General features: G+C 52.6%; 40 protein-coding genes and 11 pseudogenes (1 of these 51 running past the window's edge). 21 read left to right on the forward strand and 30 right to left on the reverse strand.

Annotated elements, in window-relative coordinates; all coding sequences use genetic code 11:
- Positions 1-289 precede the first annotated feature (289 nt).
- The 4 genes and pseudogenes from hemG to pepQ all read right to left on the reverse strand — a co-directional run bounded on the left by hemG (position 290) and on the right by pepQ (position 4,288).
- Complete coding sequence (hemG, locus tag CS369_RS18240) at positions 290-829, reverse strand: menaquinone-dependent protoporphyrinogen IX dehydrogenase (protein WP_196908183.1); 540 nt, start codon at positions 827-829, stop codon at positions 290-292.
- Between the two features lie 31 nt (positions 830-860).
- Entirely contained in the window at positions 861-2,312 is a 1,452-nt protein-coding gene (gene trkH, locus CS369_RS18245) for a Trk system potassium transporter TrkH (protein ID WP_196908184.1), read from the reverse strand.
- Positions 2,313-2,356: 44 nt separating this feature from the next.
- The gene (locus CS369_RS18250; RefSeq protein WP_196908185.1) at positions 2,357-2,965 is read right to left on the reverse strand and encodes an IMPACT family protein; all 609 of its coding nucleotides are present in this window, start codon (positions 2,963-2,965) and stop codon (positions 2,357-2,359) included.
- Positions 2,965-4,288: pseudogene (gene pepQ, locus CS369_RS18255) on the reverse strand (Xaa-Pro dipeptidase). Before pepQ ends, CS369_RS18250 begins: the two are co-directional and overlap by 1 nt.
- A gap of 183 nt (positions 4,289-4,471) precedes the next feature.
- Between pepQ and fadB the strand changes: the two are divergent.
- Positions 4,472-6,630 (forward strand): annotated as a pseudogene (fadB, locus tag CS369_RS18260) (fatty acid oxidation complex subunit alpha FadB).
- 20 nt (positions 6,631-6,650) lie between these two features.
- Positions 6,651-7,815 (forward strand): annotated as a pseudogene (fadA, locus tag CS369_RS18265) (acetyl-CoA C-acyltransferase FadA).
- 57 nt (positions 7,816-7,872) lie between these two features.
- On the opposite strand, the gene CS369_RS18270 reads toward fadA, so the two are convergent.
- A complete protein-coding gene (locus CS369_RS18270; RefSeq protein ID WP_196908186.1) occupies positions 7,873-8,895 on the reverse strand; it encodes a LacI family DNA-binding transcriptional regulator in 1,023 nt (340 codons plus the stop codon).
- Between the two features lie 294 nt (positions 8,896-9,189).
- Here CS369_RS18270 and CS369_RS18275 point away from each other — a divergent pair, with 294 nt between their 5' ends.
- Positions 9,190-10,365 carry an L-talarate/galactarate dehydratase gene (locus CS369_RS18275; RefSeq protein WP_196908187.1) on the forward strand — a complete coding sequence of 392 codons (1,176 nt, stop codon included), beginning with the start codon at positions 9,190-9,192 and terminating at the stop codon, positions 10,363-10,365.
- A 134-nt stretch (positions 10,366-10,499) separates the two neighbouring features.
- Here CS369_RS18275 and fre read toward each other — a convergent pair whose 3' ends face one another.
- Both fre and ubiD read right to left on the reverse strand, forming a co-directional pair.
- The gene (gene fre, locus CS369_RS18280; RefSeq protein ID WP_196908188.1) at positions 10,500-11,201 is read right to left on the reverse strand and encodes an NAD(P)H-flavin reductase; all 702 of its coding nucleotides are present in this window, start codon (positions 11,199-11,201) and stop codon (positions 10,500-10,502) included.
- Between the two features lie 54 nt (positions 11,202-11,255).
- The gene (ubiD, locus tag CS369_RS18285; RefSeq protein ID WP_196908246.1) at positions 11,256-12,743 is read right to left on the reverse strand and encodes a 4-hydroxy-3-polyprenylbenzoate decarboxylase; all 1,488 of its coding nucleotides are present in this window, start codon (positions 12,741-12,743) and stop codon (positions 11,256-11,258) included.
- 147 nt (positions 12,744-12,890) lie between these two features.
- Between ubiD and rfaH the strand changes: the two genes are divergently transcribed.
- Positions 12,891-13,379: a transcription/translation regulatory transformer protein RfaH gene (rfaH, locus tag CS369_RS18290; protein WP_196908189.1), complete on the forward strand. Its 489-nt coding sequence runs from the start codon at positions 12,891-12,893 to the stop codon at positions 13,377-13,379.
- 80 nt (positions 13,380-13,459) lie between these two features.
- Here the strand turns inward: rfaH and hemB are convergent, their stop codons facing one another.
- The 12 genes and pseudogenes from hemB to argC all read right to left on the reverse strand — a co-directional run bounded on the left by hemB (position 13,460) and on the right by argC (position 25,656).
- Entirely contained in the window at positions 13,460-14,482 is a 1,023-nt protein-coding gene (gene hemB, locus CS369_RS18295) for a porphobilinogen synthase (protein WP_196908190.1), read from the reverse strand.
- A 15-nt stretch (positions 14,483-14,497) separates the two neighbouring features.
- On the reverse strand, positions 14,498-15,274 hold the full coding sequence (tatD, locus tag CS369_RS18300; protein WP_196908191.1) for a 3'-5' ssDNA/RNA exonuclease TatD: 777 nt from the start codon (positions 15,272-15,274) through the stop codon (positions 14,498-14,500).
- A gap of 107 nt (positions 15,275-15,381) precedes the next feature.
- A complete protein-coding gene (tatC, locus tag CS369_RS18305; protein WP_196908192.1) occupies positions 15,382-16,164 on the reverse strand; it encodes a Sec-independent protein translocase subunit TatC in 783 nt (260 codons plus the stop codon).
- Between the two features lie 3 nt (positions 16,165-16,167).
- Positions 16,168-16,797: a Sec-independent protein translocase protein TatB gene (gene tatB, locus CS369_RS18310; RefSeq protein WP_196908193.1), complete on the reverse strand. Its 630-nt coding sequence runs from the start codon at positions 16,795-16,797 to the stop codon at positions 16,168-16,170.
- A gap of 3 nt (positions 16,798-16,800) precedes the next feature.
- On the reverse strand, positions 16,801-17,082 hold the full coding sequence (tatA, locus tag CS369_RS18315) for a Sec-independent protein translocase subunit TatA (protein WP_196908194.1): 282 nt from the start codon (positions 17,080-17,082) through the stop codon (positions 16,801-16,803).
- Between the two features lie 226 nt (positions 17,083-17,308).
- On the reverse strand, positions 17,309-18,955 hold the full coding sequence (ubiB, locus tag CS369_RS18320; protein WP_196908195.1) for a ubiquinone biosynthesis regulatory protein kinase UbiB: 1,647 nt from the start codon (positions 18,953-18,955) through the stop codon (positions 17,309-17,311).
- Entirely contained in the window at positions 18,952-19,560 is a 609-nt protein-coding gene (locus CS369_RS18325) for an SCP2 domain-containing protein (protein WP_196908196.1), read from the reverse strand. Before CS369_RS18325 ends, ubiB begins: the two co-directional genes overlap by 4 nt.
- A 24-nt stretch (positions 19,561-19,584) precedes the next feature.
- Positions 19,585-20,340 carry a bifunctional demethylmenaquinone methyltransferase/2-methoxy-6-polyprenyl-1,4-benzoquinol methylase UbiE gene (gene ubiE, locus CS369_RS18330; protein ID WP_196908197.1) on the reverse strand — a complete coding sequence of 252 codons (756 nt, stop codon included), beginning with the start codon at positions 20,338-20,340 and terminating at the stop codon, positions 19,585-19,587.
- A gap of 263 nt (positions 20,341-20,603) precedes the next feature.
- Positions 20,604-22,166, reverse strand: coding sequence for a DNA recombination protein RmuC (rmuC, locus tag CS369_RS18335; RefSeq protein ID WP_196908198.1), 1,563 nt, complete (start codon positions 22,164-22,166; stop codon positions 20,604-20,606).
- A 215-nt stretch (positions 22,167-22,381) separates the two neighbouring features.
- The gene (gene argH, locus CS369_RS18340; protein ID WP_196908199.1) at positions 22,382-23,752 is read right to left on the reverse strand and encodes an argininosuccinate lyase; all 1,371 of its coding nucleotides are present in this window, start codon (positions 23,750-23,752) and stop codon (positions 22,382-22,384) included.
- Positions 23,753-23,861: 109 nt separating this feature from the next.
- Positions 23,862-24,627, reverse strand: a pseudogene (gene argB, locus CS369_RS18345) (acetylglutamate kinase).
- A gap of 23 nt (positions 24,628-24,650) precedes the next feature.
- A pseudogene (argC, locus tag CS369_RS18350) lies at positions 24,651-25,656 on the reverse strand (N-acetyl-gamma-glutamyl-phosphate reductase).
- A 215-nt stretch (positions 25,657-25,871) separates the two neighbouring features.
- Here argC and argE point away from each other — a divergent pair.
- The gene (argE, locus tag CS369_RS18355) at positions 25,872-27,020 is read left to right on the forward strand and encodes an acetylornithine deacetylase (protein ID WP_196908200.1); all 1,149 of its coding nucleotides are present in this window, start codon (positions 25,872-25,874) and stop codon (positions 27,018-27,020) included.
- 235 nt (positions 27,021-27,255) lie between these two features.
- Positions 27,256-29,835: pseudogene (locus tag CS369_RS18360) on the forward strand (phosphoenolpyruvate carboxylase).
- Positions 29,836-29,895: 60 nt separating this feature from the next.
- On the opposite strand, the gene CS369_RS18365 reads toward CS369_RS18360, so the two are convergent.
- Entirely contained in the window at positions 29,896-30,681 is a 786-nt protein-coding gene (locus tag CS369_RS18365; RefSeq protein ID WP_196908201.1) for a tyrosine-protein phosphatase, read from the reverse strand.
- Between the two features lie 29 nt (positions 30,682-30,710).
- Positions 30,711-31,478, reverse strand: a complete 768-nt coding sequence (gene udp / locus CS369_RS18370; RefSeq protein WP_196908202.1) for a uridine phosphorylase — start codon at positions 31,476-31,478, stop codon at positions 30,711-30,713.
- 218 nt (positions 31,479-31,696) lie between these two features.
- On the opposite strand from udp, the pseudogene CS369_RS18375 reads away from it, so the two are divergent.
- A pseudogene (locus CS369_RS18375) lies at positions 31,697-32,479 on the forward strand (dienelactone hydrolase family protein).
- Positions 32,480-32,649: 170 nt separating this feature from the next.
- Here CS369_RS18375 and metE read toward each other — a convergent pair.
- A pseudogene (gene metE, locus CS369_RS18380) lies at positions 32,650-34,918 on the reverse strand (5-methyltetrahydropteroyltriglutamate--homocysteine S-methyltransferase).
- A gap of 103 nt (positions 34,919-35,021) precedes the next feature.
- Here metE and metR point away from each other — a divergent pair.
- Positions 35,022-35,949 (forward strand): annotated as a pseudogene (gene metR / locus CS369_RS18385) (HTH-type transcriptional regulator MetR).
- Here the strand turns inward: metR and CS369_RS18390 are convergent.
- The 6 genes and pseudogenes from CS369_RS18390 to CS369_RS18415 form a co-directional block, all read right to left on the reverse strand.
- Positions 35,888-36,751, reverse strand: a pseudogene (locus tag CS369_RS18390) (carboxylate/amino acid/amine transporter); the annotation flags it as partial. The pseudogenes metR and CS369_RS18390 overlap by 62 nt on opposite strands.
- Before the next feature lie 96 nt (positions 36,752-36,847).
- Positions 36,848-37,447, reverse strand: coding sequence for a lipid IV(A) palmitoyltransferase PagP (pagP, locus tag CS369_RS18395; protein ID WP_374191083.1), 600 nt, complete (start codon positions 37,445-37,447; stop codon positions 36,848-36,850).
- A 270-nt stretch (positions 37,448-37,717) separates the two neighbouring features.
- Positions 37,718-38,540, reverse strand: a pseudogene (gene cysE, locus CS369_RS18400) (serine O-acetyltransferase).
- 168 nt (positions 38,541-38,708) lie between these two features.
- On the reverse strand, positions 38,709-39,728 hold the full coding sequence (gpsA, locus tag CS369_RS18405; protein WP_196908205.1) for an NAD(P)H-dependent glycerol-3-phosphate dehydrogenase: 1,020 nt from the start codon (positions 39,726-39,728) through the stop codon (positions 38,709-38,711).
- Positions 39,728-40,213, reverse strand: a complete 486-nt coding sequence (secB, locus tag CS369_RS18410; protein WP_196908206.1) for a protein-export chaperone SecB — start codon at positions 40,211-40,213, stop codon at positions 39,728-39,730. Before secB ends, gpsA begins: the two co-directional genes overlap by 1 nt.
- A gap of 173 nt (positions 40,214-40,386) precedes the next feature.
- Positions 40,387-40,818, reverse strand: coding sequence for a rhodanese-like domain-containing protein (locus CS369_RS18415; RefSeq protein ID WP_196908207.1), 432 nt, complete (start codon positions 40,816-40,818; stop codon positions 40,387-40,389).
- A gap of 320 nt (positions 40,819-41,138) precedes the next feature.
- Between CS369_RS18415 and envC the strand changes: the two genes are divergently transcribed.
- The gene (gene envC, locus CS369_RS18420; RefSeq protein WP_196908208.1) at positions 41,139-42,455 is read left to right on the forward strand and encodes a murein hydrolase activator EnvC; all 1,317 of its coding nucleotides are present in this window, start codon (positions 41,139-41,141) and stop codon (positions 42,453-42,455) included.
- A 25-nt stretch (positions 42,456-42,480) separates the two neighbouring features.
- Positions 42,481-43,416: a divergent polysaccharide deacetylase family protein gene (locus CS369_RS18425; RefSeq protein ID WP_196908209.1), complete on the forward strand. Its 936-nt coding sequence runs from the start codon at positions 42,481-42,483 to the stop codon at positions 43,414-43,416.
- 41 nt (positions 43,417-43,457) lie between these two features.
- On the opposite strand, the gene tdh is transcribed toward CS369_RS18425, so the two are convergent.
- Together tdh and CS369_RS18435 are read right to left on the reverse strand one after the other, a co-directional pair.
- A complete protein-coding gene (gene tdh, locus CS369_RS18430) occupies positions 43,458-44,483 on the reverse strand; it encodes an L-threonine 3-dehydrogenase (protein WP_196908247.1) in 1,026 nt (341 codons plus the stop codon).
- A gap of 13 nt (positions 44,484-44,496) precedes the next feature.
- Entirely contained in the window at positions 44,497-45,693 is a 1,197-nt protein-coding gene (locus tag CS369_RS18435) for a glycine C-acetyltransferase (protein ID WP_196908210.1), read from the reverse strand.
- Between the two features lie 243 nt (positions 45,694-45,936).
- Between CS369_RS18435 and rfaD the strand changes: the two genes are divergently transcribed.
- The 11 genes from rfaD to CS369_RS18490 form a co-directional block, all read left to right on the forward strand.
- Positions 45,937-46,869 carry an ADP-glyceromanno-heptose 6-epimerase gene (gene rfaD / locus CS369_RS18440; protein WP_196908211.1) on the forward strand — a complete coding sequence of 311 codons (933 nt, stop codon included), beginning with the start codon at positions 45,937-45,939 and terminating at the stop codon, positions 46,867-46,869.
- 127 nt (positions 46,870-46,996) lie between these two features.
- Positions 46,997-48,046, forward strand: a complete 1,050-nt coding sequence (rfaF, locus tag CS369_RS18445; protein WP_196908212.1) for an ADP-heptose--LPS heptosyltransferase RfaF — start codon at positions 46,997-46,999, stop codon at positions 48,044-48,046.
- The gene (gene rfaC / locus CS369_RS18450; RefSeq protein WP_196908213.1) at positions 48,046-49,065 is read left to right on the forward strand and encodes a lipopolysaccharide heptosyltransferase RfaC; all 1,020 of its coding nucleotides are present in this window, start codon (positions 48,046-48,048) and stop codon (positions 49,063-49,065) included. Before rfaF ends, rfaC begins: the two co-directional genes overlap by 1 nt.
- A 182-nt stretch (positions 49,066-49,247) precedes the next feature.
- Complete coding sequence (locus tag CS369_RS18455; RefSeq protein WP_244665092.1) at positions 49,248-50,423, forward strand: O-antigen ligase; 1,176 nt, start codon at positions 49,248-49,250, stop codon at positions 50,421-50,423.
- A gap of 190 nt (positions 50,424-50,613) precedes the next feature.
- A complete protein-coding gene (gene rfaQ / locus CS369_RS18460; RefSeq protein ID WP_196908215.1) occupies positions 50,614-51,696 on the forward strand; it encodes a lipopolysaccharide core heptosyltransferase RfaQ in 1,083 nt (360 codons plus the stop codon).
- Positions 51,697-51,706: 10 nt separating this feature from the next.
- The gene (locus tag CS369_RS18465; protein WP_196908216.1) at positions 51,707-52,831 is read left to right on the forward strand and encodes a glycosyltransferase family 4 protein; all 1,125 of its coding nucleotides are present in this window, start codon (positions 51,707-51,709) and stop codon (positions 52,829-52,831) included.
- Positions 52,832-53,641, forward strand: a complete 810-nt coding sequence (gene rfaP / locus CS369_RS18470; RefSeq protein WP_196908217.1) for a lipopolysaccharide core heptose(I) kinase RfaP — start codon at positions 52,832-52,834, stop codon at positions 53,639-53,641.
- A gap of 20 nt (positions 53,642-53,661) precedes the next feature.
- Entirely contained in the window at positions 53,662-54,750 is a 1,089-nt protein-coding gene (gene waaB, locus CS369_RS18475) for a lipopolysaccharide 1,6-galactosyltransferase (protein ID WP_196908218.1), read from the forward strand.
- A 10-nt stretch (positions 54,751-54,760) separates the two neighbouring features.
- Positions 54,761-55,813 (forward strand): lipopolysaccharide 3-alpha-galactosyltransferase, encoded by a 1,053-nt coding sequence (gene waaO / locus CS369_RS18480; RefSeq protein WP_196908219.1) that lies wholly within the window; start codon positions 54,761-54,763, stop codon positions 55,811-55,813.
- Complete coding sequence (locus CS369_RS18485; RefSeq protein ID WP_196908220.1) at positions 55,792-56,781, forward strand: glycosyltransferase; 990 nt, start codon at positions 55,792-55,794, stop codon at positions 56,779-56,781. Before waaO ends, CS369_RS18485 begins: the two co-directional genes overlap by 22 nt.
- Positions 56,782-56,793: 12 nt before the next feature.
- Positions 56,794-57,671, forward strand: the 5' portion of a protein-coding gene (locus CS369_RS18490; RefSeq protein ID WP_196908221.1) for a hypothetical protein. The gene runs 142 nt beyond the window's last position; the window shows 878 of its 1,020 coding nt (coding positions 1-878); the start codon lies at positions 56,794-56,796; its stop codon lies beyond the right edge, outside the window.

Raw genomic sequence — 57,671 nt, forward strand, 5'->3', positions numbered from 1 at the left:
GCTTTACGATAAAGTCCTGTGAGTGCCCACACAGATTGTCTGATTAATTGTTAAAGAGCGTTGCCACATCTACCGTGGCGCGGGAGGGGTATACTACGCTGCACCGCTGAAAAGTCAACGTTAATTTTTCAATTTCACGTTTAACTTTCCGACTGTTACCGCAACCGCATGTCGCTGTTGCCGTGTCAGTGGAGGCGCACTATAGACACTTCTCGCGCCCTGACAAGGGCTAATTTCAATTTTATTTCCGAGTGCGTGTTTTTTCGGCAGGGCGTACTAAACATCAGCATTAAACGCGTTTTTTGGCACCAAGCAGAGCAAATTCATGTGCGAAATGCTCAACCTGTTGCCAATCGGTGTATTCAATCTCTTTACTGCTGTCCGTCTCACCACCGGTCATTCTCATAATAAGCTGAATCATCACCCGGTCGAGCCAACCATAGCGCGGATAGCGCAGTGCACCGGCAAACACACCGCACAGTGCTGGCTGCCACGGGGAGCGCAGCAAAAACTTCCGGGTGTAGGGATTGGTTTGTGCCGTGCGCTTCTCTGGCTTACGCGCGGTCAGATTCACAGAGAAGAAAGCATTTGGCAGACGCTGCAATTCCCCCACGTGTTGTTTGATAAAAGCATAAACCTCGGGCTGGAAATGACCATAGCGTACCGAAGCACCGATCAGAATGCGATCGTAATGCGCGGGTTCGATATTGTCAGCGGCCGTGATGTTCACCACATCGCACTCGACCTTACCCTTTAGCACCGTCGCGATATAAGAGGCGATAGCCTTGGCTTGACCATCCTTACTGGAAAAAAGTATCAACGCTTTCATAGTTCATTGCTCTTTGGCTTTTTGTTTTAGGTTATTCGCGCCAGAACGTAGGTGTAAACAACACCAGCAAGGTAAACACTTCAAGACGCCCGAACAGCATGGTTGAAATCAGAATCCATTTCGCTGCGTCATTCATGGTGGTGAAGTTATCGGCCACTACCCCTAATCCCGGCCCCAGATTGTTTAGCGTCGCCGTGACAGCGGCAAAAGCAGAAAAATCATCCACACCGGTAGCTATAACTGCCAGCATACTGACAATAAACACCAACGCATACGCGGAGAAAAAGCCCCATACCGCCTCGAGGATCCGCTCCGGCAAGGCACGACGTCCAAGCTTGATGGTATAGACCGCGTTTGGGTGCACCAATCGTTTGAGCTCTCGATGTCCTTGCAAGAACAACAGCAGGATACGAATCACTTTTAAGCCACCGCCCGTCGACCCCGCGCACCCGCCGATAAAAGCAGAGCATAACAGCAAAACGGGCAAGAATAGCGGCCAGGCGGCAAAACTGCTGGTGGTAAACCCTGCGGTGGTCGCCATGGACACCACCTGGAAAAACGCCTGATTCAGCGTCTGGATACCGCTGTCGTAAACATTATGGAACCACAGCACCAGTGTGCACACCGCCACCAGCGACATCTGAACAAAGATTAACATGCGAAATTCCGGATCGCGACCGTACACCTTGAGACTTCTGCCACTCAGCATAGCAAAGTGCAAACCGTAATTACAGCCGGAAATCAGCAGAAACACCGCGATGATGGTATTGATGGTAGGGCTGTTGAAATAGCCGATGCTGGCGTCATGGGTTGAAAAACCGCCGATGGCAATGGTGGAAAAGCTGTGTCCGATAGCATCAAACAGTGACATCCCCGCCAACAACAGCGCTACCGCACAGGCCACGGTAAGCAACACATAGATCATCCATAATGTTTTCGCGGTTTCCGCGATGCGAGGCCGCATTTTATTATCTTTCAACGACCCAGGCATCTCAGCACGGTAAAGCTGCATGCCCCCAACGCCGAGGATAGGCAGAATCGCCACCGCTAATACGATGATCCCCATCCCGCCGAACCACTGCAACATCTGCCGATAAAACAGAATGGCTTTTGGCAAAGAATCCAACCCGACCAGCGTGGTCGCGCCCGTGGTGGTTAAGCCGGAGAACGATTCAAAAAAGGCATCAGTGACGCTGAGGTTTGGATGTTCAGAGAAGATAAAGGGCAATGCTCCTACGCTACCCAGCACGGTCCAAAACAGCACCACGATCAAGAAGCCTTCTCGCGAGGTCAACTCATGCTTGTGTTTACGATTGGGAAACCAGAGTGCGCTGCCGATAGATAGGGCAACCAGAAAGGTTTGCGTAAATGCCCGTCCTGCGCCGTCACGATAAATCAGAGCAACCAGGTCAGGGATAAACATGGTCCCGGAAAACAGAATAACCAGTAACCCTACAATGCGGGTAATGGCGCGCAGGTGCATGGCGAAATATCCTTAACGAGTCATCAAACAGCGCTGAATTATTATCATATAATGGATATTTGCAACGCTCCCCTGTTTATATCGCGCAAACGGCGCACCGTTTCTTGGTAAGCACTGTCAGGGATCGCTACCTGCAACGTCACTTCTGCACCATAATCGCAGTGATTCACTTCACCGCCCATTTGCCGAATCAACACGCTAACGGGCGCATGTAAGGTATAGTCGCATTGTAGCAGATACGACGTGCGCAGCACTTTTTCCAGCGTTTCCACGTGCTTCAATGCTTGCTGGACACCGCCGCCATACGCTTTGACCAATCCCCCGGTACCTAGCGGAATGCCGCCATAGTAGCGCACTGAGACAGCAGTTATCTCACCGATTCCGCTCCCCATCAGCTGCGCCAGCATAGGTTTTCCCGCCGTTCCTGAGGGCTCACCATCATCCGAAAAGCCAAGCTGTTGCGAATCATCCGGTGCCCCGGCAACAAAGGCCCAGCAGTGGTGCCCGGCATCGGAATACCGCTCGCGCACCTGCTGCACATAGGCCTTGGCCGCCGCCACGCCGTCAGTCGGTGCCAACAGCGTGATAAAACGACTCTTTTTTATCTCTTCGCTGACGCTGACTTCACTCGCTGGAATCTTATAACGTTGCATCAGGCGAGATTCAGATCCCGCGTCATGTTTTCAACGCGTTTCTCATGGAATACGATATTGTCTTCGATGCGGATCCCACCAAACGGTTTCAACATATCGATCTTTTTCCAATCAATATGCTGGCTGTATTGACCACGGCGCCAGCAACGATTCGATAAAATAGATACCCGGCTCAATGGTCAGCACCATACGAGGTTGCATAACACGCGTGCAGCGCAGGTAGGGATGGGCTTCTGGCGCTGCCAGATGTGTGCTGCGCTCATCCTGCATGAAACCGCCTACATCGTGCACCTGTAAACCCAGCGGATGGCCCAGTCCGTGTGGCAAAAAGACCCCGGTCAATCCGCTATCCAGCATCGCCTCTTCGCTCATCCCTTGCACCAGGTGATGACGGTGCAGCAGTTTTGCCACGCGCTGATACATCTGAATATGGTAGTCGGTATAGCGCACGCCGACCCGCATTGACTCAATCAGCGCCTGCTGTTCCTGATTCAAATCCTTGATGACCTGTGCAAACAGATGATCGCTTTGCGCCGCGTAGGTACGGGTCAAATCGGCAGCATAGCCATAATATTCCGCACCGGCGTCAATCAGGAAACTACGAACCTCTGACGGCACCCGCTGTTCAAGCTGGGTATAGTGCAGCACCGCGGAGTGCTCATTGAGCGCGACGATATTGTCATACGGCACATCGGTATCCCGATGACCTGTAGCGGTCAGATAGGCCTGATTAATATCGAACTCGCTCATGCCGGACAGAAAAGCTTCATGCGTGGCACGGTGCCCGACCACTGCCGTTTTCTGAGCTTCACGCATACAGAACAGTTCGTAGTCGGTTTTATAGGCCCGATAGTAGTGCAGATAATCCAGTACGGGTTTCGGGTTGATATGTTGCGGGGCAATACCCAGAGACAGCGCACGTTCAGGCACATAGCCAAGATAAGCCACACGATCGCGTGCCGCTGGCAACAGCGCACCAATCTCGTCCGAATTACGCAACACATTCACGTCGATGTCTTTGGTCCAGAAACTCTCCGGCAATGGCGCAACGTTATGCCAGTAATCGACCGGAGAATAGAACCACAATCTGGGTTTGTTAACCCCATCCACCCACAGCCAACAATGGGGCACGTGGGTCACCGGAACCCAGGCTTTGAACTGGGGGCTAACCTTGAAGGGATATTCCTGATCGTCCAGAAAACGCGTCAGGGGCTCCTCGGAATGAATTAACACCGCATCAAGCTGATGCTGCGTCAGTACGTTTTGAGCGTGCTGTTGCATCGTCGCCAGATGCTGGTGGAACAAAGATGCCAGCTTTTTCATGAAGATACTCATTAACCACAGCAAGATACGCTCAGTGTATCACAGTGATCGCAGGAGGGTAGCGGCGAGCGCTTTGTGATCGAAATGGCAAATAATTAATCTTTTATTTGCATTTATTTAACATTCAGCCACAATTCACTCATCTGGTCGTACCAGATCATTATACTGTTTCTGGAGATCGCTATGCTTTATCAAAGTGAAACGCTCTACGTGCGCTGGCTGGAGGAAGGGATCGCTGAACTGGTCTTTGCTTCTCCCGGCTCGGTGAATACCCTGGATACCAAAACCGTTGCCAGCCTGGGCAATGCGTTGACCGTGCTTGAGCAGTTGGAAGGCTTACAAGGCCTGCTGCTGCGCTCCGACAAACCGGCATTTATCGTCGGTGCTGATATTACCGAATTCTTGTCGCTGTTCGCAGCACCGCGCGAGCATCTTCAGACCTGGTTAGAACAGGCCAACCGTATCTTCAATCGTCTTGAAGATCTGCCGGTGCCGACGGTTGCCGCCATCAACGGCTATGCCCTTGGCGGCGGCTGTGAATGTGCCCTGGCGGTAGATATCCGTATCGTCACACCGTCCACGCGCATCGGTCTGCCAGAAGTCAAACTCGGTATCATGCCCGGTTTTGGCGGCTCTGTTCGCCTGCCGCGCCTGTTGGGAGCCGACAGCGCGCTGGAAATCATTGCCGCAGGAAAAGACATCGATGCGTCAGAGGCGTTGAAAATCGGCCTGGCTCATGCGGTGGTGCCCGATGAAAAATTGGCGGCGGCGGGAGCAGACGTTCTCCGTCAGGCCATTTTCGGCCAGATTGATTGGTTGTCCTACCGCAAGCCAAAGCGGGAACCGCTCAAGTTCAATGCGATAGAAGCAGCAATGAGCTTTACCATGGCCAAAGCGATGGTGGCACAAACCGCCGGTAAACATTATCCCGCCCCCCTGACCGCGGTCAAAACCGTTGAAGCCGCGGCGGGGATGACGCGCGATGATGCATTGCGCATCGAAACACAGAATTTTGTGACGCTTACTGCAACGTCAGCAGCGCGTGCTCTGGTCGGTATTTTTCTCAACGATCAGTATGTTAAGGGCAAGGCTAAGAAACTGTCAGGTGCGGTATCCGTACCGCAGCAGGCCGCCGTGCTGGGCGCGGGTATTATGGGTGGCGGCATTGCTTACCAATCTGCCTACAAGGGCGTGCCGATTGTGATGAAAGACATCAACGACAAAGCGCTGGCACTGGGTATGACAGAGGCTGCGAAATTGCTCAACGGCCAGTTGACGCGTGGCAAGCTGGACGGTTTGAAAATGGCGAATATCCTGAGCCACATTCAGCCAACGCTTGATTATGGCCGCTTTGCGGATATCGATATCGTGGTGGAAGCGGTGGTGGAAAACCCCAAAGTGAAAGGGAAAGTACTGGCGAAAACGTTATTCTGGCCTCCAATACGTCGACGATCCCCATCACGTTGCTGGCAAACTCCCTGCAACATCCTGAGCGTTTCTGCGGCATGCACTTCTTTAATCCGGTGCACCGTATGTCACTTGTGGAAATCATCCGTGGCCCGCAAACCAGCGACGAAACCATCGCACGCGTGGTGGCCTACGCCAGCAAGATGGGCAAAACCCCTGTCGTGGTGAACGATTGCCCCGGCTTTTTCGTCAACCGCGTGCTGTTCCCCTACTTTGCCGCTTTCAGCTTGTTGCTGCGTGATGGTGCTGACTTCCGCCAGATAGACAGAGTGATGGAGAAGCAGTTCGGATGGCCCATGGGACCGGCCTACTTGCTGGACGTGGTCGGTATCGATACCGCTCATTATGCCCAGGCGGTTATGGCGCAGGGTTTCCCACAGCGTATGCAGAAAACCACACGCGACGCGATTGATGTGCTGTTCGAACATCAGCGCTATGGTCAGAAAAACGGACAAGGGTTCTACCGTTATACGTCCGATAAGAAGGGCAAGCCGGTAAAAGAGCAAGATCAAAGCGTCGATGCGCTGCTGTCGGAGGTCGCCAACGACAGTCGCACCTTTACTGCACAAGAGATTATCGCCCGCATGATGATCCCGATGGTCAACGAAGTCGCCCGCTGTCTGGAAGAAGGCATTGTCGCCAGCCCCGCAGAAGCCGATATGGCGTTGGTGTATGGCCTGGGGTTCCCACCGTTCCACGGCGGTGCCTGTCGCTATCTCGATACGCTGGGCAGCCGCGACTATGCGCTACAGGCTAACGCCCTGGAATCCCTCGGGGCGATATATCAGATCCCCGATGGCCTGCGTCAGCTGGCAGAGCGTAACGACAGCTATTATCCCCCAGCGGCACCGCACGCGGGTATCTCTCTCGGTTAATCGGCATGAGGTCACAGAATATGGAAAACGTTGTTATTGTCGACACCATCCGCACCCCGATGGGACGCTCGAAAGGGGGGTGCATTCCGTCAGGTGCGCGCCGAAGATCTTTCCACCCACATGATGCGCAGCTTGCTGAGCCGTAACCCGGCGCTGGTCGCCCAAGAGATAGACAATATCTATTGGGGCTGCGTACAACAAACGCTGGAGCAAGGTTTTAATATCGGCCGCAATGCGGCGCTGCTGTCGGAGATTCCGCCGACCGTGCCCGCAGTCACGGTCAACCGCCTCTGTGGCTCCTCCATGCAGGCACTGCACGATGCCGCCCGCGCCATTATGGTCGGGGATGCCAACACTTGCCTGATCGGCGGTGTGGAGCATATGGGACATGTGCCGATGAACCACGGCGTCGATTTTCATCCTGGCCTGAGCCGCACCGTGGCAAAAGCGGCTGCGATGATGGGGCTGACGGCAGAGATGCTGGCACGCATTCATCACATCAGCCGTGACATGCAGGATCAGTTCGCCGCTCGCTCTCATCAACGCGCCTGGCAGGCAACCCAACGCGGTGCCTTCCGCCATGAAATCGTCCCCACGGTCGGCCACGATGCGGATGGCATACTGCATGTGTTTCACGATGATGAGGTGATTCGTGCCGACACCACGGTAGAAAGCCTGAGCAGCCTGAAACCCGCCTTCGATCCGGCGCATGGCACGGTGACCGCAGGCAATGCCTCCGCCCTCTCTGACGGCGCAGCCGCCATGCTCGTCATGAGCGAATCACAAGCACGGGAGCGGGGGCTGACCGCACGCGCGCGCATTAAGGCGATGGCCGTGGTCGGCTGCGAAGCGTCCATTATGGGCTACGGCCCAGTGCCTGCCGTACAGTTGGCGTTAAAGCGCGCAGGATTGGCGCTGACAGATATCGGGGTGTTTGAACTCAACGAAGCCTTTGCCGCGCAAACGCTGCCTTGTCTGAAAGATTTAGGACTGCTGGAAATCATCGATGACAAGGTGAACCTGAACGGTGGGGCTATCGCGCTCGATCATCCGCTCGGCTGCTCCGGTGCGCGCATTTCCGGCACGCTGATCAACCTGATGGAACAGCGCGACGTACAGTTTGGCGTAGCGACCATGTGCATCGGTCTCAGCCAGGGTATTGCTACGGTGTTTGAACGGGGATAATTTGCCAAAGCACACGTCGGAGCGGTTATCTCTCCGGCGTGGCGCGGAGCGCATTCACTAGGCAGAGTCCCGCTCAATCAGGGTAAATCCGATATCAATAATCGGACTTTCCGTGCTTTTTCCTTCAATCTTGTCAGCAAGCATCGTGGCAGCCTCTTTGCCCATCTTCCAACTGTCGACGCCCAGGGTTGAAATCGATGGCACGTTGTGCGCCGCAAACGCCAAATCACCAAATCCCATAACGGCCAGTTGCTGCGGCACGGCTACACCTTGTGCCGTCGCTTCCATAATGGCGCCCTGCGCCAGAGTATCAGAACTACAGACTATCGCATCCAACGGCTCACCTTGCGCGAATAGCTGGCGTAGCCCAGTGCGCCCCGCCGCCATCGAGGCGGGTAACGGCACGATGACTTCACTCAGCGCGCAGTCGGTTTGGCGCGCTAAGGAGTCGTATAAACCGTTTTTTCGCTGCGCCGCACGCCTATCCGCGGCCCAAATCAAACCAAAACGCCGATGGCCTTTACCCAGCAGATAGTCTCCTGCTGCAAAGCCAATCTTCTCATGGGAAAAACCAATCAGCATATCCAGCGGGGTTGGTGTCAAATCCCAAATTTCGACCACTGGAATCTGCGCATTGAGGATGATTTTGCGCAATTCCGGCGTGTGATGAATACCCGTCAACACCACCCCGTCAGGGCGACGTGACAATAACGTGGCCACAATTTCTGCTTCTGTTTCATCGGAATACCCCGCCACACAGAGCAGCATATGATAGCCGCCCGCGTCCAGCTCATCGCTGATGGCCTGAATGGTATCGACAAACATGGCGTTGTTGATCTGCGGCACCACCACGGCAATAAGCTTGCTACGGCGAGAGGCCAGCCCACCAGCCAGCAGGTTGGGGATATAGCCGGTAATGCGCACCGCTTCCATCACCTTGTCGATGGTCGCCGCCTTTACCAGCTTGGGCGTGTTCAACGCCCGGCTTACCGTCATTGGCGACAGCCCAGATGCTCTGGCGACATCCTCAAGTGTGGGCGTACGCGGTTGGCTACCCTTGGCACGCTTATCGCTTTTCAATGACGTGTTTCCTTATCAACGGTCAGACTTCCGACGTTGGCATTATCCTAAATAGTGGCACGGTTTTCCACCCGCCAGACCGACTGGCGCGATCTTTACCACAAAATGATTGCGATAACATATTACTAATATCATTGATGCCAATACCCACGATCACCTCATACGCCACAGGAGATTACAAATCAATGCTGCTCAATTTGTGATCTATTATACAAAAACAACGCGTGATAATAGCGCTGACAATAGGTTCGATCTAAGAATGTTATCGCAATCATTTTATTTCAGGATGCCATCATGACCCTACACGCCAATTCAGATGCCGTAACTGCACACTCCCCGACAGCAGCAGAGACTGGGGATCGTATTGAACAGGTGAAGATCTCCTTAGCCTTTTTACCACTGGCAACGCCAGTGAGTGACGCCAAGGTGTTAACGGTACGCCAAAAGCCATTGACAGAAGTCGCGATCATATTCGCTGAAATCCGCACGCGGGATGGCTTTGAGGGCATAGGGTTCAGCTACTCCAAACGCGCGGGGGGTCAGGGTATTTACGCGCACGCCAAAGAGATTGCCGATAATCTGCTCGGCGAAGACCCTAACGATATCGACAAGATTTATACCAAACTGCTGTGGGCCGGTGCTTCCGTCGGGCGCAGCGGTATGGCAGTACAAACCATTTCCCCGATTGATATTGCGCTGTGGGATATGAAGGCCAAACGCGCCAGATTACCGCTGGCCAAGCTACTGGGCGCCCACCGCGATTCGGTGCAATGCTATAACACCTCTGGCGGTTTCCTGCATAAGCCGCTCGAGCAAGTGCTGAAAAACGTGGTGATTTCCCGCGAAAATGGCATTGGCGGCATTAAAATCAAAGTCGGCCAACCGAATACCGCAGAGGATATTCGCCGCCTAACCGCCGTGCGTCAGGCGCTGGGCGATGACTTCCCGTTAATGGTCGATGCCAACCAGCAATGGGATCGTGAAACTGCCATCCGTATGGGCAGAAAAATGGAGGCGTTCAATTTGGTGTGGATTGAAGAACCGCTGGATGCCTATGATGTCGAGGGTCATGCGGCGTTGGCAACTGCACTGGACACCCCGATTGCTACCGGCGAAATGCTGACCAGTTTCCAGGAACACGAGCAACTGATCCTCGGCAACGCCTGCGATTTCATTCAGCCAGACGCTCCGCGCGTTGGCGGCGTGACACCGTTTTTGAAAATCATGGATCTGGCGGCCAAACACGGTAATAAACTGGCACCGCACTTCGCAATGGAAGTGCACCTGCACCTCTCCGCAGCCTACCCCATCGAACCCTGGCTGGAACACTTTGAATGGTTGAACCCGCTGTTTAACGAACAGTTGGAGCTGCGTGATGGCCGGATGTGGGTCTCTGACCGCCCGGGATTGGGCTTCACCATCAGCGAGCAGGCGCGGCGCTGGACGGTGCAAACCTATGAATTTAAGTAATCGGTAGCGCATCCCGTTGCGACTCGTGCGGGTCTGCATGGTCACAACGTAAGATGCTTTGGTGCACCTTTAGCACACGTGCTGTTTCCATTCGTTGATGAACTCCGCCGGGAACAGCACGTTTTTTAAGGCACTCAAATGAAGGAGAAGGCGTCGCTGTAGAGGTGGTCAATCAATGCACCACGCTCGTTACAGAAGCGCTCGCGGGCAATTTTTGCCATTTCAAAGCGGCCTGCAATGTAGATATCGTGGCCTGACAGTGTGCCATAATCCTGCAATACCGCGCTGAGCACCGTACCCGTTCTGCCGTTCCACTCTTGTTCCGGTTGCTCAACCACAGGGATAACCTGCAAATTCGCGTGTTGGCTCGCCAGAACCTGTAGCTCGGTCAAATCATACAGGTGCTTGATCTCCCGCCCACCCCAGTAGATCGCGATCTCGCGCTCAGGTTGATGCGCCAGCACCGTCAGCAAGATAGAGCGCGCATAAGAGAACCCCGTGCCGCCAGCAATCAGGATCAGCGGACGATCGCTCTCTTCGCGCAGCCAGGCATCACCGTGGGGGATATCCACCGTCAGAGCGCGCTCTTTCAGAATACGATCCATCACCGCCATCGCATACAAGTTCAGCTCTGAGGCCCCTACGTGCAGTTCGATAAACTGCTGTTCCATCGGCGTTGATGCCATCGAGAACGGGCGCTTATCACGCTCATCCATTACCACCATCAAATACTGACCGGCACGGAAAGAGAAAGGGGCTTCCGGCAACAAACGTACCCGATAAACCGTATCCGTTATCGCCTCTACGGATGTCACTTTACAGCTCAATGTTGTCATGCATTCCCTCTAAGGGTGATAAAAGCAAAACGAGTAACAGCGGCACACCATACATCAAGCACGCGGCGGGCTGTCGTTAAAAATGGCAAGCACATCCCATATGGCATCGATACGGGCACACACCTCGGGATCCTTCTTGATGGGATGCCCCCACTCGCGCTGAGTTTCACCGGGCCACTTATTGGTGGCATCCAGCCCCATTTTGGAACCCAGCCCCGACACCGGCGACGCGAAATCCAGATAGTCTATTGGCGTATTTTCCATCAATACCGTATCTCGTGCCGGGTCCATACGGGTGGTAATCGCCCAGATAACGTCTTTCCAGTCACGCGCATTGATGTCGTCATCGCAGACAATGACAAACTTGGTATACATAAACTGGCGCAGGAAAGACCATACGCCCATCATCACCCGTTTGGCATGACCGGCGTACTGTTTTTTCATGGTGACGACTGCCAGACGATAGGAACACCCTTCCGGCGGCAGGTAAAAATCGACAATTTCCGGGAATTGTTTTTGCAAAATCGGCACGAACACTTCATTCAGCGCCACCCCTAATACGGCAGGTTCATCGGGTGGGCGTCCGGTATAGGTGGAGTGGTAAATGGCGTCCTTACGCTGCGTCACATGCGTAACGGTAAACACCTGGAAGTTATCCACCTCATTGTAATAGCCTGTGTGATCGCCATACGGCCCTTCCGCCGCCATTTCTCCCGGTTCAATGTACCCTTCCAGCACAATTTCCGCGCTGGCGGGCACTTCCAAATCATTGGAGAGACATTTCACCACTTCGGTTTTATAACCGCGCAGTAGCCCGGCAAAGGCGTATTCGGAAAGTGTATCTGGCACCGGGGTTACTGCACCAAGGATAGTCGCTGGGTCGGCACCGAGCGCGACAGAAACCGGGAAGCGTTGACCGGGATTTTCCTGACACCACTCCTGGAAATCCAACGCGCCGCCGCGATGAGATAACCACCGCATGATCAGCTTGTTTTTACCCAGCACCTGCTGGCGATAAATACCGATATTCTGACGCGCCTTGTTCGGCCCACGTGTAACCGTTAAGCCCCAGGTGATCAAGGGAGCTGCATCTTCCGGCCAGCACTGCATCACAGGAATACGGGTCAGATCGACGTCTTCCCCAGACCAGACCTGCTCCTGACAAGGAGCCGATGACAGCCGTTTGGTGGGCATATTGAGCACCTGACGGAATTTGGGCATGTTTTCCATCAAGTCTCGAAATCCTTTAGGCGGCTCAGGCTCTTTCAAAAAGGCCAGCAGCTTGCCGACATCACGCAGCGCCGTCACGCTATCCTGTCCCATGCCCATAGCCACCCGCTCCGGGGTGCCGAACAGGTTGCACAGCACGGGCATGGTATAACCGGTGGGATTTTCAAACAGCAACGCCGGACCGCCCGCACGCAGCGTTCTGTCGGCAATCTCCGTCATTTCCAAATGGGGGCTGACAGGGTGGCGAATGCGTTTCAGTTCTCCCTTCTGTTCAAGAAACGCGAGAAATTCACGTAAATCACGATATTTCATGCTGATTGTCAATGCAGTCTGTGAAAACGACATTATAAGGTTTCTTGCCAATTCTGTCGCTTCTTCATGCCGCTATTTATCCGCACAGGGTTTTGTTATGCTTCCCGGCAATGCTCATCGACTGACAGATCATCGACACAACACATTATGGAAGCCTGGTATTTATTGTATTGTAAACGTGGGCAGCTGCTGCGCGCCAAGGAACATCTTGAACGCCAAGCCGTTAAGTGCCTGAGCCCGATGATCAAAATGGAAAAGATCGTGCGGGGAAAACGCGCGGAAGTCAGCGAGCCACTGTTTCCCAACTACCTGTTTATTGAATTCGATCCCGAACGCATCCATACCACCACGATTGCCGCTACACGGGGCGTTAGCCACTTTATCCGTTTCGGCGCTCTGCCTGCCGTCATCCCCGTGACCGTCATTACCGAACTGACGCAACACCCAGTACAGATGATTCACGATCCACAAACACCGTATCCCGGGGATACCGTGCTGATCACCGAAGGGGTGTTTACCGGGCTACAGGCGATTTACAGTGAACCTGACGGTGAAGCCCGCTCCATGCTGCTGCTCAATTTTCTCAACAAGCAGGTGCCGCAGAGCCTCGATAATCGCCAGTTCAAAAAGCTGTAGTCAGGCTACCCGACAAAAGAAACGCCGCCGGTGAGAACACTCACGGGCGGCGAACTGATAGGTCTGAGCGGATAGGACGATTAGCGGGAAAGCTGTTCGTCACGCAGCCATTGTGCGACCTGCTTGGCAAAATAGGTCAGCACGCCGTCGGCCCCTGCGCGCTTGAAGCACAGCAGTGACTCCATCACCAGCGGCTGCTCCTGAAGCCAGCCGTTGCGAATGGCCGCCATGTGCATGGCATACTCACCGGAGACCTGATAGGCAAAGGTCGGCACGCCAAACGTTTCTTTAACACGATACAGCACATCCAGATAGGGCATACCGGGTTTCACCATCACCATGTCCGCGCCTTCCTGCAAATCCTGAGCGACTTCTTGTAAGGCTTCATCCCCGTTGGCCGGGTCCATCTGATAGGTTTTTTTGTTACCGCCTTTCAGATTGCTTGCCGAACCTACCGCATCGCGGAAAGGCCCATAGTAGCAAGAGGCATATTTTGCCGAGTAAGCCATGATCTGGGTGTTCACCAGATGCTGCGCTTCCAGCTCGTCACGAATGGCACCAATGCGCCCATCCATCATGTCGCTTGGTGCAATGATTTCCGCACCCGCTTGTGCATGACACAGCGCCTGACGCACCAGAACGGATTTGGTGATGTCATTTATCACATAGCCATCTTCATCAATAATGCCATCTTGCCCATGCGTGGTATAAGGATCCAGGGCAACGTCTGTCAGCAACCCCAACTCCGGCACTGCATCTTTGAGCGTGCGGATCACTCGAGGCAGCAGCCCTTCGCGGTTGTAGGCTTCTTCGGCGTTCAGCGACTTCTTATCGGTATCGATCACCGGAAACAGTGAGAGCACCGGGATACCCAACTTGGCGAGTTCTTCCGCCTCTTTCACCAGTAGATCCCGCGTCATGCGGTATACACCCGGCATCGAAGGCACTTCCTGACGCTGATTTTTGCCTTCCATCACAAAGACAGGATAAATCAGGTCGTTGACCGTCAACTGATTTTCAGCAACAAGGCGACGGCTGAAATCATGACGGCGTAAACGGCGCAGGCGACGGCCGGGAAAAGCGCCAGGAAAAACATTGCTCATAATTATTCTCCAGAATCATGGCAGCCGGAAAATCCGGCGTGCGTTTTCATCTACTTTTTGCCCCAACATCCTGGCGTCTTCATCGCGCCAGGCAGCAACCTGCTGAACGATATGCGGCAAAAAGCAGGGTTCATTACGCCGGGATGCAGGTTTTGGTGATAAATCCCGGGGTAACAAATAGGGTGCGTCTGTTTCCAATAACAGGCGGTCGATGGGAATCTGTTTTAGCAGATGGCGAAGTGCAATTCCGCGTCGCTCATCGCACACCCAACCGGTGATGCCAATCGAAAGCCCAAGACGCAAGCACTCATCCAACTCCTGTTCAGTCCCCGTGAAACAGTGCAGCACCGCACCCGGCAGCTTATCCAGCCAGGGAGAGAGTAGCGCGATAAAACGCTCATGGGCGTCACGGCAATGCAAGAATACGGGTAACCCCCGCTCTGCGGCCAACGCTAACTGCGCGGAAAAGGCGTGTTCCTGCTCATCAGGCGTTGAGAAATTGCGATTAAAGTCCAGCCCACACTCGCCCAGCGCCACAACAGCAGGCTGTTGCGCCAACTGCGAAATCCGCTCCGCCACCGCCGTCGACCAACTGCTGGCATCATGGGGATGCACGCCGGCCGTCGACCAGCAATAGTCTGGGTATTCCTGTGCCAGTGCCTGCTCACTTTCATGCAGGTTGGTTCCGGTTATGATCATTCCGCTCACCGCAAACGCCTGAGCACGCTCAATGACCAGAGCACGATCGTGAGCAAATTGGCTATTGGTCAGATTGACGCCGATATCAAACATGGACATTCCTGAAGGGTAATAACATTCCCGCTCCGGCGAGCGTGTCCCGAAGGGAAGCAGATGCAGATTGGAGGAAATCCCCGCCTAAGCGGGGATAACAAAAGGATTCAGGACGATGAACCTTCGTTGCTTTCTTCTGCCTCTCGCTCTTCCGCCTCATACTGACGGCGTCCTTTCCCCACGTAAAAACGCGAGCAGAACAGGCCGACTTCAAACAACAGGTACATCGGAATAGCTAACAACGTCTGCGAGAACACGTCCGGCGGCGTCAGTAGCATACCGACAACGAAAGCGCCAACCAGCACATAAGGCCGCTTCTTCTTCAAATCTTCCGTGTTGGTAACACCGCTCCAACACAGCAGCACAATAGCAATAGGTACCTGGAAAGATACGCCAAACGCCATAAACAGCGCCATCACGAAATCGAGGTAGTTATTGATATCGGTGGCGATTTGCACCCCCTGCGGTGCTGTCTTGGCAAAAAAGCCAAACGCCAGTGGGAACACCACAAAGTAGGCAAATGTCATACCCGCATAGAACAGCAGGCTGCTGGAGAACAGCAACGGCATCATCAGGCGACGTTCATGTTTGTACAGCGCCGGAGCGATAAACGCCCAGACTTGATACAACACCAGCGGTGCAGCGACAAACACCGACACGATCATCGTGAGTTTAATCGGCGTAAAGAACGGGGAGGCCACATCAGTGGCAATCATACTGGCCCCGGCAGGCAGTTGTTCAATAAGCGGTGCCGAGACAATCTGATAGATGTCGTTAGCAAAAAAAACCAGCACGACAAATACGCCCAACACACAAATAATGCTGTTTAACAGGCGCTTGCGAAGCTCAATCAGGTGACTGATTAACGGTTGTGTATCTTCAATGGCCATAGACTAGCGTTCATCAGCAGAGGGTTGGGAAGGCGCGACAGCCGATGCAGGCGCTGCGCGCTTATTGGGCACATCATCGGTCGGTGCCAAGGCAGCGACAGCTGGCGTATTGTCAGGCAGAGCCGTTGCAGAAGGCGCTTCTGGTGCGCTATTCACTACCGCAGGCGGTGCCACATCGATAAGGGATGAGGATAGCGCAGCGGCGGGTTGGTCGACAGACGGTAACGCTGTTGGCGAAGACGCCTGCTCAGCTTTGATAACCCCATCATGAGCAGCCTCAGCATCCGCCAGCGGCTTATGCGGCACCTCCCCCAGCTGCGCCGTGGCGCTGTCACCGGGTTTCGCATAACCGCGTCTCATCGCATCCGCCGCTTCTTTGAGTTCGTCCATAGAGGCTTTCAGCTCTGGGGAAAGGTTTTTCAGGCTAGCCTGCTCCACCTTCTTCAAACTGTCCTGCAACTCTTGCAACTTCAACTCTTGGGTCAGCTCATTTTGCACCGCAGACGTCAGCGAGCGCAACGTTCTGACCCAACCAGCAATCGTTTTCACCGCAACGGGCAGGCGTTCAGGCCCGAGTACAACCAGGCCGATCACCATTACGATCATCAGCTCACCAAATCCGATATCAAACACCGATTATACCTGCTCTTTATGCTGGCTCTTCGTTTCTTCTGATTTTGCGTCAGCCTGTTGTTCCGTGATGGACTTCGTCGCGAAATCGGCATCCTGCTGTGTTTTTTCATTCTGGTTTGCAGATGCGCTGTCAGCGGGCGAAGGTTGGTCATCGCTGATGGCTTTTTTAAAGCCTTTAATCGATGCGCCCAAATCGGAGCCTAGCGTTCTCAGCTTGTTAGTACCAAACAGCAGCACCACGATCACCGCAATGATCAACAAGTTCCAAATACTAATACCACCCATACCAATTACCTCTTTTCTACAAAGGGGAGTTATCCATCATCTTTCACACCGCAAACATTCGTGTGTGCATTGGTGTCCGAAAACGAGTCACCGCGCACTATTCTTACCTAGAGAATGCGCTCGGTTTACGTTTCCTGCAACGCCTTTTTCCTGCGGTGGAAAGGCATATAAGGTCAAAGCCGTAACTATTATATACGGCTATTAATAGCGTCTGTCATTATCTGCTTCAACGTGTACGACGCCAACCAATGACCCAGCTCACAACACCAGCGGCCATTAACCCCGCCGAAATCACTTCCGGGAGATCCTGACGCCCCACCAACATGAGTAACCCAGCCAGTAGCAACGTCGCGCCAACGCCAAGTAAATAATGCGACTGGCTTTGGCGCATTCGCTGCATGCGCAGTTCATCTGTCAGTTGTGTAACGCTATGGCGCAGCAGCCGATGCTGCCGCAAACCATCGTAAATCAACTCGGGAATTTCCGGCAGTTTTTCCGCCCAGAAGGGGGCCTTTTCTTTCAATCCGCGAATCAGTGCGGCAACCCCCATCTGATCTTTCAGCCACGACTCCAGAAAAGGCTTGGCTGTTTTCCATAAATCCAACTGCGGGTATAGCTGGCGACCGACACCTTCAACGTAGAGCAGCGTCTTTTGCAGCAAGACCAACTGTGGCTGTACTTCCATGTTGAAGCGGCGCGCCGTATTGAACAAGTTTAATAACACATGCCCAAAGGAGATCTCTGCCAATGGCTTTTCAAAAATGGGTTCGCACACGGTACGAATCGCAAATTCAAACTCTTCAACATTGGTATCGGCAGGCACCACCCAGCCGGAATCCACATGCAGTTCAGCCACGCGACGATAATCGCGATTGAAAAAGGCAATGAAGTTTTCTGCCAGATAACGCTTATCTTCTTTGTTCAGCGACCCAACGATGCCGCAATCAATACCGATATATTGCGGGTTTTCAGGGTGTTCATAGCTGATAAAAATATTTCCCGGATGCATATCGGCGTGGAAGAAGCTGTCGCGGAATACCTGAGTAAAGAACACCTGCACGCCGCGCTCCGCCAGCAGCGGCATATTGGTGCCGTTGGCTTTGAGCGCCTCAACGTCTGAGACCGGAATACCGTAGATACGCTCCATGACCAGCATGTTTTCACTGCAATAATCTGAGTAGATTTCCGGAATATACAGCATCGGGCTGCCGTCAAAGTTACGGCGCAATTGGATGGCATTCGCCGCTTCACGCAGCAGGTTTAATTCATCAAGCAGGGTTTTCTCGTACTCGCGCACGACTTCACGCGGGCGCAAACGCCGTCCATCCGGCAACAGCATCGGCAGCCAGCCCGCCAAACGGTTCATCAGCCGCATATCAGCCTTGATGACGGGGAGGATATCAGGACGAATGACTTTGATAACCACTTCCTGGCCGTTGGTTTTGAGCCGCGCAGTATGCACCTGTGCGATAGACGCAGAGGCCAGTGGCACTATTTCAAAATCATCAAACCAACTTTCGAGTTGAATGCCCCCCATCGATAGTTCGATCTGCTCACGGGCCAGTTTGCCGTCAAAGGGATCTACGCGATCCTGAAGAATAGCGAGCTGATCGGCAATCTCCGGTGGAAAAAGATCGCGCCGAGTAGACATCATCTGACCGAACTTGATCCAAACCGGGCCCAGTTCCTGCAACGCCAAACGCAAACGTTCACCAAGCGGTTTGTCCTTATGGCGGTTTGGCATCCAGAACAGGAATTTACGCCAGATACGCAAAGGTAAGGTGATGCGCAAATGCGGGATCAGTTCATCGAGCCCATAGCTCAACATGACGCGAATAATGTGGTAAAGGCGCAGCAATTCACTTGGCGTCATGCGGCAGACTCCAACTTCGCCAGTCGTGCCGCCAGCGTATCGACGTCATCACTTAACGCAGCCACTTCATCATACCACCAGGTCGCTTCTAAACGCCCCGGCGCAAGCCGCCACTCTTCCGTTACGGTTTCTGCCAAGTAGTGCCGCTGGCGATCGAAAAAACGGGCCGCACCGCGAAACGCGCCTTGTACCGTCTGACCAATGCCTTGCGCAACAACGTCGCCCGTGTAAGGCGCAAGCCACTCTGCGGGGTCGCACTCCGCCAAATCCAATAGATTGACAAAGTGTTGGACAATCTGCATATCCCCTTCAATCACCAGTTCACCACGATGCATCAGCGATGAAAGCTGCTGGCGATCGCGCAATGTGAGCAATGCGTGTATCCGGGTTTCTAACTGACAATCCGCCGTATCAGCCCACTGGCTTATCACATCAACGCGGTGCTCACCAAAGACCAATACCAGCGGCACCGGCAGTTCTGCTAACACAATTTTGAGCGTTTTTCCCTGTAGTCGCTGGCGCGCCGCTTTCAAGCTACGTTCGCGAAAAAGCAGGCTATTTAACGCCGTTTCCAGCGCGGCAGTCAGCACAGACGTTATCAACATCAGCGTATCCCACTATAAAACAACTTAAAATTTGAACCCACGGTGTAACGCGACAATGCCTCCCGTGAGGTTGAAGTAGTTTACACTGTCAAAGCCCGTATCCACCATCATGTCCTTCAGCGTTTCCTGGTCCGGATGCATACGTATCGATTCCGCCAAATAACGGTAGCTGCCCGCATCTTTGGTCACCATATCGCCAATACGCGGCAAAACATGGAACGAATAGAAATCGTAGACTTTGCTGAGCGGTTTCAACATCGGTTTGGAAAACTCCAGCACCAGCAAGCGACCGCCGGGCTTCAGGACGCGGAACATGGAGCGCAGCGCTTTGTCTTTATCCGTCACGTTGCGTAAACCGAAAGAAATGGTGATGCAGTCAAAGTAGTCATCCGGGAAAGGCAGCGCCTCCGCATTGGCCTGCACATAGCTGACGTTATCAATAATCCCCAGATTGCGGAGCTTTTCGCGTCCCACTTTCAGCATGGAAGCATTGATATCAGCCAGCACCACTTCTCCTGATTCGCTGACCAGGCGTGAGAATTTAGCGGTTAAATCCCCCGTCCCGCCCGCCAGATCCAGCACGCGTTGGTCACGCCGGACACCGCTGCATTCAATGGTAAACCGTTTCCAGGCACGATGAATCCCGAAGGACATCAAATCGTTCATCAGGTCATATTTTCCCGCTACCGAGTGAAATACGCCTGCCACCATGGCCTCTTTATCGTTTTTATCGACAGTACGAAAACCAAAATGCGTGGTTTTCTCCGGATCGTTCGTCATGTTCTTCGCCCTACTTTTCCAAATCAGAATTGTGGTCAATCCCCTTTGCGCACTATCGGCTGAACTCACCGCTCACATTGCGCTGTCAAGCGTTGTGCGCAACACGAGCTTGGCGTGTCTATTCGCGTTTTGCATCAACAATTGAAGAGGAACATCGAATTTTGAAACTACCCCTTAATGGGGAGAGTGTAAAAGACCAGGCTTAAAAACCCACCGCTCTGATGCACTGAATAAAGTTGTAAAACGCGAACATACGTGACGCATCACAGACGATCTGACATTTCTGTATCCGTGCCTTGTGCGTGTTCCCCCATAGGCGGGGCCTCTGTTTGAATCGTTTCAGACAGCGTTTCCAGACGCGCATCCTTCGCGTCAGCCTCGGCAGAGAGCACCGCTTGCTCTGCCACGTTGGGGTTTATGGTACGCTTAACCTCAACGCCAAGGGAACGGAAACCTTCTACCTGGGCTATCAGATTACCGCGCCCGGAAGCCAGTTTGTTCATGGCCTGCCGATAGCTGGCCTGTGATTTATCCAGGCTTTGCCCCAACGCCGCCATGTCTTCCACAAAGAGACGCAGTTTATCGTACAACCGAGAGGCACGATCGGCGATCTGCTGCGCATTGCGGCTTTGCTGTTCATAACGCCACAGATTGGTGATGGTACGTAACGCGACGAGCAGCGTGGTAGGGCTTACCAGCATGATGTTGTGTTGCAGGGCCTCGCTGATCAATTCAGGGTGGCGGTCGATAGCAACCAGAAAAGCAGGCTCGACGGGGATAAACATCAGCACATAGTCCAACGATCGCAGCCCCGGCAATTGCTGATAGTCCTTATTACTCAGCAGACGGATATGACCACGCACGGAGGCGATATGCTCGTTGAGTGCGCTGGCACGTTCCCCGTCGTCCTCGCTGTTAAAGTAGCGCTCATAGGCCACCAGCGACATCTTGGCATCAATCACCACATCTTTGCCCTGTGGGAGACGAACGATCACATCCGGCTGCATGCGTCCGTTTGCGCCCGTCTGGATACTGACCTGCGTTTGGTATTCATAGCCTTCACGCAGGCCCGAAGCTTCAAGCACGCGTCCCAGCACCACTTCGCCCCAGTTCCCCTGGGTTTTATTATCGCCTTTCAGGGCTTTCGTCAGGTTGACCGCTTCTCTCGCCATTTGCACGTTGAGTTGCTGCAACTGGCGAATTTCATGCGCCAGCGTGTGGCGCTCACGCGCTTCACTGCCGAACCCCTCCTGGACTTGACGACGAAAACCGTCCAATTGTTCTCGCAGCGGCGTCAGCAGTTTATCGAGGCTCTGTTGATTTTGTTCATCCACCCGGCGCCCGCTGTGCTCAAAAATCCGGTTAGCCAGATTTTCAAACTGTGTCGTCAGGCGCTGCTCGCTGTTGATTAACAAGCGCTGTTTTTCCTCAGCGGCAAGGCGCGTTTCTTCCAGACGGATGGTGACTTCACGCAGTTCCGCTTCCTGCGCACCGTTTGCTTCGCGCAGCGCGCGCAATTCCTGATTAAGCTGGTTGCACTCATCTTGCAACCGGGCCATGACCAGCAGCTTTTCCTGATGGGCGGTGAGTTTACCGTGCATCAGACGCAGTTCCATATCATCCTGACGCAGGCGCTGTTCGTCCTTATCACGCGCAAGCTGAAGCTCACGTACCGCGCTTTGCGCCTGCTGTAACGCTTGTTCTTGTATACGTTGTTCCGTTTCTTGCCGAGCGCGGCGTTGCTGGTAACGCAGGCTGGCAACCAACCATCCCACCAGCACTCCGACCGCCCCGCCGCCTACACCGTAAAAGAGGGTGATATCCACGTCGCATTCCTTTCGTTATCGCCACTGTCCGTCAAGGTAAAGTGATACTGTATGTATGTCCAGAAAGAATAGCGCAGGCCAACGTAAAGCGGCATCGTTGTCGGCTCTGAAATGGTTAGAATGCGAGGCGTCTTGCGTTATGACTTACGGTCATTGGCTGAATAAAAAAGGGTCGTAAATCCGGCCCTGATACAGGTGACAGAGCGCTATCAGCGTTACAGACGCCCTTTGGCATCGGCAATCGCCTGTGCGACCTGCTGTGGTGACACACCGCCTTTGGCCGCGCGTTTTTCCAAACAGGATTGCAGCGACAGGATGGGATACACTTCATCGCCAATGGTGGCACTGAATTTCTGCAAATCCGCCAGCGGCAATGCTTCCAGCGGCTTACCCTGCCGAATAGCTTCCACCACAGCTTCACCGACAATGTGGTGCGCTTCGCGGAACGGAACGCCTTTTGCCACCAGATAGTCTGCCTGTTCGGTCGCATTGGCGTAACCCTGCTGCGCCGCTTCCTGGCAGCGCGGACGACGGACCTGAATGCCTTCCAACACCAGTGCCGCCATCATCAGACAGTCATGCCAAGTGTCGAGCGCGTCGAACAGACCTTCTTTGTCTTCCTGCATGTCCTTGTTGTACGCCAGCGGCAAGCCTTTGAGCGTCATCATCATGCCGGTCAGCGCGCCTTGTGCCCAACCCAATTTACCGCGGATCAGCTCCAACGCATCCGGGTTTTTCTTTTGCGGCATCAGGGAGGAGCTGGAGGTTACACGATCGGACAGCTCAACAAACCCGGATTCACCGCTGTTGAAGAAGATCAGATCTTCGGCAAAGCGTGACAGGTGCACCATGCCGATTGAGGCATTAGAGAGCAATTCCAGCACGTGATCGCGGTCTGACACCGTATCCAGACTGTTACGCGTGGCAGACGCAAAGCCGAGCCAGCCCGCCAGTTGCTCACGATCGATAGGATAGGCCGTCCCGGCCAACGCGCCGCAGCCCAATGGGCTGACATCAAGGCGTTTTAACGTATCTTCCAGGCGGCTTTCATCGCGTGCCAGCATTTCATGGTAAGCCAGACACCAATGGGCAAAGGTCACCGGTTGGGCGCGCTGCAAATGGGTGTAACCCGGCATCACCGCATCCTGATTCACCTCAGCGGTAGCGACTAACGCGGCGCGCAGTTGGCGCACGGCCAGTTGCAGTTCGCTGATTTGCGCTTTGCACCAAAGTTTAAGATCGGTGGCGGCCTGATCGTTACGGCTGCGGCCAGTGTGGAGCTTTTTACCCAAATCGCCCACTTTGTCGATCAGCTTCTGCTCTACCCAACTATGAATATCTTCGGCGTCGCTGTGCAGAATCTGTTCCGGGTCGGCTTGCACCTCGGCCAGCAGCGCATTCAGCGCCTGCTCTAACTGCTGCTGTTCCTGTTCGCTGAGAACATTGACCGTCACCAGCGCTTTTGACCAGCCGATGGAGTCGACGATATCTTGCTCCGCCAGACGGTAATCAAACCGCAGCGAGTCATTAAATTGTTTGAACCGCTGATCTGCCGCCTGACTGAAACGACCGCCCCACAACGCCATAACCGATACTCCCAAAATGTGCTTCAATGTCTTGTAACCATGCGGGCGGACCCGCATGCTCGCTTCCGTTACCTTTCGGCCAACGGAAATACCCTACAGATTAACAGATTTACGCCAGAATCCGCGTGCCAATCGGCGTGCCGTAAACAGCGCGGGCAGTTGATCGGCATGACGCCAACTGGCGATATCTACCGGGCGACCCAGCGCGCGAGCCGCATCCAGCGCTGCGTTGACTTTAACGATCATGCCGTCGGTAATAATCCCCTGCGCAATCAACTGCTCTGCTTTCTGCGCGGTCATTTCCGCAATACGTTGCCCCTTACCATCGAGGATACCGCTCACGTCCGACAGCAGGATCAAATCGGCATCCAGCGTCTCTGCGAGCGCGGTTGCAGCCTGATCGGCGTTAACGTTCATCAAATCGCCTTGTTCGGTGATGCCGATGGAACTGACGATTGGCAGATACCCGGCGCTCAGCAGCGCATTGGGCAGATCGGAGGAACCCGCCTGTGCTTTACCCACGTAGCCCAGGGATTCATCCAACTGCGTTACCGTGGTCATACCGCCAGACACAGACCCACCGCGTTGATGGCGTGTTTCTTCGCCCAAGTCAGTAGCGTTTTATTGGCCGAACCCGCCAGCGCACCGGTGATGATGTTGATCTGATCCGCCGGTGTCACGCGCAGCCCGTTTTTCTTCACTACGGGTAACGCCAGTTTTTTCATCAGGTCATCCACCAGGCAGCCGCCGCCGTGCACAATGACCAGCGGGCGCTGGTATTGCTCACGATAGGCAACCAGCGCCGTAAACAGACGCTCCAGCGCTTCTTCGCTGTCCAGTAACACACCGCCCAGTTTGATAATTAACGGATTCATAGCTTTCGTGCCTCAGGATTATGTCAGAGCAAAGATTGGGTTTCAGGGAAACCAAAACGAATATTCAGGCACTGTACAGCTTGCGCCGCCGCGCCTTTAAGCAGGTTGTCTTCCGTGGCGACCACAATCAGGTGCTCATCCTGTACGGAGAAACCAATATCGCAAAACGGCAAACCGACAACCGATTTTAACGCCGGAACCCCTTTATCGTAGAGGCGTACCAGCGGTTTGTCGTGATAGGCATTGTGGTAGGCTTCCGCCACATCCTGCGCGCTGACGCCCGGTTTCAGGCGGCAGGTAATGGTCGCCAGAATCCCACGCGCAAAATTCCCCAGATGCGACGTGAAGATAACCGGGATGCCCAGGTGGGTCGCAATTTCGGGTTGATGGCGGTGATTGAACACGCCATAAGGTTGCAAGCTCACCTCGCAGAAGCTGCTGGTGAGCGACGCTTTACGTCCGGCTCCGCTCACACCGCTGATCGCATTGATAACCGGCCACTGGTCGGTGTTGAGCAGTTGCGCATCCACCAGCGGTTTCAGTGCCAGCTGTAACGCCATGAGGTAACAACCAGGGACGGCAATCAGCTGCGCTTGCTTGACGCGCTCCGCCTGAAACTCGGCCAGGCCATACACCGCCTGCGCCAACCAGTCAGCGTGTTGATGCTCGAAACCGTAGTAGCGGCGATAAAATTCAGCATCCTGCACGCGAAACGCACCGGAGAGATCGAACACCACGCAGCCTGCGGCCAGAAACACCGGCGCAAGATCGTGACTCACTTTGTGAGTCGGTCGCCAGAAACACCACATCGATGCCTTTGGCGGCTTCGGCGGCATCCGTCAGCGCCTGTACCGGCAAATCGATGATGCCTTTCAGTTGAGGGTGCAGATCAGAAATGCGTTTGCCCGCATCAACGTTCTGCGCGGATACCGCAAGTGCGGTAAGGTTCATCTGAGGATGACGATTCAGATAGAGTGCAAGTTCAGCGCCAGTATAACCGCTTGCGCCAACAATCAACGTATTCAGCATGGGATCTGCATACCTTCCACTAAAATAATGTTGTTAAAACAGGGTATCTACAAAACGCCAAACCCGCTAACGGTATTCGACCGGTGCAGGTGTAGACTATCAGGTAATGTCTCATCCAAGGGTTAGAAACAGTTTCCTTTCGCTACACGTTATTGTATTTTTATTCAAAATAAATGCATGAATATTGATACTATCCTAACATAAGGCTGTCAACAGTGAAGATGAATTTACCCCCATTTATTGAGCTGTATCGGGCGTTGATCGCGACTCCTTCCATCAGCGCTACCGATCAGGCGCTCGATCAGAGCAATGAAGCATTAATCAATCTGCTCGCCGGATGGTTTGCCGATTTGGGCTTTCACGTTGAGGTACAACCGGTGCCCGGAACACGGCATAAATTCAATCTGCTGGCGCGCATCGGCCAAGGTCAGGGGGGCTTGCTGCTGGCCGGGCATACCGATACGGTACCGTTTGATGATGGCCGTTGGACGCGCGATCCCTTTACCCTGACAGAGCACGATAACAAGCTTTACGGGCTGGGCACTGCGGATATGAAAGGCTTCTTCGCCTTTATTCTGAATGCACTGCGCGACATCGATCCGGCAACGCTGAGCAAACCGATTTACGTGCTGGCGACTGCCGATGAAGAGACCACCATGGCGGGCGCCAAATATTTCTCTGAATCTACGCAGATACGCCCGGACTGCGCCATCATTGGCGAACCAACCTCGTTGAAACCGATTCGCGCCCACAAAGGCCATATGTCAAATGCCGTGCGTATTCAGGGGCAATCCGGCCATTCGAGCGATCCTGCGCGCGGCGTAAACGCGATCGAACTGATGCACGATGCCATCTCTCATTTGATGGTGTTGCGCAATACGCTGCAAACCCGTTATCACAACGCGGCGTTCCATATCCCCTATCCGACCATGAATTTCGGCCATATCCACGGTGGCGATGCGGCCAACCGCATCTGTGCCTTCTGTGAGCTGCATATGGATATCCGCCCGCTTCCAGGATTAACGCTGAACGATTTAAACGGTCTGGTGACGGAAGCGCTGGCACCGGTGAGCGAGCGTTGGCCGGGACGCGTGAGCGTCAGCGAACTGCATCCGCCGATCCCCGGCTATGAATGCCCAGTGGATCACGCCTTGGTGGGTGTGATTGAGAAATTGCTGGGCGTGCCCACGGATGTGGTGAACTACTGCACCGAAGCGCCGTTTATCCAGACGCTGTGCCCGACGCTGGTGCTCGGCCCCGGTTCGATCGAACAAGCCCACCAGCCGGATGAATATCTCGACACCGCATTTATCGCCCCAACGCATAAGTTGATCACCCAGATGGTGCAACATTTCTGCCGGTAAACGCGAAAGAAGGGGCGTAATAAGCGCCCCTAATCTGCGCACAGATGTAATTAAATTTCACCAATTGCCAATCCCACACGAAAGCAGGTACAACAACAGGGGGGTAAAACTGGCAGGGTGATAAAACAACCAATCGTCAATTGACGAATCCCGCCGGGCGTGGCTAGATGAAGGTAGCGTTTTGCATCTTTCTATGAAACAAACTTACAAAAAATAGAGATGGGCCAGGGTAAATATGAACGAACAATATTCCGCGATGCGAAGTAATGTGAGCATGCTGGGTAAACTTCTTGGTGACACCATCAGGGATGCATTAGGAGAGAGTATTCTTGATAAGGTCGAGACAATCCGTAAGCTGTCAAAATCGTCCCGCGCTGGCAATGAAAAACACCGTCAGGAGCTGTTGAACACGCTACAAAATCTCTCCAATGAGGAGTTGCTCCCGGTCGCGCGCGCCTTCAGCCAGTTCCTTAATCTGACCAACACCGCAGAGCAATATCACTCAATTTCGCCACACGGCGAAGCGGCCAGCAACCCGGAAATTTTATCTCAGGCGTTCGATCGTCTGAAAGCGCAGGCACACTTAAGCGAACGCGATATTCGTGACGCCGTGGAGACGCTCTCCATTGAACTGGTGCTGACCGCTCACCCGACAGAAATTACCCGTCGCACACTGATTCATAAGCTGGTTGAAGTAAACACCTGCCTGAAACAGCTCGATCACAACGATCTGGCAGACTATGAGCGCAACCAGATCATGCACAGTCTGCGTCAGTTGATCTCCCAGTCGTGGCATACGGATGAGATCCGTAAGATCCGCCCAACCCCCGTAGACGAAGCCAAATGGGGCTTCGCCGTGGTGGAGAACAGCCTGTGGGAAGGGGTGCCCGCCTTCCTGCGCGAGCTAGATGAGCAACTGGAAAAATCCTTTGGTTTCCGCCTGCCAGTGGATTCTGTCCCCGTGCGCTTTACCTCCTAGATGGGCGGCGACCGCGACGGCAACCCAAACGTGACCGCCAAAATCACCCGTCACGTCCTGCTGCTGAGCCGTTGGAAAGCCGCAGACCTGTTTTTACGCGATATTCAGGTACTGGTGTCCGAGCTTTCCATGTCGGAATGCACACCGGAGCTGCGTGCGCAGCTTAACGTTACCCTGACTTACATTGAGGGCAGCCTGAAAGGTGAGCGCACGCTGCGTCCGCACGATCTGCTGGAACACAACGAGCAGCTGTGGGAACCGCTGCACGCGTGTTACCAATCGCTACATGCCTGTGGCATGGGCATTATCGCCGACGGCCAACTGCTCGATACCCTGCGCCGCGTGCACTGTTTCGGCGTGCCGTTGGTACGTATCGATGCGCGTCAGGAAAGCACGCGTCACACCGAAGCGCTGGCGGAAATCACCCGCTACCTTGGGCTGGGCGACTACGAAAGCTGGTCTGAATCCGACAAGCAGGCGTTCCTGATTCGAGAATTAAGTTCCAAACGTCCGCTATTGCCCCGTCAGTGGGAACCGAGCGCAGAAACCAAAGAAGTGCTGGATACCTGCCAGGTGATCGCCGAAGCGCCGCAGGGCTCTATCGCCGCTTACGTGATCTCCATGGCGCGCACGCCATCCGACGTGCTGGCCGTGCACCTGCTGTTAAAAGAAGCGGGTTGTCCCTTCGCCTTGCCAGTCGCTCCGCTGTTTGAAACGCTGGATGACCTGAACAACGCCGACGATGTGATGAAACAACTGTTGGGTATCGACTGGTATCGCGGTTTTATCCAAGGCAAGCAGGTGGTGATGATCGGCTATTCCGACTCCGCCAAAGATGCGGGCGTGATGGCGGCTTCCTGGGCGCAATACCGCGCGCAGGACGCACTGATCAAAACCTGCGAGAAAGCTGGCATTGCGCTTACGCTGTTCCACGGACGCGGCGGCTCCATCGGTCGCGGTGGCGCACCGGCTCACGCCGCCCTGCTGTCACAACCGCCGGGCCGCCAGAAAGGCGGCCTGCGCGTCACTGAACAGGGCGAAATGATCCGCTTCAAGTTCGGCTTACCGGAAGTGACCATCAGCAGTTTGTCGCTCTATACCGGTGCTATCCTTGAGGTCAACCTGCTGCCGCCGCCAGAACCGAAACCGGAATGGCACGACATCATGGATGAACTTTCTCGCGTATCTTGCGATATGTATCGCGGTTATGTGCTTGAAAATCAGGACCTTGCGCCTTACTTCTGCGCCTCAACGCTGGAACTGGAACTGGGTAAACTGCCGCTCGGCTCACGCCCGGCCAAACACCGCCCGAACGGTGGTGTAGAAAGCCTGCGCGCCATTCCGTGGATTTTTGCCTGGACGCAAAACCGCCTGATGCTGCTAGCCTGGCTAGGCGCAGCTGCGGCGCTGCAAAAAATCGTGGAAAATGGTCAGCAGAAAGCGCTGGAAACCATGTGCCGCGACTGGCCGTTCTTCTCCACGCGTATCGGGATGCTGGAAATGGTGTTCGCCAAAGCGGACCTGTGGCTGGAGGAATACTACGATCAGCGTCTGGTCGACGAAAAGCTGTGGCCGTTGGGCAAAGAGCTGCGCGACCAGTTGGCGGCAGATATCAACGTGGTGCTGCGGATTTCCAACGATGACCATCTGATGGCAGATTTGCCGTGGATTGCTGAGTCTATCGCGCTGCGTAACGTCTATACCGACCCGTTAAACGTGCTGCAAGCCGAGCTGTTACACCGTTCGCGTGAGCAGGAGAACCCCAGCCCGGAAGTGGAACTGGCGCTGATGGTGACCATTGCCGGCGTGGCAGCGGGTATGCGCAACACGGGCTAACCGCGACACCGCACTGTTCCCTCCTCGCACTGAGGCGGGATATCACCTTGCTTTACCTACCTAGTCAACCAGATACTTACGCTGCAACTGGTAGCGCGCGTAATCATCCAGCCCATAGTCCGTCGCCAGCCAACGGTTTATAGAACCATAGCGTTCTTTGATGGTTCGCAGTGCGGTCGCCAGAAAGGCTTCCTGAACCGAGAGCACAAAGGAGAATTGCGACAGCGCTTTCTCATTCAGCGTATCGGCCAGCGATGTCAGCAGTTGCTCGCGAAAAGGCGCAAGGGTGATGTCCGTAACCAGATAATCTTCCATCACCGTCTTTTCATCCACCCCGAGCGCAAACAGCACCAGAGCGGAGCCGATGCCGGTACGATCTTTGCCGACAGCACAGTGCTGCACCAGTGCCCCTTCTTCTGGTCTCTGCAACAGGGCAACCAATTGACGATAGGCGGGATTGTTGAAAGGCAAACGCCGATAGAGTTCCAGCATAAAGGCCTGTGAGTCAAACGCAGAGAGCTGATCTGAACCCAACGACTCCAGACTGGCCGTGACCTCGTGGCGAATCGGGTTGGCGGGGCACGTGTGATAATGAGCGCCTTCCCACAGAATATCCGGCTTGGCCGTCACTTCATCCGGGTCGCGATAGTCAACCACGTGCGACACGGGAACGCCAGCCAAATGCTCACAGTCGGCAGCACTCAGTTGATCCAACGAGCCCGCACGGAACAGTTTGCGCGGGCGAATACGTTGCCCATCTGCGGTATACAATCCACCTAAATCACGGAAATTGATGCCGCCCTCTAACGCAACCAAAGAGGGATGGCGTGGTGCTGATGTTGTCATACAACTCCTTGCAATACGTGGCGAAAAACTCAGGCACTCAATAACCGGCGTGCTGCATCCAGCACCACCGTAACGGCAGCGGTTTCCGCCAGCTTCATCGTCGCAACATCCGGCGTTTCCTGCTGGGTGCGGTTGACTATGACGCCTGCGACCATGCCCGCCCGCAAACCCTGACTGGAACACATGGTGAGCAGCGTGGCCGACTCCATTTCGTAATTCAACACGCCCATGCTTTGCCACTCTTGCATCGAGCCTTGAAAACGCCGCACAACGCGCCCAGAGTAGGTATCGTAGCGCTCTTGCCCCGGATAAAACGTATCCGAAGAGGCGGTTACGCCAATGTGCAGCGAGAAATCGGAGGCCTTCGCAGCATCAACCAGCGCGGCAGTGCACGCAAAATCGGCCACGGCCGGATACTCCAGCGGCGCAAAGTGCAAGCTGGCACCGTCCAAACGCACTGCCGCCGTCGTCACCAACACGTCACCCACATTCATATCAGGCTGGATCGCTCCGGTGGTGCCCACGCGCAGAAAGGTTCTGACGCCTAATTGCGCCAGTTCTTCCACAGCAATGGAGGTCGAGGGGCCGCCAATCCCCGTAGAGCAGATAACCACCGGTTGCCCTGCAAGCGTAGCACGCCAGGTGGTAAATTCACGGTGCGTGGCCAGAAACACAGGGTTATCCATCTCGCGCGCGATTTTTTCAACCCGCGCCGGATCGCCGGGCACAATGGCTAACGTCGCCCCTTGCAGCCCCTGTTTGGTTAACCCCAGGTGGAACACATCAGATTCAGACATACTCGTCTCCTCATCATGGGCAAGATAGTACCGTTTATTATCCTAGCGCATCAGTACCCTAACAGCAGTGATATATCTCACTACCAAAAGAAACCAATACAGTGGTATACACTTATAAATTGCGCGTTGTCACACCAATAATCCCTTTTATGCTCAAGAGGAGAGCAACCACCATGAAAGTGGCCGAACCGCTGGAACTCCGACAAACCGATCGGGCGATGACCCGTGCCGTTACGCCCTATGCTGGGTCAACTATCCTCACCGACAGCCAAGGGATTATCGCGGGTGAGACCACCATTCCGTCCCAAGGTGAGCAGCTTCCTGCCTAACTCGCCAAACCGGCATCAGGTGATGGGCCTTATCGCATCATTCTGGTGGTGCAGGAAATTTTTGGGGTGCATCAGCATATTCAGGATGTCTGCCGTCGGCTGGCGAAACAGGGTTATCTTGCCATCGCGCCAGAACTGTATTTCCGTCAGGGCGATCCACATCAGTATGATGATATTCCGACGTTGCTGAGCGAATTGGTCAGTAAAGTGCCGGATGCACAGGTGCTATTGGATCTCGATCGCGCGACCAACTGGGCCGTGCGACAAGGCGGCGATGCCAACAAAATAGGCATTACCGGCTTCTGTTGGGGTGGGCGAATCAGTTGGCTGTATGCGGCGCACAATCCGCAGTTGAAAGCCGCGGTTGCCTGGTATGGTAAATTTTCCGGTAACAAAACCCTGATCACGCCGAAAAACCCGGTTGATATCGCCGCCGATCTCAGTGCACCCGTGCTCGGTTTGTACGGTGCAGAAGATGGCAGTATCCCGCTCGATCAGGTAGAGCTGATGCGACAGGTGCTACGCGCCGCCAACGCCACGGCGGAGATTGTGGTGTATCCCGAGGCGGGACACGCTTTCCATGCGGATTATCGCCCCAGCTACCATCAAGCGTCTGCTCAGGATGGCTGGCAGCGTATGCTGGCGTGGTTTGCGCAATACGGAGTGAAATAAGCAGAAAAAACGCAGGGAAGAATTCCCCACCACCGTCATTCCCGCCCACTTCCGTCATTCCCGCGAAAGCGGGAATCTCTGGCAAGCAGCACGTGTTTTTTCTGCCAAAGATCCCCGGCTTTCGCCGAGGATGACGAGGGGTAAAGAAGCATCCCTGCAAACGATTGAAGTTAGGCTTCAGTGGCGCGCAAGCGCTGCGCCGCTTCGACCATGTTAGCCAGCGATTGACGTGTTTCCGGCCAGCCGCGCGTTTTCAGGCCACAGTCCGGGTTGACCCACAGGCGCTCGGCGGGAATACGCTGCGCCGCTTTACGCAACAGCGCCTCAATCCATTCCACGCTCGGTACGTTCGGTGAGTGGATGTCGTACACGTCCGGCCCGATTTCATTCGGGTACTCGAACTATTCGAACGACTCCAACAACTCCATGTCGGAACGCGAGGTTTCAATGGTGATCACATCTGCATCCAGTGCCGTAATGGAGTCCATGATGTCGTTAAACTCTCAGTAACACATGTGGGTGTGAATCTGGGTGTCATCCCTTACCACGGCCGCATTCAGACGGAATGCTTCCACGCCCCATGCCAGATAAGCCTGCCAGTCAGAACGGTGCAGCGGCAGCCCTTCACGCAGTGCCGGTTCATCAATCTGGATAATACCGATACCTGCACTTTCCAAATCCGCCACTTCATCACGCAGTGCCAGCGCGATCTGCTTTGCAATGGTTTCACGGCTGACATCTTCGCGCGGGAACGACCAGCACAGGATCGTCACCGGCCCGGTCAACATGCCTTTTACCGGCTTGTCGGTCAGGGATTGGGCATACTTGGCCCACTCGACCGTGATCGGTTCCGGGCGGCTGATATCACCAATGATCACTGGCGACTTCACGCAGAGTGAACCGTAGCTCTGCACCCACCCATTTTGAGTGAAAATAAAGCCGTCCAGGTGTTCACCAAAATACTCGATCATGTCGTTACGTTCTGCTTCACCATGCACCAATACGTCCAGACCCAGACGTTCCTGCTCGACAATCGCCTGTTTGATGTGTTCAGCGATGCCTGTACGGTAGTTGTTGCCATCAAGGCGGCATTGCTTGAAGTCCAGACGCAGGCCACGAGTTTCCGTGGTTTGCGGGAAGGAGCCAATGGTGGTAGTCGGCCAGTCGGGCAGATTGAAACGTGCGCGCTGTGCCTCGGCACGTACCGGATAGGCGTGTTGACGCTGGCTATCCTGAGCGGTGATCGCCGCCAGACACTGAGTCACTGCCGCATTGTTAACACGCGTTGAGGTGTTGCGCGCACGAATCGGTGCGCTGTATTCCACCAGAGCAGCACCCTCGCCGCTGTTCAGTGCCGCCGTCAGCAGCGACAGTTCAGCACACTTCTGCAATGCGAAGGCGAACCAGCTTTTAACTTTGTCATCCAAACGCGTTTCCACGCTCAGATCGATCGGGCTGTGCAGCAGAGAACAGGAAGAGCCGATCCAGAGTTGACGCTGCCCGACCAGCGGTTGCAGGCGTTCAAACCAAGTGCTGAGATCCGCACGCCACACGTTACGACTGTTAATCACACCCAGTGATACCAGCCAGTCAGCCGGCAGTTGTGCCAGCAGCGCAGCGGCATCATCCTTGCCGTGCATCAGATCCACATGCAGACCTTGTACCGGCAGCGCACAGAGGGTATCCAGGTTATGGCCGATGCTGTCAAAATAGGTGGTCAGCAGCAGTTTGACCGAGCCCTGCAACGCATCGTAAGCCGGTTTAAAGGCATTCAGCCACTCTTGCGGCAGTTCCAGCACCAGTGCTGGCTCATCAATCTGCACCCACTCGATACCACGTTTTGCCAGTTCTGCCAGCACCTGTTGATACACCGGCAGAATGTCTTTCAGCAGGGAGAGACGATCGAATGCGTCACCCTTCACTTTGCCCAACCACAGGTAGGTCACCCGGACCCAGCAGCACAGGTTTGACTTTGTGACCCAGTGCCAGCGCTTCGTCCACTTCGTCGAGCAGTTGCGTCCAGGTCAGGGCAAAATGCTGTCCCTGAGTGAACTCGGGCACCATGTAGTGGTAGTTGGTGTTAAACCATTTGGTCATCTCTGCGGCGGCAGCTGGTTCGCCCGTCGGCGCACGGCCACGGCCAATGCGGAACAGCGTGTCGATATCAACTTTGCCATCGGCATTTTGGTGGCGCGCAGGCACGTTACCTAGCAGCAGGCTGGTGGTCAGTACGTGATCATACCAGGCAAAATCACCCACTGGCAGCAGGTCAACGCCAGAATCTTTCTGCTCTTGCCAGTGACGTGCCCGCAGCGATTTGCCCACTTCCAGCAGTTCAGCCTGAGTAAGGTTGCCTGCCCAATAGCCTTCTTGCGCTTTTTTCAGTTCACGGCGCAGTCCGACGCGCGGAAAACCCAGTGTGTGATTTAAAATTGCCATCGTTGATCCTTATTTAGCCGTCCAGATGTTTACATATCCATAATCAACAGGTACTGTATAATGCACAAGCGCAAATTATTCACTGTCATTGTGAAGGACTCTCATGATCGAACTGAAACACTTACGGACACTGCAAGCACTGCGCGGCACAGGCTCGCTGGCAGCCGTTGCCGCGCAGCTTCACCAGACGCAATCGGCGCTTTCCCACCAGTTCAGTGAGCTGGAGCAGCGTCTGGGTTTTCGGCTGTTTGTACGTAAGAGCCAACCGCTGCGCTTTACTCCTCAGGGGGAAATCCTGCTGCAATTGGCCGATCAGGTATTGCCCCAGATTCAACAGGCGTTGCAGGCATGCAACGAACCTCATCAGACCACACTAGGTCTGGCGATTGAGTGCCATAGATGTATTCAGTGGCTGACGCCCGCTCTGGAGCATTTCCACAGCCAGTGGCCGCAGGTGAACATGGACTTCAAATCCGGTGTCACCTTTGATCCCCAACCGGTACTGCAACAGGGGGAATTGGATCTGGTGATGACATCGGACATTTTGCCGCGCAGTGGGTTGCACTATTCACCGATGTTTGATTTTGAAGTGAGACTGGTGCTGGCGCCGGACCATGCATTAGCGAGCAAAGATACGATTTCACCGGAGGATCTCGCCAATGAGATCCTGATGATCTATCCGGTTCAGCGCCAGCGCCTGGACATCTGGCGTCATTTCCTGCAACCGGCTGGCATCAGTCCAACGCTAAAGAGCGTGTATAACACCCTGTTGCTGATTCAGATGGTGGCGGCACGCATGGGTATTGCCGCGCTGTCACACTGGGTAGTGGAAAGTTTTGAGCGTCAGGGTTTGGTGGTGACCAAAACGCTGGGTGAGGGGTTGTGGAGCCGACTGTACGCTGCGGTACGCGATGGAGAGCAGCGTCAGCCGGTGCTTGAAGCCTTTATTCGTTCTGCCCGCCACGCATCTGCCGTTCGTGCGGGATGCTGCACGACCCAGCGCTGGTGTACCCAAAAAGCCGCAAGGATAATCAGAGACCCTAGCGCGAAACGCCCTCAGTCGGGCGTCTTCTGCCAGAAGAGGAAGTTAACCAGTAGTCCGGCAGGGACGTGAAAGTTGTTCATGATACTCAGCGTGCCCGCATCTACCTTGGTAGCACCGTAGTTCCACATGAAATAGCCCAGGCCGGAGACAATCGCCCCCAAGAAAACCAACACGCCCCACTGTATTGGGGCGGTGGCTAGCTTGGTGAAGTTGCCAAACAGTCCCCACGTGACCAGCGTCACCAATCCCGCCCCCAGATAAAACCAGGAAAACGCACTGTGCTGCGGCATCGGGTGCAGCTCCATCAGGCGTTTATAGCCCACTTGCCCTGCGGCGAAGCAAATATTGGCAGCCTGAATCAGCAGAAAACTATGCCAAAAATGCGCACTGACGCCATGATAGTGGATGACTACAGACCCCAATACTGCCAGCAACGCGCTAAAGGCATAGCCCCAACGCAAGCGCCTCCCGCTGATTACATCGTAAATCAACGTGACGTACAGAGGCGTCATTACTGAAAACAGCAGCAGGGTCGGAACATCGAGATAGAGATAACTACGGAACAGCAGCAGGTATATCACGCCCAGTTGGATCACGCCGATCAGCAAATACAGCCCCAATACTTTGACTGAATAACCACGCCAACGCAGGAACGGCAGAAAAACCATGGCGGCCAGCACTAAACGAAACATGGCAGAGAACCAGCTATCGACCTGCCCCGCCAGATATTCGCCAATCAGGCTGAATGAAAATGCCCACAGAATGGTGGTAATGACCAGTAATAACACGCTGACACCCTAGTAAAAACGATAAGGGGCCATTGTACCGCATTAGCTGCATAATTCTCGACCAATGCAGTTTACATTTTGTTTATATACCAACAATCAGATTTGCCAGCGCAGCCAGGCAAAAAAGACGTTGCCGTTGTTGTAGGTGCCAGGAATGTAGGTCGCCTGAAAGGAGAGGCGCTGATAGTTCACCGAGACCAGCGGCAATAACACCGGAATCGGGATATAGTGCCAGTTGTCCCGCATAATAACGCCAGCGGTGAAACCCGCACCCAATTGGAAATCCGGATTCGTGGTAGGTGTCCAGCGTTTCTCAAAGCCATAACCGCCGATGGGCTCCCATTTGTTGAAGGAATCCTTGAATGCCATCAGGTACAGACCGTGCCAATCGCCGTCGGCATCCAGACGTGACACGCCATAGCCCGCGCCCCAGGGACGTTCATTGTACTTGTCGTTTTTCTCTTTGTCGTAAGTCCAGCGGTTATGCCAGGTGATAGCTGGGATATAGAGATCCTGACTTGACGAGTTCGACCAGGTTTCTGACAGATTAAATTTGGCTTTTTGCCACCAACTGCCCTGCCCATTGCTCTGCACAGACTCCTTCGACATTTCCACGGCGGAATCCGTTGGGGCAGCGAGGGAAGGAAGCGAGAACAGAAAAGGGAAAAGGGTAAATATCACACGCATCAGATACATCTTTGCTTCTCGTAAACCATCAATATTGTTGCGAGACCTGAACCGTCAGATGACAGGGAAAGTCTGGTTTAGGGAAACAGGCCCCGGGTAAAAGCCTGTCCAAAGAGGTATTATGACGGATTCACATGCTATATTGCGTGTAATTGTCGGTGAAGCGACAATATTTAAGATATTTCTTATAAGAAAATATCTTAGTTCAGCTGAATATTCGGATAGTATGCGATATAAGTAGTGAAAATCATTTGAAAAACAGCTTACTATAAGAAGAACTCAAATCCCATCGCCGTATTCAAATCCCCGATTGATCCCATTGAAGTATTGATCCATGTCCATCGTGGGGTTTGTCGCTTTCCGGACGCCCTACAATGCGCGCTGGCACACCCGCCGCCGTGGTATGCGCCGGAACCGGTTGCAACACCACGGAACCTGCGCCAATTTTTGCGCCACGCCCGACTTCAATATTACCGAGAATCTTGGCACCCGCGCCGATCATGACCCCTTCGCGGATCTTGGGATGGCGATCGCCGCTAGTTTTCCCGGTCCCGCCCAAGGTGACTGATTGCAGGATAGACAAGTCATTTTCCACTACCGCCGTCTCACCGATCACAATCCCGGTGGCATGATCGAGCATGATCTCACAGCCAATGGTCGCAGCCGGGTGAATATCGACGCCAAAAGACACCGAAATCTGGTTCTGAAAATATATGGCCAGCGCTTTGCGCCCCTGATACCAGAGCCAATGACCAATGGGGTAGGCCTGAAGCGCATGAAATCCCTTCAGGTAAAGCAGCGGCGTGGAGTATTTATCCACCTCCCGGTCACGCTGACACACCGCGCGAATATCGCACGCGGCTGACAGAATCATTTGTGGATCGGCACGGTAGGCCTCTTCCACCACTTCGCGAATGGCAATCGCGGGCATGATGGAATTTGCCAACTTGTTCGCCAGCATATAACTCAATGCGCTGCCCAGGTTTTCATGTTTCAGCAATGTGGCATGAAAAAAGCTGGCCAACATCGGTTCGCAATCAGCCAGCGACTGGCCTTCTGCTTTGATATTTGCCCACACCAATTCCAATTCATTAGTCGACATTGCCTTCACTCCCCTGCCGCACCGTTCATTGCGATGCGCTGACACGTTGCATTTATTGTTATCGCCCGGCACGCTTGCCAAAGACTCGCGTAGCCGCCAGCATACGATATAAAAGCCAAAAAACGCCAGAAGACCAGCGTCAGCGTTGGCCTCAAGGATAACGTTGTATTATTCGCGCTCGCTTTCGTCTTTGCGCGTTCTACCAAGCAGGGTAAGCGCCGCTTCGCGCGCGGCCTTGCCACAGTATAAAACCTGCCACAGTTGTTCACTGATGGGCATTTCTACCCCATGACGCTGCGCCAACGCCAGCACCTCTTTGGTATTGCGATAACCTTCCACCACCTGACCAATCTGATCCTGAGCGCTTTGTACATCCAGTCCCTGACCCAGCATCATGCCAAAGCGGCGGTTACGAGATTGGTTATCGGTACAGGTAAGCACCAGATCGCCCAGCCCCGCCATCCCCATAAACGTGGCGGGATCAGCCCCGAGTGCCACGCCAAGCCGCGTCATTTCCGTCAGCCCACGCGTGATAAGCGCCGTGCGCGCATTGGCACCAAAGCCAATGCCATCGGACATGCCAGCGCCAATAGCAATCACATTTTTTACCGCGCCGCCAAGCTGAACGCCTATAAGATCGGGGTTACTGTAGACGCGAAAGCTTTTACCGCAGTGCAGCAACGTTTGCAGATCGTCAGAAAACGTTTTGTCTGTCGCGGCTAGCGCGATAGCGGTGGGTAATCCCGCCGCGAGTTCTTTCGCGAACGTCGGACCAGAAATCACCGCCAGAGGCATCTCTTCACCTAATGCTTCACGCGCCACATCTTGCAACAAGCGCCCGGTTTCTGCCTCTAACCCTTTTGTCGCCCACACTAAGCGCGCATCGGCACGCAGCAGCGGTTTTAGCTGACGCAGAACGTCACCAAACACATGGCTCGGCACCACCACCAAAATATCTCGACTCGCCGCCAGCGCCTGCGCTAAATTAGACTCGAGGTGCAGCGTATCGGGGAAAGGCACATCCGGCAGGAACGCCTGGTTACACCGGGCGGTCTGCAATGTCTGTATGTGCGCAGGATCGTGTCCCCACAGCACCACGGAGTGGCCATTGCGGGCCAGCGTAATCGCCAGGGCGGTGCCGTATGAACCGGCACCGACCACTGTCATGGAAGCATGAGCAGTGCTCATCAGGCATCCAGGCGCGGTGCGCCGTTTTCACCTTCTGCGGACTGCCCTTCCGTTTGCTGTTGCAGATAGTTCATGAACAGCGCATCGAAGTTCACCGGCGCCAGATTCAACTGCGGGAATGTACCGCGTGTCACCATGCTGGCCACACATTCACGCGCATACGGGAACAGAATGTTCGGGCAGTAAGCGCCCAGGCAATGTGCCAGTTGCGTGCCTTCCAGACCGCCAACGGTGAAAATACCCGCTTGCTGAACTTCACACAGGAACGCGGTATTTTCGCCCAGCGTCGACGTTACCGTTACGCGCAGCACAACTTCATACACGTCTTCCGCCAGTTGGCTGGACGCCGTATCCAGATCCAGTTTAACTTCCGGTTGCCAATCCTGTTGAAACACCTGAGGAGCATTAGGCGCTTCAAAAGAGACATCCTTGGTGTAAATACGTTGAATCTGAAAAGTCATTTCGGCGGAGTTTTGTTCGGACATGTTGGCTAATACCTTTAATGTTAACGTTTTTGATGCGCCGCATTCACCGTGTGGCAGCGGACGCCAATGTGTGCATTTAAAATCGAACAATGCGCGCAGGAAACCTGCGCCTGGTTACAACATACCATACCTTTACGGCATGCTTAAAAGACATTCGGCTTGCGCCATCGCGCTTATTTACCCTGCACCAGAGGAAGATTCTCACCGCTCCAGCCGGACAGGCCGTCTTTCAGAACAGACACGCGTTCAAAACCGGCTTTCAGCAAGTTGTCAGCGGATTCACGCGAGCTGATACCGTTCACGCAAACGACGATCACAGGGCGTGCTTTATGTTTCTCCAACTCGCCCAGACTACCATTCTTAATGTCGTTAGGCAGAAGGTTGATGGCGTTGGCAATGTGACCACGACGGAAATCATCACGGTTGCGCAAATCAACGATAACTGCTTCTTCTTTATTGATAAGTTGAATGGCTTCGCCACGCGCGATTTCTTTCACATTGGAAAGCTTACTTTTCACGGTCATGACAATAACGGCAACCAACAGTGCAAGCCAGGCGATACTCATAATCGGATGCCTGCTTACGAACGACATAATCTCTTGCATGGGGGGTAACAGCTCCCGAATCGGTTAATCAACAAAAATCAAGGTTTCTGAGTATACCTATGCGGTACAGCAATTACAGCCTGTAACAACCAGTAAGCCGCTAAACTGTAACTCTATCTGTGGCATGAATCAGAAAAATCGTAGCAACCGCCGCTAACGGTTGTGACATGCACCCTTTTTATCTATGCTTGATGCAGTTCATCCTGTGTAAACCTTACCTAAGATGCGCATCTCTGCAACATGTTCTTTCATTACCTGAAAGAGAAAAGCGCGGTAGGATGACTGGTCAGGGGCTGCCCATCGTGAAATAATCCCATCTTATGAATAAGAAAGCGTCAGTGGTCTCGCCCCGAGTACCATGCAGTGTGCCTGCTCAGGGTTCAAACACAGGCAAATCGCCGCTGCATGCGCTGCTCGCGATATGTATCAGCGCGGTTTGCGTTGGGGCTTTTACGTGGCCGACGCTCGGGCTCGGTGCCGATAATCAGCAACAGCTCAAGACCCTGCAACAGGATATCGCGGAGAAGGAAAAACGCGTTCAAGAGCAGAAACAGCAGCGCAGTACGCTGCTCAACCAGTTGCAGCAGCAAGAACAATCCATCGCCCGGGCCAGTCGCCAACTGCGTGACACCACGGGAACGCTTGCCACACTTAGCGAAGAGCTTAAAGCGTTGGCAACCTCCATCACCAAACTCGAAAACCAAAGAAAGCAGCAGGAAGCGCTGCTGGCACGCCAATTAGACGCCGCCTTTCGTCAGGGTCAACACAACGGCTTGCAACTGATCCTCAGAGGCGAAGAGAGCCAACGCAGCGAGCGTATTTTGGCCTACTTTGGTTACCTGAATGAAGCGCGCCAGCAAAACATCGCTGAGTTGCAACACACCCGCACCGAGCTCACCGCGCAGAAACGGCAGGTAGAGCAGAAGCAAGCAACGCAAAAAACGCTGCTCGCCGAGCAGCAAACACAGCAAAAGGCGTTGGAGCAAGCGCGGGGTGAGCGTAAACAAACCCTATCCACGCTGGAAAGTTCGCTGGAAAAAGATCGGCAGCAACTGACAGAATTACGACAGAATAAAGCACGCCTGCGCGACCAGATTGCCCGCGCTGAACGCGAAGCCAAAGCGCGAGCCGAACGCGAAGCGCGCGAGGCAGCCAAGGTGCGTGAACGTGAAGAACAAGCCAAACTCAGCGGCAGCCGTTACCAACCATCGGAAAGTGAGCGTTCACTTATGGCGCGCACCGGCGGGTTGGGCCAACCTGCCGGTCAGGCTATCTGGCCAGTGAGAGGGCGGGTTGAACACCGTTTTGGTGAACCCTTGCAGGGCGAATTGCGCTGGAAAGGATTGATGATCGCGGCACCAGAGGGTACTGATGTTAAGGCCATTGCCGATGGCACCGTGCTGATGGCTGATTGGCTGCAAGGGTATGGACTTGTTGTGGTGTTGCAGCACGGCAAGGGAGACATGAGCCTGTATGGCTATAACCAGAGCGCACTGGTGTCGGTCGGCGCACAGGTGAAAGCCGGACAACCGATCGCATTGGTGGGCACCAGCGGTGGCCAAAGCCAGCCTGTGCTCTATTTTGAAATTCGCCGTCAAGGTCAGGCGGTCAACCCACAACCTTGGTTAGGAAAATAACAGGGAAACCATTTTGCTGATACCGATGTTACGAAAAGTACGCCGTCCGCTTCTCTTCACCTTGTTATTGGCATTTTGTACATGGGCGATGGCGGGAAAGCTGTCAATTGTGATTGATGATTTCGGCTATCGACCCCACAACGAAAACCAGATACTGGCGATGCCAACCGCCATCTCCATTGCGGTGTTTCCTAACGCACCCTATGCCCGTGACATGGCAGTAAAGGCCCACCAGCAAGGGCGCGAGATATTGATCCACCTGCCGATAGCTCCGATGGGAAAACAGCCTCTCGAGAAAGATACACTGCGCCCGGAGATGAGCAGTGAAGAGATCGAACGCATTATCCGTCAGGCGGTAAATAACGTCCCTTACGCGGTCGGGTTAAATAACCATATGGGCAGCGCCATTACCTCCAGCCTGCCAGGCATGCAAAAGGTGATGCAGGCCCTCAACGCTTATAAGCTCTACTTTCTCGACAGCATGACTATCGGCAGCAGCCAATCCATTCCGGCTGCGGCGGGCACACACGTCAAGGTGATCAAGCGTAAGGTCTTTTTAGACGATACTCAGAATGAGGCGGATATTCGCACCCAGTTCAATCGTGCGGTGCAACTGGCACGCCGTACCGGTTCAGCCATTGCCATCGGTCACCCGCACCCCGCGACTATCAAAGTGCTGCAACAGATGTTGCCCACGCTGGATACCGATATCGTTCTGGTGCGCCCCAGCCAGTTGTTGAATGAGCCGGTTCACTACCAGACGCTGCCCTATGAACCTCGCCCTGCGCAACCAGCACATAAACCGTTCCTCAAACCGCAACTGTGTACTATTAAACAGCCACTACCGCCGGTGGGTAACGACGTCTTCTTTAAACTGATCGGGGAAAGCTTACGTGGCAGTGCGCCCGTTCATTTTATTGAGCTGCGCTGGCGTACCTGGTTCACATCCGGGGATAAATAAATGCATAGCGCGCCCTGGCCTCGGGGCGCGCTACGATGCCGTTAATCCCAGTGCAAAATCACTTTGCCAGATTGCCCAGAGCGCATCACATCAAAGCCCTGCTGAAAGTCATCTATTGGGAAGTGATGAGTGATAATCGGCGTTAAATCGAGGCCAGATTGGATTAATGACACCATTTTATACCAGGTTTCGAACATCTCCTGCCCGTAGATTCCTTTGATCGTCAGCCCTTTGAAAATCACTTCGTTCCAATCAACCATCATCGGCTCCGGCGGAATGCCAAGCAGCGCCACCCGCCCACCGTGGTTCATGGCATGCAACAACGCGTGCATCGCGGCTGGCGCGCCGGACATTTTCAGGCCCACATCAAACCCTTCACGCATCCCCAGCGACAACATGACATCCGCCAGCGTCTCTTGCGCCATATTCACCGCTCGCGTAACGCCCATTTTGCGCGCCAGATCCAGTCGATATTCATTAACGTCGGTGATCACCACATGGCGCGTACCAACATGGCGGCACACCACCGCCGCCATAATGCCTATCGGACCCGCGCCTGAAATCAGCACATCTTCACCGACCATATCGAACGACAGCGCGGTATGCACGGCATTGCCAAAGGGATCGAAAATCGCGGCCAGCTCATCAGAAATTTCATCGGGAATAGGAAACGCATTAAATGCCGGGATCACCAGATATTCGGCAAAGGCACCGGGACGATTCACGCTAACGCCGATGGTGTTACGGCAAAGATGACGCCGTCCCGCGCGGCAATTGCGGCAAAAACCGCAGGTGATATGCCCCTCTCCTGCCACGCGATCGCCAATCAGAAAGCCACTGACCTCCTGACCAATGGCAACGATTTCACCCACATATTCATGCCCGACGATCATTGGAACGGGAATGGTCCTTTGCGACCAGCTATCCCAGTTGTAAATATGCACATCAGTACCGCAAATCGCCGTTTTGCGGATCTTGATCATGATGTCGTTGTGGCCCACCTCTGGCAACGGCGCATCCATCATCCAGATACCGGGTTCCGACTTCAGTTTGGCGAGTGCTTTCATGCGTTTCCATCCGTTAGCTGACGACACCAAGGCGTTTCCCAACCCGAATAAAGGCGGCTACAGCATGTTCTATCTGCTCCGAGGTGTGCGCGGCCGACATCTGCGTGCGAATGCGCGCTTGCCCTTGCGGCACCACGGGATAGAAGAAGCCAGTGACGTATACTCCTTCACGCTGCATGGCCAACGCAAAATCTTGCGCCAACCGCGCATCGCCCAGTATCACCGGGATAATGGAGTGATCGGCACCCGCCAGCGTAAATCCAGCGGCCGTCATGCGCTGACGGAATAGCGCAGCGTTTTTCCACAGCTGTTCACGCAGTGCATCACCCTGTGCCAGCAAATCCAACACGGCAATGGAAGCCGTGACAATCGCGGGGGCCAGCGAATTGGAAAACAGGTAAGGACGGGAGCGTTGGCGTAGCCAATCAATCACCGGTTTACGCGCGGCAACATAGCCACCAGACGCACCGCCCAGCGCTTTGCCCAACGTACCGGTCAGAATATCAACGCGTCCCATTACATCGCAGTATTCATGGGAACCTCGCCCTTGCTTGCCGACAAAACCCACCGCGTGCGAGTCATCTACCATCACCAGCGCACCATAACGCTCTGCCACATCGCAAATGCCTTTCAGGTTGGCGATCACGCCATCCATTGAAAAGACGCCGTCGGTCGCCACCATCAGCGTGCGAGCGCCTTCCGCTTTTACCTTTTGCAACTGTGCTTCCAGTTGCTGCATGTCGTTATTGTCATAGCGATAGCGACGCGCTTTACACAACCGGACGCCATCAATGATCGAGGCGTGATTCAGCGCATCGGAGATGATGGCATCGTCTTCACCCAGCAGGGTTTCGAACAGGCCACCGTTCGCGTCGAAACAAGAGGAGTAAAGGATAGCATCTTCCATGCCGAGGAAATCCGCCAGCTTATGCTCCAGCGTTTTATGGATATCTTGCGTGCCGCAAATAAAACGCACGAACGCCATGCCAAAACCGTGGCTGTTCAACCCCGCTTTCGCTGCTGCAATCAAGGTTGGGTTGTCTGCCAACCCCAGATAGTTGTTGGCGCAAAAATTCAGCAAAGAGCCACCGTCGGCCACCTTGATATCCGCACGTTGAGCCGTGGTGATAACCCTTTCTTCTTTAAACAGGCCGTCAGTTCGCGCCGCCATCAGTTGTGCGGAAAGACGCTGATAAAACGATGCAGGCATGGTATCACTCCTTTGTGTAAGCCCGCACACAGCTTAATCAATCCTGTTTATTACGGTGACAGATAACGCCACAGAATCTGAAAAATGCCAGGCGGGTCACGACCTGCTGCGACACAGCCTCGGCAAAACCTTGCGGCAGCGCAAAATGGTGTACTGTCTGTAGTGCAACGAAATGTTATGATAGCAGTCATAAATAGTGTGGAGCGTGGTGCTTCACCCACGAGATTTACAAGGGTTACTCCCATGATCATCGTCACAGGCGGAGCCGGCTTTATCGGCAGAAATATTGTTAACTCATTGAATGACATCGGTTATCGAGACATTTTGGTGGTGGATAACCTGAAAGACGGCACCAAGTTTGTCAATCTGGTCGATCTGGATATTACCGATTACATGGACAAGGAAGACTTCATCGCCAGTATCGTTGCAGGCGACGATCTGGGCGATATCGATGCCATCTTCCATGAAGGTGCATGCTCTTCCACCACGGAGTGGGACGGCAAGTACATGATGGACAATAACTATCAGTACTCGAAAGAGGTGCTGCACTACTGTTTGGAACGTAGCATCCCGTTCCTGTACGCCTCTTCCGCAGCCACGTACGGCGGGCGCACCAGCGACTTTATTGAAGAGCGCCAATACGAACAGCCGCTGAACGTTTACGGCTATTCCAAATTCCTGTTCGACCAATACGTGCGCGATATTCTGCCGCAGGCAGATTCGCAGATTTGCGGCTTCCGCTACTTCAACGTCTACGGCCCGCGCGAAGGGCACAAAGGCAGCATGGCGAGCGTCGCGTTTCATCTGAATAACCAGATCAATCAGGGCGAAAATCCAAAACTGTTCTCCGGCAGCGAAAATTTCCAACGCGATTTCATTTATGTTGGTGATGTGGCTGCGGTTAACCTGTGGTTCTGGCAGCACGGTGTTTCCGGTATTTTCAACTGCGGAACGGGTCGTGCCGAGTCGTTCCAGGCAGTGGCCGATGCCGTGTTGGATTTCCACCAGAGAGGCCAGGTGGAATACATTTCTTTCCCTGAAAAACTGAAAGGCTGTTACCAGGCCTTCACGCAGGCCGATTTGACCAAACTGCGCGCGGCAGGCTACGACAAGCCCTTCAAAACGGTGGCTGAAGGTGTCAGCGACTATCTGACCTGGCTGAACCGCTCCGCGTAAACGCCACAACAATGTGCGGCCGCACTCATCTATGGCCGCACGTTCCCGGTAAGCAGCAGGCACCGGATTGCATCCTTCGATGGCATTTTTCTGGCCGCCAAGCAACAGAACATAAAAGATAAACGCTATGAAAATCCTGGTGATTGGCCCATCGTGGGTGGGTGACATGATGATGTCCCACAGTCTGTATCGCTCGCTCAAAGCACAGTACCCGGATGCACAGATTGATGTCATGGCGCCGGCTTGGTGCCGCCCGCTGTTGGCCCGCATGCCGGAAGTGCGTCAGGCGCTGGCGATGCCGCTCGGGCACGGGGCGCTGGCGTTGGGTGAACGTCGGCGTTTAGGGGTGTCGTTGCGCGCGCAAGGTTACGATCGTGCCTATGTGTTACCGAACTCGTTTAAATCCGCGCTGGTACCCTTCTTTGCCAAGGTGCCAGAGCGCACCGGTTGGCGTGGCGAGATGCGTTATGGCTTGCTTAACGATGTGCGAGTATTGGACAAAGCCGCGTTTCCCCTGATGGTGCAGCGCTATGTCGCTCTAGCCTATCCGCGCGACCAGATTCATCGGGCTGAAGATCTTCCGCAGCCGCTACTATGGCCGCAGCTACAGGTCACACAGGCGGAAATCGACGCTGTGCTCCCCACCTTTGATTTAGTAAGCGAGCGCTCACTTATTGGTTTCTGCCCCGGCGCTGAATTTGGCCCTGCCAAACGCTGGCCGCATTATCACTATGCCAGCCTGGCACAAACGCTGATTGAACGCGGCCATCACGTTGTACTGTTCGGCTCAGCCAAGGATAACGAGGCGGGAGAAGCGATACGCGATACGTTACCCGAATCTCTGCGTGCCTTTTGCACCAATCTGGCAGGCAAAACGTCACTGGATCAAGCCGTGGTGCTGATCGCCGCCTGTCACGCCGTGGTCAGCAATGACTCCGGATTAATGCACGTGGCAGCCGCGTTAAACCGCCCTCTGGTGGCACTCTATGGCCCCAGCAGCCCGGATTTCACCCCGCCGCTGTCACATCAGGCTAACGTTATCCGCTTGATTACCGGCTATCATCGCGTGCGCAAAGGCGATGGCGAGCAGGGATATCACCAAAGCCTGATTGATATTCAGCCTGAGCGCGTGTTGGAATCCTTGATGCCTTACCTCCAGACACAGGAACATCGCTAATGCGGGTGCTGATCGTTAAAACCTCTTCCATGGGCGATGTCTTGCACACGCTACCTGCCTTGACGGATGCCATGCGCGTCATCCCCAATTTACGATTTGACTGGGTGGTGGAAGAAGGGTTTGCCCAAATCCCCACCTGGCATTCCGCCGTTGATCGCGTAATCCCTGTTGCCATCCGCCGCTGGCGTAAAAGCTGGTTCAGCGCAGAAACACGGCGTGAACGCGTACAATTTAAGCAACAGCTGCGAGAGCGCCAGTACGATGCGGTAATTGACTCCCAAGGGCTGCTGAAAAGTGCGCTGTTGGTCACGCGTCTCGCGCGTGGGAAAAAACACGGTTTAGACAGCAGCAGCGCGCGTGAGCCGCTGGCCAGCATTTTCTATAACTACCGGCACCGCATTGCACGGCAGCAGCACGCCGTCGAGCGCATTCGTGAACTTTTCGCGGCCAGCCTGAGCTATCGCAAACCCAGTGAGCGGGGGGACTACGGTATTGCCCAGCATTTTCTGGCAGCACCGTCGGAAGATGCCGGGCGCTATCTGGTATTCCTACACGCCACCACCCGTGATGAAAAACATTGGCCCGAATCTCACTGGCTCGCACTGATCGCCAGTCTGCAACCGTCAGGATTGCGCATCAAACTCCCCTGGGGCGCAGAGCATGAACATCAGCGAGCGCAGCGCCTTGCAGCCGACTTTCCACATGTCGACGTGTTACCGCGTCTGAGTTTGCAGCAGGTGGCCGCCGTACTGGCGGGGGCACAAGCGGTTGTTTCCGTCGATACCGGCCTGAGTCACCTGACGGCAGCATTGGATCGCCCGAATATCACACTCTATGGCCCTACCGATCCTAGGCTTATTGGTGGATATGGGCTCAATCAGGTGGTAGAACAATCTGAAAATCACCACATGAGCGCTATCTATGCCGATGCGGTCCGGCAAAAGCTGTCAGAGTTGGTAGACTTACAGCCTCTCGACGCGACTTCCCTGCACACATCGGTGCAAAGCGCGCTTTCGTAAAGGCTTGCGCCGGGGCTACACTCATGCCATCCCTGATGGTCGGGATAATAGGGATAGCCCTTGCTACGTGACCCGATGATATGTTGAATGATTTAAGATACAGCTGGGCAAAATACCCCGCGGTAAGCGCTTCTTTAACCATAAATACGCTGTTTCCAGGGTGCATACTGACCCTGGCCGTCATGCCGTTTAGTACCATCATCGCCGGATGGCTGTTTTATTTGACCGGAGTATCCGCCGCTCTGTATGTGGTTACGCATGTGAAACAGGTCCTCGTCACCAAACGCCTGTTAATATTGCCCACCCTGCTGTTGCTGACGGGTTGTCTCAACCTTGTCTGGTTTTCGCTTTACTATCAACACGACACACTTTTTACCGATGTCTATTCCGCCTATCGCACTGCCGGACATGCAGCGATTCTCGGCGCGTTTATTCTGTTAGCCGCATGCCACTTGCCACATAAAAACCAGCCCATCCTGCAAGTTGGCTTCCTCGCGGTCTGTATAATGACGCTGGCTTATGCGCTATTTCAGTCAGTTTTTCACGATATGTACCATGTGAGCCTGATCTTTGGCCCGGCAACCAGCGCGGCCTATTTTATGACGTTTATCGGAGCATTGAGTGCGCAGGCATTACTTACGCTCAATGTGCGCTACAAATATTATCTCTATTTACTCCATTTCTTGCTGGTAACCAGTGCCATCATCCTGACACAGACACGAGCGGCCATTTTTGTTTATCCCCTGATTGGGGCGATGATTCTGTTATCAGAAGCGCGTCATAATAAACGTAAATTACTTAAGGGCGTGCTGGGCTTCATTATAACGTTAACGCTCTGCATTGCGCTGTTCCACGACACGATCCATAAACGCACCAGTGATTTGATCAACGACGTGCGCAGCTACAACCAGAACAACAGCCAAACTTCCGTAGGCGCACGGTTTACCGTGGTTCAATCCGGTATGGACGCAGGGCTCGCGGCGCCGTTCGGGCAATCCGCCGAACAGCGCGCGGCAGATATCACCGCCTTCGCACAACAGACACCAGCCATGAAGGGGGCGCTGGATTACCTGAACGTGCATCTTCATAACGATGTCATTGAAGCTTTTTCACTGAAAGGCTGGCCCGGTGTACTACTGATTATTTTGTTTTATGTCGCGCTCTCTTATTTTTCGATTTTTGTGTTGCGCAGCCACATTTCCATTGCGCTGTTATTTACCTTACTTATGTTTCGCTTGAGTGATGTCATTCTCTTTGCGAGGGATATGTTGATGGCGTGGCTGGTCACGTTCTGCCTTGGCATGACGCTGACGGGAAAATGGACCCGTCCCCCCAGCACAGACGCCCCCTCAACCTAACGTAATTATCACTGTGAGAGGCATACAGCTTTTAGTACCATAGCGGTATAAAATAACAGAGCCTGTGTATTTATTTACGTTACGCCTGATAACAATCCGGATAATAGCGCGCAGTCCACTGGTAGCTGAAAGGCCAGGGGCGGTAGCGTGGTCATTTTCTGGTTTATATGCGTTAACTGAAGGAAAGCGAGTGAGTCTCAAAACCCTTACCTATAACCGGATCTTGATTGTAAAGCTGCGTTTTCATGGGGATATGCTACTGACTACGCCGCTTATCAGCACGCTAAAAGCGCGCTACCCAGAAGCCGCTATTGATGTGCTGCTCTACGAGGACATCATCCCTATCCTTTCCAAGCATCCAGATATCCACCGGCTATACGGTTTAAAAAGAAAAACCGCTGGCGCAATGGAGAAAGTCAGTGATTTTCTCGCCATGCGCAACACCCTCAAACGCAACCGCTATGACCTGATTGTGAATCTGGCCGACCAGTGGCCAATAGCGCTGCTGATTAAATCGTTGAACTGCCCTTATAGCCTCTCCATTCAACGCGGAGGAGCCAGACAGTCGCTATGGCGCGCCTGTTTCACACGTTGTCTGGAACCAACGGGGCAGCATATCGTTGAGCAGAACTTCTCTTTGCTTGCCCCTCTGGATGTGCCAGAGGAAGACAGGACACGGCCGCTGTCGCTGTACTATGGCCCGAAAGATGCTGACCGTGTTTTTGCCCTCGCCCCTGCATTAGCGGCAACGCCTTATGTGGTCATCCAGCCGACAGCCAGGCAGTATTTTAAATGCTGGGATAACGAGAAGTTTGCGCAGGTTATTGATCATCTGAAACAGCAAGGGTTAGAAGTCGTCCTTACCTGTGGCCCTGGTGCCGACGACTTGGCGGTGGTGAATGAGATCAACACTCTGTGCGAACACAAACCGAATCTGTCGTTTGCCGGTAAAACGCATTTTCTCGAACTGGCAGCGTTAATCGACAAAGCCGTACTTTATATCGGCGTCGACTCAGCACCAATGCACATGGCGGCAGCGCTCGCGACACCAACGGTTTGTCTGTTTGGGCCGACGGATCACCGTAAATGGAGCCCCTGGTCAGATAACCATATTGTTCTGTGGGCAGGGGACTACACCGCTATGCCTGAAAGAGAACATCTCGATAGAAATAAAAAATACCTGTCATGTATCCCTGCTCGGGACGTTATTCACGCCGCAGAAAAGTTGCTGACCTACACTACGGGTGCTCCACTAAATACCGCAGAAAGATAAGGAATTTTGCATGAATATTGCCTTCTGCTTGTATAAATATTTCCCGTTTGGCGGCTTGCAACGCGATTTTCTCAGTATTGCTCAGGCCTGTGTCAGGCATGGTCACCGCGTGCGCGTGTATGTCTTGTCCTGGCAGGGAGAAGAACCAGAAAATCTTGAGATTATTTTGGTGCCCACGGTGGGTATCAGCAATAACACGCGGCATCAACGCTACAGTGAGTGGGTTCGACACCATCTGCAATTGCACCCTACCGATCGCGTGGTGGGGTTCAACAAAATGCCGGGACTGGATTTTTATTACGCCGCTGATGTGTGCTATGCAGAAAAAGTCGAGCAGGAGAAAGGATTTTTCTATCGCTTAACGCCGCGCTACAAACACTACGCTGCTTTTGAAAAAGCGGTGTTCAGCCCAGGCGTGAAAACCAAAATGCTGATGCTAACTCAGCGCCAGATTGCAGATTTAAAAAAACATTATGGTACGAAGGATGGGCGTTTCCTGATTCTGCCGCCGGGCATTGCGCTGGACAGAAAATATGACCAGCAGACACTCGGCGTTCGCCAAACCTTTCGTGATGCGCAAAATATCCCAGAAAACGCTTTGGTACTGCTGCAAGTCGGCTCAGATTTCAAGCGTAAGGGCGTCGAGCGCAGCCTACGTGCCGTTGCCAGCCTGCCGGAAGACCTACGGAAAAAGGTCATTTTCCTGGTTGTCGGCCAAGATAAACCCGACCGTTATCAGACGCTGGCCGGTCAGTTAGGGATTGATAAACAGGTGCATTTTTTCGCTGGGCGTAGCGATGTTCCTGATTTTATGGCCGCCGCAGACGTGTTACTCCATCCTGCACATCAGGAAGCCGCAGGCATTGTGCTCCTTGAAGCGATTACTGCCGGGCTACCGGTTATCGTGACGGAAGTGTGTGGCTACGCGTTCCATATTGATAAGGCACAAGCAGGCCAGGTTATCGCCTCTCCCTTCAGCCAGGAAGCGCTGAACGCTGCGCTGTACACGGCATTAGGACAAACGGAAACCTTTCACCGCTGGTCGGAGAATGCCCGGCATTATGCCGATACGGAAGATCTTTACAGCTTACCGGAAAAAGCCGCGCTGCTGATTGCGGGCCAGGATAGTCACTAAATGAAAAGTGTCATTACGTTAAAAGAGCCGTTCGCCTCACTCTGGCAGGAACACGACCCATTTGAAGAAGTCAAAAAACTGGATGGCGATGTCTTTCGCGCATTAGAGAGCCGCAAAACATTACGTTTTACTTTGGCCGGACGCTCTTGGTTTATCAAAATACATCGTGGTACCGCATTAAAAGAGGCCCTAAAAAACCTGCTTTCATTACGACTGTCCGTATTGGGCGCCGATCGTGAATGGAACGCGATTCACCGCTTGCGCGATCTCGGTGTAGACACCATGACGGGTGCCGCATTTGGCCAGCGGGGAGTAAACCCGCTACAGCGCGAATCTTTTATCATTACAGAGGATTTAAGCCCGGCCATCAGTCTGGAAGATTATTGCGCCAACTGTCCGAAGAATCCGCCAATGCTTGCCGAAAAACGGCGACTGATTCGCCGTGTGGCAGAAATGGTGAGAAAGATGCATGCCGGCGGCGTCAATCACCGTGATTGCTATATTTGCCATTTCTTGCTGCGTCAGCCTTATCAGCCCACCGATAAGCAATTTACACTTTCGGTCATCGACCTGCATCGAGCACAACTTCGCGAACGTGTTCCGCTGAGATGGCGTAATAAAGATCTTATCGGCCTCTATTTTTCCTCACTCGATATTGGGCTGAGCAAACACGATCTCTTGTTTTTCCTGAAGATCTATTTTGATCATCAACCCTTGCGTACTACGTTGTGTCAGGAACAAGCGCTATTTCATGAAGCGTTTACCAAAGCAGAAAAAATTCGAGAAAGAACAGAGCGTAAGGCACTTTAACCCGAGTCCTGATTATCATTATGAATATACTTTTCGTCGGTGAGGCCACCTCCGGTTTCGGCGGGATTGAAACAGTAATAAAAAAGGTCACTAGCTTCCTGGAAGGTGACCAAGACACTAAAAACACCTATACCTTATATTTCCTCTGCCGTGATAACCGCATGGATAAAGCCTGGCTGGAAGGAAAGCACTTTATTTGCCATCGTTCCGGCATCAAGATCTCCTTTCTGCGTAGAATGAATCACGCGTGTGCGCTGGCGCGCTTCATTAAACAGAACCAACCCGATACGGTTATTGCTTTTGATGCGCCATCCTGTCGCGTTGCGGCACAAGCGATCCGTTACAGTAAGAAAACGCTGCCGCTGATTTCGTGGCTGCACTACTCTCTCGACCACAAAAAACATGCCGAACAGGCACTGGTCGCGGATCATCACTTGGCCATCAGCTCTGGTATCAAGCAGCAATTAATAAAGCGTGGCGTTTCTCCCGAACGCATCTCTGTGATTTTTAACCCAGTCACGCCACAAAGTGTCGTGATTCCGCGCCCAACCGATAAAGCCGTCTTTATCTATGCCGGGCGTCTTAAGTTTGAGGGTCAAAAGCGTCTTAAAGACATGTTAGATGCTTTCTCAGGTTTGCACGGTGAATGGGAATGCCATTTTATCGGTGACGGTTCAGATGCAGAAATATGCCAGACCTACTCGCATAAACTGGACATTGCAGATCATTTGCATTGGCACGGATGGCAAGAAAAGCCGTGGGAATATGTTCAGACAGAGATCAAGCAAGTCTCAGCTTTTGTTATGAGTTCTGCTTTTGAGGGGCTTTCCATGACGTTGCTTGAAGCCATGTCTTATGGGATTTATTGCGTTAGCAGCGATTGCCCATCGGGACCAGGTGATATCATCAAGAACGGTGTGAATGGGCAACTTTATGCTCCGAGTAATATCAAAGATTTTATTAAGATATTATCTCAAGTACAAAAAAAAGAAATCAATCACAATGTAGAAGAAATAAAAAAATCCATCAGTGTATTTTATGATGGAAACTATTACTCTACATTCATGGAATCTATTTCCAATCATAACAATCAAAAAACATTAAAATAATGGTGATATTGTGTATTTTAATATCAAACATGTTATAAAAGAGAAAATAACACTAAATGACAATATTAATACATTACCTGCCAATGCATTTAATATTGCGTATGGAATAGACAAAAACTTTATATTTGGCTGCGGAATATCCATATCTTCCATATTATTAAAAAACAAAGGAAAAGAAATAATATTTCATATTTTCACCGACTATTTTGATGAAAAAAACATCTCGGAATTTACTGAACTTAGCCATCAATACAATACCAAAATCATCGTTTATCTCATAAACTGTGATGAGTTAAAAAAATTACCAAGTACTAAAAACTGGTCTTATGCAACCTATTTCCGTTTTATCATTGCTAATTTTTTCAATGGGTTATCATCTAAAGTACTTTATCTTGATGCTGATATTATTTGTAATGGAAAACTGGATGAATTAATAAATCTAGACTTGGGCGTTCATCTCGCTGCCGTGGTCAGTGAAGGAGAGAAACCCTGGTGGACCAAGCGGGCACATGCGTTAGGGGATGAGAATATAAGTAATGGTTATTTTAATGCAGGGTTTCTTTTAATAAACATTCCTTTCTGGGCGAAAGAAGATATCAGTCGACAAGCAATGAATCTTCTTTCCAAAGACGAAATAAAAGAAAAAATATCATTTTTAGATCAAGATATATTAAACATATTGTTTGTGAACAAAGTTATTTTTTTAGATAAAAAATATAACACCCAGTTTAGTATTAACTATGAGCTAAATGAAAGTAAAAAAATGCTCACCCCCATCACCAATAGCACTGTATTCATTCATTATATAGGCCCAACAAAGCCGTGGCATGAGTGGGCCATTTATTATGATTCAGCATGCTATTTTACAAAAGCAAAAAATAATTCACCGTGGAAAGAATCTGAATTACTTAAAGCTCATTCAGCTAACCAGCTGCGTTATTGTGCCAAACATGAATTTCATAATAAAAAAATATTTTCAGGTTTAAAAAACTACTTACTTTATTTCTTAAAAAAATCATCTAATTCAGAGCATAGAAAATTATGTATTTTGATGGCAGTGTGATCAAGAATAAGGTTGAATTTCTTGGTTCGCAGGAAACCAACAAAGAGAAGATGTTGCATATTGCATACGGTGTCGATAAGAATTTTTTATTCGGTGCTGCAATCTCGGCCACATCGACCATTATAAATAGTGAAATTCCTATCACCTTACATTTTTTCATTGACTCCATAAACGATGATGATGTTCATCGTTTCAAGAAAATGTCTGGTAGATTTAATGTAGATATATTCATGTATCATATTGACAACACACCATTAAAAGACTTACTCACAAAAAATTGGCCTTATTCTGCTTATTATAGATTAATCGCATTCGATTATTTGGGATCATATACAGATCGATTATTATATCTTGATGCCGACATTGTATGTAAAGCGCCCCTTGACGAATTAATACATTTATCTTTTGATGGTGCTATTTGTGCGGTTGTAACTGATATCGAGGGGATGGATAAGAAAGCAATGGAAAGACTCCATTGTCCAGAAATAGAAGATGTCTATTTTAATTCTGGTGTAATGTTTATGAATTTAAAACAATGGCATCAACAAAACTTAACCTCTAACGTTATTAAATTTATCTTTGAACATTCAGGACTAAAATACCCGGATCAAGATGCATTAAATATGCTTTTGCTCGGCAAAACATTTCTCTTACCCAGAAAATACAATAGTATCTATAGTATAAAAAGCGAGTTATACGACAGGACTCATCAGAAATATAAAAAAATCATAAATAATGAATCTGTCTTAATTCATTATGTTGGTACCACTAAGCCTTGGAATGAATGGGGACAATATCTTTCAACAACTTTCTTCCAAAAAGCATATCTAGCCTCAGAATGGCATGATGTACCGTTACTTAAACCCCGAACATCTTTACAGTGGAAGCAAAAATCAAAGCATGAGTTCCAGAAATATCACTTATTTAACGGTATTTTAGCAAGATTAAAATATATCACAACAAAATAAGAGAATTGTTTCATGAATGTATATTTTTTAGAATGGAATGCCAATTATGAAAAGCTCATGATAAAAAATTTAGGGTCGCATGGCGTCACAGAAATAAAAAATATCATGAAGCATTTTACAAGAAACAATATTAGACTTAAAAAAACCAATATTAATAATTGGTTATTCGTTAAGATGCATGTTTTTTTAAAACTAAGAAAAATTAAAAAAGATGATTTAATAATTTGCAATGGATATAGTTTTTTAGGTTTTCTCGATATAATAAAAACACTCCCCTGTAAAAAAGCCTTAGTAATTCGAGATACTATAATTCATTTAGAAAGAGGTATGAAAGAAAACAAAAAATGGCTTCCACCTGATGGAGATATTATCCAAGAAATAGATTCACATTTTGATAAAGTATATAGTTTCGATCCATCTGACTGTAAAAAATATGATTTCATATACTTAAAGCAGTTCCTTCCATTTACATCCCAAGATATTGGCACCATACTTAAAACATCAATAAAAAGCAAATTATCGGAAAAATTATGTTTTTTCATTGGTGAACACAGACCTGATCGCGAAAAATCTCTCCAAGACCTTTTCCCTTATTTTAAGCGTTTAAATTACAAACCTGATTTTTATCTTTTTGATAAACACAACAAATCAATAGATTACCCATTTTTTTGCAAAAACCAATCTCTTGATTATAAAGAAAACATACAGAAAGTTATTGAGTCTGACGTTGTTATAGAAATAAACCATCCTGGACAAGATGGCTTAACGTTACGAACGATCGAAGCTCTTGCTTTTAACAAAAAAATAATAACCAACAATATAAAAATAATGCAATATGATTTTTATAATGACGACCGTTTTTTCATATTAGGCTATAATGACATTGACTC

Origin of the sequence: Candidatus Symbiopectobacterium sp. 'North America', from assembly GCF_015762685.1 — a bacterium.
Taxonomy (GTDB): domain Bacteria; phylum Pseudomonadota; class Gammaproteobacteria; order Enterobacterales; family Enterobacteriaceae; genus Symbiopectobacterium.

What these genes read in the sequence shown, in the direction of transcription:
- hemB (WP_196908190.1), bottom strand. Translation starts at nt 14,482, where the DNA reads ATGAGCAATGTTTTTCCTGGCGCTTTTCCCGGCCGTCGCCTGCGCCGT.
- hemG (WP_196908183.1), bottom strand. Translation starts at nt 829, where the DNA reads ATGAAAGCGTTGATACTTTTTTCCAGTAAGGATGGTCAAGCCAAGGCT.
- ubiD (WP_196908246.1), bottom strand. Translation starts at nt 12,743, where the DNA reads ATGAAATATCGTGATTTACGTGAATTTCTCGCGTTTCTTGAACAGAAG.
- CS369_RS18250 (WP_196908185.1), bottom strand. Translation starts at nt 2,965, where the DNA reads ATGCAACGTTATAAGATTCCAGCGAGTGAAGTCAGCGTCAGCGAAGAG.
- rfaF (WP_196908212.1), top strand. Translation starts at nt 46,997, where the DNA reads ATGAAAATCCTGGTGATTGGCCCATCGTGGGTGGGTGACATGATGATG.
- CS369_RS18325 (WP_196908196.1), bottom strand. Translation starts at nt 19,560, where the DNA reads ATGTTGATAACGTCTGTGCTGACTGCCGCGCTGGAAACGGCGTTAAAT.
- tatD (WP_196908191.1), bottom strand. Translation starts at nt 15,274, where the DNA reads ATGTTTGATATCGGCGTCAATCTGACCAATAGCCAATTTGCTCACGAT.
- rfaH (WP_196908189.1), top strand. Translation starts at nt 12,891, where the DNA reads ATGGAAGCCTGGTATTTATTGTATTGTAAACGTGGGCAGCTGCTGCGC.
- waaB (WP_196908218.1), top strand. Translation starts at nt 53,662, where the DNA reads ATGAATATACTTTTCGTCGGTGAGGCCACCTCCGGTTTCGGCGGGATT.
- secB (WP_196908206.1), bottom strand. Translation starts at nt 40,213, where the DNA reads ATGTCCGAACAAAACTCCGCCGAAATGACTTTTCAGATTCAACGTATT.
- tatC (WP_196908192.1), bottom strand. Translation starts at nt 16,164, where the DNA reads ATGGCCATTGAAGATACACAACCGTTAATCAGTCACCTGATTGAGCTT.
- CS369_RS18435 (WP_196908210.1), bottom strand. Translation starts at nt 45,693, where the DNA reads ATGCCTGCATCGTTTTATCAGCGTCTTTCCGCACAACTGATGGCGGCG.
- fre (WP_196908188.1), bottom strand. Translation starts at nt 11,201, where the DNA reads ATGACAACATTGAGCTGTAAAGTGACATCCGTAGAGGCGATAACGGAT.
- udp (WP_196908202.1), bottom strand. Translation starts at nt 31,478, where the DNA reads ATGTCTGAATCTGATGTGTTCCACCTGGGGTTAACCAAACAGGGGCTG.
- CS369_RS18485 (WP_196908220.1), top strand. Translation starts at nt 55,792, where the DNA reads ATGTATTTTGATGGCAGTGTGATCAAGAATAAGGTTGAATTTCTTGGT.
- CS369_RS18415 (WP_196908207.1), bottom strand. Translation starts at nt 40,818, where the DNA reads ATGCAAGAGATTATGTCGTTCGTAAGCAGGCATCCGATTATGAGTATC.
- envC (WP_196908208.1), top strand. Translation starts at nt 41,139, where the DNA reads ATGAATAAGAAAGCGTCAGTGGTCTCGCCCCGAGTACCATGCAGTGTG.
- CS369_RS18275 (WP_196908187.1), top strand. Translation starts at nt 9,190, where the DNA reads ATGACCCTACACGCCAATTCAGATGCCGTAACTGCACACTCCCCGACA.
- gpsA (WP_196908205.1), bottom strand. Translation starts at nt 39,728, where the DNA reads ATGAGCACTGCTCATGCTTCCATGACAGTGGTCGGTGCCGGTTCATAC.
- ubiB (WP_196908195.1), bottom strand. Translation starts at nt 18,955, where the DNA reads ATGACGCCAAGTGAATTGCTGCGCCTTTACCACATTATTCGCGTCATG.
- ubiE (WP_196908197.1), bottom strand. Translation starts at nt 20,340, where the DNA reads ATGACGAACGATCCGGAGAAAACCACGCATTTTGGTTTTCGTACTGTC.
- pagP (WP_374191083.1), bottom strand. Translation starts at nt 37,447, where the DNA reads ATGTATCTGATGCGTGTGATATTTACCCTTTTCCCTTTTCTGTTCTCG.
- CS369_RS18455 (WP_244665092.1), top strand. Translation starts at nt 49,248, where the DNA reads ATGCCGTTTAGTACCATCATCGCCGGATGGCTGTTTTATTTGACCGGA.
- rfaC (WP_196908213.1), top strand. Translation starts at nt 48,046, where the DNA reads ATGCGGGTGCTGATCGTTAAAACCTCTTCCATGGGCGATGTCTTGCAC.
- argH (WP_196908199.1), bottom strand. Translation starts at nt 23,752, where the DNA reads ATGGCGTTGTGGGGCGGTCGTTTCAGTCAGGCGGCAGATCAGCGGTTC.
- CS369_RS18365 (WP_196908201.1), bottom strand. Translation starts at nt 30,681, where the DNA reads ATGACAACATCAGCACCACGCCATCCCTCTTTGGTTGCGTTAGAGGGC.
- CS369_RS18425 (WP_196908209.1), top strand. Translation starts at nt 42,481, where the DNA reads ATGTTACGAAAAGTACGCCGTCCGCTTCTCTTCACCTTGTTATTGGCA.
- tdh (WP_196908247.1), bottom strand. Translation starts at nt 44,483, where the DNA reads ATGAAAGCACTCGCCAAACTGAAGTCGGAACCCGGTATCTGGATGATG.
- rfaP (WP_196908217.1), top strand. Translation starts at nt 52,832, where the DNA reads ATGAAAAGTGTCATTACGTTAAAAGAGCCGTTCGCCTCACTCTGGCAG.
- tatA (WP_196908194.1), bottom strand. Translation starts at nt 17,082, where the DNA reads ATGGGTGGTATTAGTATTTGGAACTTGTTGATCATTGCGGTGATCGTG.
- trkH (WP_196908184.1), bottom strand. Translation starts at nt 2,312, where the DNA reads ATGCACCTGCGCGCCATTACCCGCATTGTAGGGTTACTGGTTATTCTG.
- rfaD (WP_196908211.1), top strand. Translation starts at nt 45,937, where the DNA reads ATGATCATCGTCACAGGCGGAGCCGGCTTTATCGGCAGAAATATTGTT.
- CS369_RS18465 (WP_196908216.1), top strand. Translation starts at nt 51,707, where the DNA reads ATGAATATTGCCTTCTGCTTGTATAAATATTTCCCGTTTGGCGGCTTG.